Source organism: Pseudomonas sp. H1_D05 (assembly GCF_054682705.1).
The window spans coordinates 2,209,016-2,266,686 of the sequence record NZ_CP162825.1 but is presented as its reverse complement, the minus strand read 5'-3'; the positions used below and the strand labels follow the sequence as shown (position 1 = coordinate 2,266,686).

Sequence of the window (57,671 nt, the reverse complement as noted above, 5' to 3'; positions counted from 1 at the left end):
TCACCCAAACCACCGCCACGCTCATCCACGCTCAGTTTCAACTGCTGCACGGTCTGCCCGTAGAGCGGCAATTCGTTCTGCACCACATCCTGACCATTCTGGGTCAGGCGATAGAGCAAGCCATTGCCCAACGTCTGCCACGGCAAGCTGCTTTCGCGACGCCCCGCCAGCGTCACCGGCGCGAGGCTGTTCGGCTGTTTCAGCTCGACCTGCACGCGCTCGACATTCAGCCCCATCGGCAACTGCCAGGTGTACTCCCCAGCCTTGGTGCTGCTGCCGGCCAACGCCTGCGACCAGACCAAAGGCAGCGGAACGTTGCGCGGATCACTGCTTTTCAGCTGCGCCGACGTCAGGATCGGCGCCGAGTTCGGCGACTCCCATAACAACCGCACATAACGCGCCGACTGCCCCGGCAGCGTCACTTCGTGCTGCTCGATGCGCTCATCGGAAAAGGTCAGCCGCGCGACCTGCCCCTCGCCCCACGCTTGCCAGTGTTGCAGATCGTCGCTGGCTTCAATGCTGAAGCGCTGGAAGCCGTCGCGCTCGCTGGTCCAGTCGAGGATCAACTGCTGCAACGGCGCCTTGATCGCGCTGGCATCCAGCAGCCAGCCACGCAGCACCTCTTCACCCACCTCCAACTGACTGGACGGCTGCACCTCGACCAGCGTGCCGTTGGTGGTCGATTGCACACGCACATTCGGCGCGCGTTCGCTGGCGTCGGCGGCGTTGTACAGCGGGAACCATTTCACCTCATGCAAGCGGCCGTCGTCGCGGGTCTGCGCTGATTCTCGCGCCAAGGCGTAGGCCTGCGCTTCGCCGGCAGCGTTGAACACACGCAGATCACTGAGATCGGTCTGGCGTGCCTGCAATTGCACGCTCAACGGCAATTCGAGGCGGTACCACGGACCGTTGCCAGTGACTGACAGCGGCACCTGCGTGGCGAAGTCCGCCGGTTTTTCCTGAGCGCCGGCCGCCATCACCACGCCCAACGCCAACCAACCCAGATTTCGCATGCGACTCAAGATGAAACTCCTTCGGTGTCCGGGGCCGGTTTGTCCGCCGCCGGTTCAGCGTCGACGCGTTTGGGCGGCAGTGGCGCGAAATAGCCGACCACCAGCAGCAACACGCCGACACCGATAAACGAGACGATCCGGGCGAGACCGCCACGGTTGCTCAATTCGACAAAAATCAGTTTGGCCACCACCAACGCAATCAGCGCCGCGCCAATCAGCCACACTTCGCGACGATGGCGCAGATGGCCGCCGATCATCAACCCCAGCGCCATCAGCGTCCAGACGATCGACAACCCGGCCTGCACCAGCATTGAGGCGAGCAACGTATCCAGCTCGAACGGGATCCCGGCCCAATGGTGCGCCGCGCGGGTGACCAACGCGGTGCAAAAGGCGAACAGCGAAACCCCCGCGACCAGTTGCGTCGCGTAATCGGCGTAGTCCTGGCGAATCGACAGCTGCGAAACCGCGCTGCGCGACCAGACGTAAACACCGAACAATGCGAACAACAAACCCAGCTCCAATGGATTGAGCAGCGGCACGTATGGCAGCGGCTCGGCGTTGCCATCGCTGACACCATTAGCCAGCCAGAACCATGCGAGCATCAACACCGCCAACGGCGCAGCGGCGTACAAACGGTACTCGCGAGGGAATGCCGCCACCGGCCAAGGCCAACTGCGCGGTGCCGCCGCCAGCAGCAGATACAGGCTCGGCAGAATCGCCCAGCCCAGCCAACGCCAGGCGTTGTATTGCTCGGACAACAGCAGCAGACCGTAGCGCAATTCCAGCGCCAGCACGCCAATCAGCAACCAACAGCCGAGCACATGCGCGGTGCTCAAGGCTCGTGCCGGCAGCATCGGTGCCAAGCGGCGCAGGCTGAAGAAATGCACGGCGAACACCGCCGCCCACGCCAGCCAGCCGAAATCGGCCGCCGGGTGATAACGCGAGTGCCATGCGGCGAGCAGCACAAGACCAGCCGCCGGAATCAGCAAGGTGCAGAGCAAGCCCAGCGCCGGCCATTTCAAGCGCAGCGACAACAGCGTCCACAGCGCAACACTGAGCGCCGCGACCAACAGCAACAACGTACCTTGCAGATTCGGCGACGCAAAACGCAGCACCTCGCTAACCCACGCCAGCGCCCACCAACCCGCGCCCCACACCAGCAGCACTTCGGACAAACGCTGCAGACTCAGCGCATCGAATGCTGAAGCGTGGTTGCCCAGTTGCAGGCGCCAGGCACCGATCATCGCAGCCAAGCCCAGTACCAGCGGTGTCCAGAATCCGCCATGGGCCAACGGTTTCAGGCCTTCGCTGGACAGTGGCCCAAGCAACTCGGGGCCGGCCAGCAAAAACGCCGCGCCACCAATCAACTGCAACAGCAGACCAAAGACAAAACTTACGCGCTGCTTGAGGTACAGGCTCAGCCAGATGATCAGCAAACCACTCGCGGCCCACACCGCACTCGCCGTTTGCCATGGCAGCACGAACAGCACCGCCAGATTGATCAGCACCAGACCGGCCAGCAGCACCACCGACAAACCGCGTAACAGACGCACATCGCCACGCACCATTTCATCGCGAGCCGCCAACAGCATGCCGGCGATCAACGCCAGCCCGATCAACGACGCGCTGAGCAATCCGCTCCAGCCGGCGCTGAACACCGCCGCCGAATCCTCGCCCGCGCCTTGCAGACGCAACAGGAATAACGCACCGCCGAGCAACTGCACGGCAAACGCGCTGAACAGGAACGTGCGCGATTGAATGCGCAGACCGACCAACAGAGTTGCCAGCCCGGCCAGCGCCCAACTGATCGCCGTGGCTTGAACGAAGAAGAACAGCGGCGCCAGCAGATAGAGGAAGGTCAGGCCCAGACACGCCAACACCGGCAAGCCTTGACGCTCCCAAGGCGAGGCTTGTTCCGGCGTGGCCTTGCGCAATTGATAGAAACTGAACAGCAACGCAATGCCGAGCATCAGCGCACCCAGCGGAGCACCGTCAAGCAGACTGCTCTCGCCGACGCGCAACTGACTGAGAAACGCCAGTGCCGACCCCAGTTGCAGCAGCAAGGCAAACGCCCGAGCGAACGGTCGATGCTGACGCAAACCGAGCCAGAAAATCCCCGCGCCTTCCACTGCCCATGCCGCCGAGGTCCAGCGCGCATCGAGTCCCAGCGGGATCGCCAGACTGGCAAAAATCACTCCGAGCGCCAGACAGGTTTCGCCCAGCAGAACCGCCCGGCCACCCATCAACACCTTGGCCAGTGCCATGTAGATCATGCCTAGCGCCAGCGCACTGAACGCTGCGGCAAATTCCATATGCTGCACCAACGCAAACTGCAATCCGAAGCCAATGATCGGCGGTCCGAACAGCATCGTGCCGTCGACGTAATCGCCCTTGCGCGCCGACCAGTGCAGCAACGCTTCGCGATCGCCATCCGCAGGTGCGTCGGGCATGTCGAGCAACTTGCGGCGGGCGAATAGCAGGCCGATGGCGAGATACATCAGGAAGAACAGGATCAGGAACGGCTCGGTACTCCACAACAGTTCTGGCGCATACGAACGAAGGCCCCAGGCGAAGCCGATGCCAAAGGTGCCGACGAAGCCGATCAGGTTGAGTAGACGCCAGGCCTTGAACCAGGCGATGGCAAGAATGCCAGCATTGAGTAGCGCGAAATAGCTGAACAGCGCGACGTGGTTGCCGGCGCCGGTCGAGGTCAGGATCGGCGCCGCGAAACCGCCCAATGCCGCCGCTGCGGCAAGCCCTAAAGCATCTTGAGTGATGGCGAGAATCGCCGAGAAAACGGTGACCGCCACCAGCAGGCCGAGCGCGGCCGATGGATCAAGCAACGGATGCAGACGCATGGCCGCAAACACCGTCAAATACAGCACCGCGATCCCGGTGCCTTGCAGCATCAACGCGTAATTACTGTTGCGCCGGCGCAACCACCAACCCAGCGCGAGCAGGCCCAACGCGGCCGCCGCGACACCGGCGTAACGCAACTCGATCGGCACGACCATGCCTTCGGTGGCGTAGCGCAGCAGGAATGCGAGACCGAAGAACAGCAACACCACGCCGACCCGCAGCACGGTGTTGCCGCCGAACAGCCAGTTGCGCGCAGCACTTATGCCGCGTTCGATGAGGTTCGGGCCACGGGGTTCGGCAGGTTGTTGCGGTTCGGGCGTCACGGCATCAAGGCGCCAGACATCGGCGGGCAGCGGTTGACTGGTTTCGCTGGCGACGGCGGAAATCGGTTCGAGTTCGGGCGGCAGCTCCCAGATCAGTTCAGGTGCTGGAGCTGCTTCTACGACTGTGACTGTTTCAGCAACAGGTTCGGGACCCGGTGGCGGCGTGGCACGAACCGGGGCACCTTCGAGCAGAAACAGGCGCTGTTCGACGCCCTGCAAAGCGACCTTCGCCAGCTCAAGTTGACGCTGCTGCTCCATCGCCTGCGAGCCTAGCCGCGCGATGCGGATCGTCTGCCCGATCACCAGCCCCAACAACGCGCCCAACAGCGCATCACTGAACGACTCGTCGAGCAGCCAGCCGAGCACCAGCCCGATCAACATGAACATCCATTGCATGGTCGATATCCCTAAGCAGCCCCAAGACGGGGCGAGTCCGGCGATTGCTTCAGTCTAGGCACAAACCCTGTGGGAGCGAGCCTGCTCGCGAAAGCGGTTTGTCAGCCAACATTTCTGTTTAACAAGACAACCGCTTCGCGAGCAGGCTCACTCCTACATTGGATTGGTGGTGACTGGAGCTACCGGTAACCGGCGCTCAGTATATCGATCCGGCCCAACAAACGTTGGGCCTTGCGCAGATTTGTTGCGGAAAGTTACTCCAACGCTTTCCAGATATCCGTGGCGTACTCACGAATCGTCCGGTCAGACGAGAACCAGCCCATCCGCGCCGTGTTGAGTACTGCTGAACGCCACCAGTTGTTGGAGTCGTGCCAGTGCGCCTCAACGCGTTTCTGCGCTTCCCAGTAGGAGTCGAAGTCGGCGCAGACCAGGAAGCGGTCGTAATCCACCAGCGAATCGATCAGCCCGGTATAGCGCGAGGTGTCATCCGGCGAAAACACCCCGCCGCGAATCGCCTGCAGCACATCGTTCAAGCGATGGGATGCAGCAATGTCTGGCAACGCACTGAACTCGTGATTCTGTTTACGCGCTTCCACCTGCTGCGCGCTGAGACCGAAGATAAACATGTGCTCGGCCCCGATGCGTTCGCACATTTCCACGTTGGCGCCGTCCAGTGTGCCAATGGTCAGCGCGCCGTTGAGGCCGAACTTCATGTTACTGGTGCCTGATGCTTCGAAGCCGGCAGTGGAAATCTGCTCGGACAAGTCCGCCGCCGGAATGATGCTCTCCGCCAGGCTGACGTTGTAGTTGGGCAGGAACACCACTTTCAGCAGGCCGCGCACGGTCGGATCGTTGTTCACCACCCGAGCGATGTCGTTGGTCAGTTTGATGATCAGTTTGGCCTGGTGATAACTCGCCGCCGCTTTACCGGCGAAGATTTTCACCCTCGGCACCCAGTCGACTTCCGGCTCGGCGCGGATCGCCTGATACAGCGCCACGGTGTGCATCAGGTTGAGCAACTGACGTTTATATTCGTGGATGCGTTTGACCTGTACATCGAACATCGCCGCCGGATTGACCGCGATGCCCAAGCGTTCGTGAATCAGATACGCCAGGGCTTTCTTGCTGTGCAGCCGTTGCTCGGCAAAGGCTTTGCGGAATGCGGTTTTCTCGGCGAACGGTTCGAGATCGAGCAGGCGCTCTTCGGGGTTATCCAGCACCTCGGGACCCAGCGAGTCGACCAGCATCGAGGTCAGTTCAGAGTTGGCCTGGAACAGCCAACGGCGGAAGGTAATGCCGTTGGTTTTGTTGTTGATCCGCTCGGGATAGAGCTTGTGCAGTTCGGCAAACACGGTTTTGCGCATCAGTTGCGTATGCAGTCCGGACACGCCGTTGACGCTGTGCGAACCGAGGAACGCGAGGTTACCCATGCGCACACGGCGACCGTTGTCTTCTTCGATCAGCGACACCGCGCGCAGCACGTCGAAATCGTGAATGCCTTTGGCGCGCAGCGAGTCGATGTGCTGAGCATTGATCAGATAAATGATCTGCATATGTCGCGGCAGCATGCGCTCCATCAAGCCCACCGGCCAGGTTTCCAGCGCTTCCGGCAGCAACGTGTGGTTGGTATACGACAGCGTGTCGACGGTGACTTGCCACGCCGCATCCCAAGCCACGTCGTAGACGTCGACCAGTTGGCGCATCAATTCGGCGACAGCAATCGAGGGGTGCGTGTCGTTGAGCTGAATCGCCGCGTGATCACCCAGGGTCAGCACCGAGGTGTGCATGTTGCGATGACGGCGCAGCAGATCCTGAAGCGAAGCGGCGACAAAGAAGTATTCCTGACGCAGGCGCAGCTCCTGCCCCGCTTCGGTGCTGTCCGCCGGGTAGAGCACGCGGGAGATACTTTCGGCCCGGGCCACTTCGGCGACAGCGCCCAAGTGGTCACCGGCGTTGAAACGCTCCAGGTGCAAATCTTCCATGGCGCGCGCACGCCAGAGGCGCAGTGTATTGACGCTCGCCCCGCGCCAGCCAACGACCGGCGTGTCATAAGCGATCGCGCGGACAGTTTCTGCCGGCGACCAGACTTGTTTGGACTTGCCGGAGATGTCGGTGACGGTTTCGACGCTGCCGCCGAAGCCGATGGAGTAGACGACCTCTGGCCGCTCGAACTCCCACGGGTTGCCGAAATCCAGCCAGTGCTCGGTCTGTTCCTGCTGCCAGCCGTCGACGATGGCCTGGCGGAACAAGCCGTGCTCATACCGAATGCCATAACCGTGGCCGGCGATGCCGAGGGTCGACATGCTTTCCATGAAGCACGCGGCCAGACGACCGAGGCCACCGTTACCGAGCGCTGCATCAGGTTCCAGCAAACGGATACGCTCCAGGTCGACACCGAGTTCAGTCAGCGCTTCACGGGCGACGTCGAGCAAGCCAAGATTGCTCAGGCTGTCGTAGAGCAAGCGGCCGATGAGGAATTCCAGCGAGAGGTAATACACCCGTTTCTGACCTTTGCGGTAGATCTGCCGGGTGTGGTCCATCCAGTGCTCGACCATATGATCACGCGCCGCCAAAGCGATGGCTTCGAACCAGTCATGGTCGAAAGCGTGGTCGGGGTCTTTGCCCACCGCGTAGGTGAGCTTGGTCAGGACGGCGTCGCGGAATGCGGCCACCTCTGCTTCGCGAACTAGTGGTTCTTGAGTCATCAATAGGACCTCGAGCGAGCGGGAATTGTCTGAGCCTAGACGGTCTGACCGACGGTCGCGGCGCTGGTTCGGCAGTTTTTCCTGAGACGGTGCGATGGCCCGGCATTACCCTGGCGGATGGGCTAATGAATGCAGGGGCCGTGCCGAATTGTCCGGCAATGTGCCTGCATGGAGAAAAAATCTGGCGAAAGGTTGTTCAAAAATCCACCAGTCCCGGTATGATCGCGCGCCCTGATGCACACACGCCTGGTAACTCCCGATGATGAAGCCCAACCTGATTGCCGCCGCCGAGATCGATCGTCTCGATACGTGGGCGAAATATTCGGCCCCGATGTGCGGTTCCTGCATGTCCAGCTGCTGCACGCTGCCGGTCGAAGTAAAGATCAAGGATCTGGTGCGCATCGGCGTGGTCGACGAGTTCGAACTGGGCGACCCGCCGAAGAACATCGCCAAGCGTCTGCAAAAGGAAGGCCTGGTCGAGCGCTTCAATCAGAAGTCCGGCATCTTTACCCTGCAGCGCATGAGCAACAACGATTGCTACTACCTGGATCGTAAGAGCCGCTTGTGCACCATTTATGACAAGCGCCCGGATACCTGCCGCAATCACCCGAAGATCGGACCGCGTCCGGGGTATTGCGCGTACAAGCCGAAGGAAGTTGAACGCGTGCAGAATTTCCGCGCGATAGAGCGCTTCTGAACGACGCTGAGTTCTTCGGTAGCCGTTAAACCCCAGCCCCTCACCCCAGCCCTCTTCCGAGGGAGAGGGAGCCGATCTCTGTCGCTTCCAAACCTGAGGTCGATGCAAAGCCAAAGAACAACTCGGTCAGTCCCCTCTCCCTACGGGCGGTCCGACGTTTCGGGAGGGCTAGGGTGAGGGGCTTTTCAGCTTCAACACACTTATCCCAGACAAACAAAAACGCCCCCGGTCTCGCGACCGGGGGCGTTTTTTCAAGCTCAGGCTAAATTACGCCTTGGCTTTCTTGGCAGCGCGGGTACGCTCGCTTTCGTCCAGGATCTTCTTGCGAAGACGGATGGACTTAGGAGTAACTTCGCACAGCTCGTCTTCCTGGATGTATTCCAGAGCCTGTTCCAGAGTGAAGCGAACAGGTGGTACCAGAGCGATGGTTTCGTCTTTACCCGAAGCACGCATGTTGTCGAGCTTCTTGCCTTTGGTCGGGTTTACACCCAGGTCGTTGTCGCGGCTGTTCTGACCAACGATTTGACCGTTGTAGATCTCCTGGCCGTGTTCTACGAACAGCTTGCCACGAGCCTGCAGGGTTTCCAGCGAGTAGGTCAGTGCCTTGCCGGTTTCAACCGAAACCAGAACGCCGTTCTGACGGCCGGACATGTGGCCCGACTTGACGGTGTCGTAGCGATCGAAGATCGAGGTCAGGATGCCAGCACCGTTGGTCAGGGTCAGGAACTGGTTACGGAAACCGATCAGACCGCGAGCAGGGATGTTGTACTCCAGACGAACACGGCCCTTGCCATCCGGCACCATGTTGCTCAGGTCGCCTTTACGCAGACCCATCTCTTCCATGACCTTGCCCTGAGCTTCTTCAGGGATGTCGATGGTCACGTTTTCGAACGGTTCTTGTTTAACGCCGTTCACTTCACGAATGATCACTTCAGGACGGCCCAGGGCCAGCTCGAAGCCTTCGCGACGCATGGTTTCGATCAGTACCGAGAGGTGCAGCTCACCACGGCCGGAAACCTTGAACTTGTCAGCGGTGTCGCCTTCTTCAACGCGCAGTGCAACGTTGTACAGCAGCTCTTTGTCCAGACGGTCCTTGATGTTGCGGGACGTCACGAACTTGCCTTCTTTACCGCAGAATGGCGAGTCGTTTACCTGGAAGGTCATCGAAACGGTTGGCTCGTCAACGGTCAGAGGCTTCATCGCCTCGACAGTGTCCGGGTGGCACAGGGTGTCGGAGATGAACAGCGAGTCCATACCGCTGATGCAAACGATATCGCCTGCTGCAGCTTCTTCAACGTCGATGCGGTGCAGACCGTGGTGACCCATCAGTTTCAGGATACGGCCGTTACGGCGCTTGCCGTCGGCACCGATCGCCACAACCGGGGTGTTCGGCTTGACGCGGCCACGAGCGATACGGCCAACACCGATAACACCCAGGAAGCTGTTGTAGTCCAGAGCGGAGATCTGCATCTGGAACGCGCCGTCACGGTCAACGGCCGGAGGCGGAACGTGGTCGACTACCGCTTGGTACAGCGGGGTCATGTCTTCAGCCATGGCGGTGTGATCCAGACCGGCAATGCCGTTCAGGGCCGAGGCGTAAACAACCTGGAAGTCCAGTTGTTCTTCGGTAGCACCGAGGTTGTCGAACAGGTCGAAGATCTGATCCAGAACCCAGTCCGGACGCGCGCCTGGACGGTCAACCTTGTTGATTACCACGATTGGACGCAGGCCGGCTTCGAAAGCCTTCTTGGTCACGAAACGGGTTTGCGGCATAGGGCCGTCTTGAGCGTCAACCAGCAGCAGAACGGAGTCAACCATCGACATTACACGTTCAACTTCGCCGCCGAAGTCGGCGTGGCCCGGGGTGTCCACGATGTTGATGTGGTAGCCGTTCCAGTTGATGGCGGTGTTTTTCGCCAGAATGGTAATACCGCGCTCTTTTTCCTGGTCGTTGGAGTCCATCACGCGCTCGTCGTTGAGCTCGTTGCGCTCCAGGGTGCCGGATTGACGCAGGAGTTTGTCTACCAGGGTGGTCTTACCATGGTCAACGTGGGCAATGATGGCGATGTTGCGTAGATTTTCGATCACTTGTGTATCTCGATCAGAGGATTCGGTTTGCTGACAAGTCTTGGCAGCGATTAGCAGTAGTGTCCGGCATGGCCGTTACAGCTTGACGGCGGTGTCGGGGGGCCGGTGACGCAGGCCACAGGCAAACAGCCCCGGGCACTTAGCTCGGTCGATAAACGCGCACATTGGCATGCCCCTCACTGAGCAAATGGTGAGCATGCAGGCGACTCATCACGCCTTTGTCGCAATACAGCAGGTACTGGCGAGTCGGATCCAGCTCCTTGAAACGAGCGTTCACTGCGTAGAACGGCATCGTCTGTACTTCTACGCCAGCGAGTTCCAGCGGCTCATCCTCGGCGGCATCCGGGTGACGGATGTCGATCACGATCTGACCGGCCAGTGCTTCGCTGACTTCTTCAATCTGTACGTCCTGGCCCAATTCGTCGATCACCCGATCGATCGGCACCAGTTTGGCGTTTTCGAGCGCACGCTCGAGCACCGCCATGTCGAATTCTTTCTCTTCGTGCTCAACGCGACCGCGTTTGGCGGCCGTCTTCGGATTGACCGAAATGACCCCGCAGTACTCCGGCATGTGCCGGGCGAAATCGGCGGTGCCGATCTCATTGGCCGTGTCGATGATGTCCTGCTTGTGCGCCACGATCAGCGGACGCAGGACCAGTTTGTCGGTCACGCAGTCGATCACCGACAGATTCGGCAGGGTCTGGCTCGACACCTGGGAGATCGCCTCGCCGGTGACCAGCGCTTCGATGTGCAGGCGATCGGCGATGTTGGAAGCCGCGCGCAACATCATACGCTTCAATACGACGCCCATATGACTGTTATCGACTTTGCCGAGAATTTCGCCCAACACTTCTTCGAACGGAACACTGACAAATAGCACGCGTTGCGAGCTGCCGTACTTCTTCCAGATGAAATGCGCGACTTCCATCACGCCCAATTCATGGGCACGACCGCCCAGATTGAAGAAGCAGAAGTGCGTCATCAGGCCGCGACGAATGATCTGGTACGCCGCAACGGTTGAGTCAAAGCCGCCGGACATCAATACCAGCGTCTGCTCCAACGCACCGAGCGGGTAACCGCCGATGCCGTTGTGCTGGCTGTGAATGACAAACAACCGTTTGTCGCGAACTTCGATGCGGACTTCGATTTCCGGTGCTTTCAGGTCGATACCAGCGGCACCGCACTCACGGCGCAGCTTGCTGCCGACGTATTTTTCGACGTCCATCGAGCTGAAGGTGTGCTTGCCCGCGCGCTTGCAGCGCACCGAGAAAATCTTCCCGGCCAGTGCATCGCCGTAGTGCTGTTTGCACTTCTCGGTGATGTCGTCGAAGTCGCCCAGCGGGTACTCGTCGATCTGCAGAAAGTGCGCGATGCCCGGCATGCAGGTCAGGCGCTCACCCATCTCTTTCAAGGCTTTGGGGTCGGTAACGCGGGTTTCCAGCTCGAGATTGTCCCACACACCGTTCACCACCACGGCCGGGTCCAGGTCACGGAGCACGGTGCGGATGTTCTTGGCCAACTGGCGGATGAACTTCGTCCGGACAGGTCGGCTTTTGATGGTGATCTCGGGGAAGACTTTTACGATTAGTTTCATGAAAACAGCGCGCGAACGGCCAGCCGAAAAAGGGGGGCGCGGATTATAGCGGAAATTGCTCAAGGTTTAACCAGTTAATGTGCAGAAGGTTTTGCACGCACCAAAACAGGTCATTTCTGACTCAGGACGCTACATTAGAGGGCGAGAATTTTCACAATCAGGTGCTTTGCACCTTTATAAGCGTGAATTTGGGGCAAAAAACCCATGCTGGGGCACTGGCATGCAATTTGCTCCCTTGTGAGGCAGGTTGCCTTGGCAGAGTATTCGCGCCGGCATCACCCAAATTCAAGGGCATCCACTACCAAGCCCGAAGCCACCCGGAGGACATATGTCGAAGACGGTTCAACTCATCAAAGATCATGACGTCAAGTGGATTGATCTGCGCTTCACGGACACCAAAGGCACTCAGCACCACGTGACCATGCCGGCTCGCGATGCGCTGGATGAAGACTTCTTCGAAGTCGGCAAGATGTTCGACGGTTCCTCCATTGCTGGCTGGAAAGGCATCGAAGCCTCCGACATGATCCTGATGCCGGTTGACGAAACTGCCGTTCTCGACCCGTTCACCGAAGACGCCACCCTGATCCTGGTGTGCGACATCATCGAACCTTCGAGCATGCAAGGCTACGACCGCGACCCACGTGCGATCGCCAAGCGTGCCGAAGAACACCTGAAAGCCACCGGTATCGGTGACACCGTGTTCGCCGGTCCGGAGCCTGAGTTCTTCATCTTTGACTCGGTGAAATTCAAGTCGGACATCTCCGGCTCGATGTTCAAGATCTACTCCGAGCAAGGTTCGTGGATGTCCGACCAGGACATCGAAGGCGGCAACAAAGGTCACCGTCCAGGCGTCAAAGGCGGCTACTTCCCGGTTCCGCCGTTCGACCACGACCACGAAATCCGTACCTCCATGTGCAACGCACTGGAAGAAATGGGCCTGACCGTCGAAGTTCACCACCACGAAGTGGCGACTGCCGGCCAGAACGAAATCGGCGTCAAGTTCAACACCCTGGTGAAGAAAGCCGACGAAACCCAAACCCTGAAGTACGTTGTGCACAACGTTGCTGACGCTTACGGCCGCACCGCGACCTTCATGCCGAAGCCACTGTACGGCGACAACGGTTCGGGCATGCACGTACACATGTCGATCTGGAAAGACGGCAAGAACACCTTCGCCGGTGAAGGCTATGCCGGTCTGTCCGATACCGCTCTGTACTTCATCGGCGGCATCATCAAACACGGTAAGGCCCTGAACGGCTTCACCAACCCGGCGACCAACTCCTACAAGCGTCTGGTACCGGGCTTCGAAGCTCCGGTAATGCTGGCCTACTCGGCCCGCAACCGTTCCGCTTCGATCCGTATTCCTTACGTGTCGAGCCCGAAAGCCCGCCGTATCGAAGCACGCTTCCCGGATCCGGCTGCCAACCCGTACCTGGCCTTCGCAGCTCTGCTGATGGCCGGTCTGGACGGTATCCAGAACAAGATCCACCCAGGCGACGCAGCTGACAAAAACCTGTACGACCTGCCGCCTGAAGAGGCGAAAGAGATCCCGCAAGTTTGCGGTAGCCTGAAAGAAGCCCTGGAAGAGCTGGACAAGGGCCGCGCGTTCCTGACCAAGGGCGGCGTGTTCTCCGACGACTTCATCGACGCTTACATCGCGCTGAAATCGGAAGAAGAAATCAAGGTTCGCACCTTCGTACACCCACTGGAATATGAGCTGTACTACAGCTGCTGATCCGGTAGCGCTGCGTTAAGTGGCGTGAGTGAAAGAGGCCTCCTTCGGGAGGCCTTTTTTATTGCCCGCGATTTATGACGTGATGCTGATCGTTCCCACGCTCCGCGTGGGAATGCAGCCCGTGACGCTCCGCGTCACTGGACGCGGAGCGTCCCTTGAGGCGTACCCACGCAGAGCGTGGGAACGATCAATTGTGGTGTATGAATGATCTCTGGATGTGTGCAGGGTTGGGCCAACCGCCACACCTGTCCTATGCTGCACCCCATCGCTTTCAATCCCGGTCGATTTCATGGGTCGCACCTTTCTCTACATTCTATTGCTGATGATCGCCCTGCCCGCCGCCGCGCAGATCTACAAATACACCGATGCCAACGGCCACACGGTGTACAGCGATCACTCGCCGGACGGCGTGCAGGCACAACCGGTGGAATTGCCGCCGCTCAATCGGGTCGAGCCGCAGGCGCCCAGCGCACCACCCGCGCCCGAAACCGACAACCGTGAACCTGCGCGCAACGCCTACGACATTCTTGAACTCGCCGGACTGCCCACCGAAGAAGCATTGCGCGCGAACAACGGCACCTTCACCGTCAATGTGCTGATCAAGCCACGCCTTCGACCGCCGCATCAGTTAAGGCTGGTATTGGACGATGAGCCTTACGGCCAGCCGAGCAACGTGCCGATCCTGCAATTGGTGAACGTTGATCGCGGCGAACATCGTCTAGCGGTGCAGGTGATTGACGGGCAGACGGTCATCCAGCAGAGCGCGCCAGTCCCTCTCAGCGTACAGCGGGTGCACAAGCCATGATTCGTGCGTGGCTGATCGCGGTGCTGGCGCTGCTCGCGCTGCAAGCATCGGCTGAGGTGTTCACTTATATCGATGCCCAAGGCAATCGCGTCTACACCGACCAGCCGCGTGGCAATGCCAAGCGCGTACCGATCGCGAACAGCAATCGCATGTCCGCAAACCCCACCGTCGCCGTGCCAGTCACAACTGCAAAAAAAACCCCAGAGCAACCACCCTTCCACTACGACATGCTGCGCATTCTGGTACCTGAACCCGATGCAACGATTCGCAGCAGCGCCGGCGAAATCATCGTCAGCGTCACCAGCGAACCGGGTCTGCAAAAAGGTCATCGTTATCGACTGCTACTGGATGGCCAAGCCACCGGCGAGCCCGGCCTGAGCCCGGTCTTCCCGCTCAGCAACATCGACCGTGGCAGCCACAATCTCTCGGTTGAAATCCTCGACATGGAAGGACGTACCGTCGAACGCACCGCCAACCAGCCCTTCCACATGCTACGCATTTCCCTAGCGCAGAAACGCCAAGTCAAACCCTGCGTCGCCGACGACTACGGCGTGCGCCCGGAATGCCCGCTGAAAGACAAACCGCCCGAGCCGAAAAACCCCTTCCTGCGTTTCTTCTAACTCCGCCCAGCTTTGCGCACTATATTGGTGCAACAGACTGCACCGTACTCACATTCCAACCCATTTTGGTTCGAAACTTCCCGTTCGAGCTGGCACCCTGCCACTCAAACGAGCGTCAAACGCCTGTTTCAGGCGACGAACGCTTCTTTTCGGAGCCTTGGTTTGGTTTTTGCATTTTCCGTTCACCGACGCTTGCTTGTTGCGCACGCTCCGCCCCCAAAAGAGGCTCCGATGACTATTAGCGACGCAATCCACCGTTTGCTGCTCGACAACCTGACCACCGCCACCATCCTGCTCGACGCCGAATTGCGCCTCGAGTACATGAACCCGGCGGCGGAGATGCTGCTCGCCATCAGCGGGCAGCGTAGCCATGGGCAATTCATCAGCGAGCTGTTCACAGAATCGACCGAAGCGCTGAATTCGTTGCGCCAAGCGGTAGAGCAGGCGCACCCGTTCACCAAGCGCGAAGCGATGCTCACCGCACTGACCGGCCAGACGCTGACCGTGGATTACGCGGTGACGCCGATCCTCAGCAACGGCGCCACGATGTTGCTGCTGGAAGTCCACCCGCGTGACCGCCTGCTGCGGATCACCAAGGAAGAGGCGCAACTGTCGAAACAGGAAACCAGCAAAATGCTGGTGCGTGGTCTCGCCCACGAGATCAAAAATCCGCTCGGCGGCATCCGTGGCGCTGCGCAATTGCTGGCCCGCGAACTGCCGGAAGAAAGCCTGCGCGACTACACCAACGTGATCATTGAAGAAGCCGACCGCCTGCGCAATCTGGTCGACCGCATGCTCGGCTCGAACAAGTTGCCGTCGCTGGCGATGTGCAACGTTCATGAAGTGCTGGAGCGCGTCTGCCAACTGGTCGAAGCGGAAAGCCGGGGCTGCATCACCTTGGTGCGTGATTACGACCCAAGCATCCCCGACGTGCTGATCGACCGCGAACAAATGATTCAGGCCGTGTTGAACATCGTACGCAACGCGATGCAAGCGATCAGCAGCCAGAACGAATTGCGCCTTGGCCGCATCAGCCTGCGTACCCGGACCATGCGCCAGTTCACCATCGGCCACGTCCGCCATCGTCTGGTGACCAAGATCGAAATCATCGACAACGGCCCGGGGATCCCGGCGGAACTTCAGGAAACCATTTTCTTTCCCATGGTCAGCGGACGCCCGGACGGTACCGGACTCGGCCTGGCCATTACCCAGAACATCATCAGCCAGCACCAGGGCCTGATCGAGTGTGACAGCCATCCAGGCCACACCACCTTCTCGATCTTTCTGCCACTGGAACAAGGAGCCACATCGACATGAGCCGTAGTGAAACCGTGTGGATCGTCGATGACGACCGTTCTATCCGTTGGGTTCTGGAAAAGGCCTTGCAGCAGGAAGGCATGACCACCCAGAGTTTCGACAGCGCCGATGGCGTGATGAGTCGTCTGGCCCGTCAGCAGCCAGACGTGATCATTTCCGACATTCGCATGCCCGGTGCCAGCGGTCTGGATTTGTTGGCGCGGATTCGCGAGCAGCACCCACGGTTGCCGGTCATCATCATGACCGCTCACTCCGATCTGGACAGCGCTGTCGCCTCGTATCAGGGCGGCGCGTTCGAGTACCTGCCGAAGCCGTTCGACGTTGATGAAGCGGTGTCGCTGGTCAAGCGCGCGAATCAGCATGCGCAAGAGCAGCAAGGCCTGGAAGTGGTGCCGGCACTGACGCGCACCCCGGAAATCATCGGCGAAGCGCCGGCGATGCAGGAAGTGTTTCGCGCCATCGGCCGCTTGAGCCACTCCAACATTACCGTGTTGATCAACGGCGAATCCGGTACCGGTAAAGAACTGGTGGCCCACGCCCTTCACCGCCACAGTCCGCGCGCGGCCTCGCCATTCATCGCGCTGAACATGGCGGCGATCCCCAAGGATCTGATGGAATCCGAACTGTTCGGCCATGAGAAAGGCGCGTTCACCGGCGCAGCAAATTTGCGTCGCGGGCGTTTCGAACAGGCCGACGGCGGCACACTGTTCCTCGATGAAATCGGTGATATGCCGGCCGACACCCAAACCCGCTTGCTCCGGGTTCTCGCCGATGGCGAATTCTATCGTGTGGGCGGCCACGTGCCGGTCAAAGTCGATGTGCGCATCATCGCCGCGACGCACCAGAATCTGGAAACCCTGGTGCACGCCGGCAAGTTCCGCGAGGACTTGTTCCACCGCCTCAACGTAATCCGTATCCACATCCCGCGCCTGTCGGATCGTCGTGAAGACATCCCGACCCTGGCCAAGCACTTCCTCAGCCGCGCTGCGCAAGAACTGGCGGTGGAACCGAAGCTGCTGAAGAGCGAGACCGAGGAATACCTGAAGAACCTGCCGTGGGGCGGCAACGTGCGTCAGTTGGAGAACACCTGCCGCTGGATCACCGTGATGGCGTCCGGGCGCGAAGTGCACATCAGCGACCTGCCGCCAGAACTGCTGAACCTGCCGCAGGACTCGGCGCCAGTGACCAATTGGGAGCAAGCACTGCGTCAGTGGGCCGATCAGGCGTTGGCGCGTGGCCAGTCGAGCCTGCTCGACAGCGCGGTACCGGCGTTCGAGCGGATCATGATCGAGACGGCTTTGAAGCACACCGCCGGGCGTCGTCGCGATGCCGCCGTGTTGCTGGGCTGGGGGCGCAATACCCTGACGCGCAAGATCAAGGAATTGGGGATGAAGGTCGATGGCGGGGATGATGATGAGGGGGATGAGGGTTAACGGTTTGTTCGCTTGAGGATTGCTGCGTGCTCAGGATCCATCTCAGCCCTCTCCCAGAGGGAGAGGGCGCAGATCCCGGATGTTTTCGAAACCTGAATTCGGCTCAATATTTCAGGTCGGCGCAACTTGAACCAGCAACTCGGTCAGTCCCCTCTCCCTCTGGGAGAGGGTTAGGGTGAGGGGCCACCGTGCACCGCATCAATGCACAATGACCCGCGATCGCGCACAGCCGCATCGCCACAACTCAACCCTGAAAACGCTGATAAACCCGTTTTCATAAACATCAAAGCCCCGAATTTCGGGGCTTTGATGTCTCTGATCAGCTTTTTTGTTTCAGCAAATGAAAACCTGGCACGCCCCCTGCAATACCTCTTACAGGTGATTCGATTCACCACCCGTTTCGGGGACCTTGGTACAGGCAGGCCGGGGATTCCCCTCTTTACACCGGGCTCATACCGCAACGCGACGAGCCCACCCTTTTGGGATCCTTGGTACAGGCAGGCCGGGGGTTCCCTCTTTACACCGGACCGACGCTAGCAGCGAAGTCCACCCGTTTTGGGAACCCTGATACAGGCAGGTCAGGGATTCCCGCTTTTACACCGTTCGCCGAGACATCGAGTCCGACGTCAATTGAGCCTGGGCCGTTTGGGTAAATGATGCAGGGGCTGATTTTGCCGCCCTGAGTCATATTCCCGAATCACGGCCTCCAGCCTGTCCAGCATTTTTCCGGGGCTGGATTCATTGATCAGAATGCCCTTCATCCTTGCCTGATCGCCTGGGTCAGCCTTCGCATAGATATCCAGGAACCACCACACCCGCCGCTGCAAAAGCGGATGCTCGACGTGAAATTCAGGCGTGCGACTCAGTTTGCGAATCCCATTGATAACGTCACTTCCAGCCCCGCCAAAGCTGTCCCAGAGCTTAAGTTTTTCAGGTATTTCCAAGGGCGGCACATTTCGTAGCCACAGGTTTGCCGACCGATCAGTGCTTTCCTCTCCCAGCCAGATGTCGGTGCCTGTTTTTATACGCGCATGTATCAACCGCCGGAGGGAAGCCGGATCGGTAATTGGATTACCACTGAGCTTGAATCCGGCTCTGATTTCAATGGATTCGGGAATCGATGTAATTCGATTGTTCGTCAGATCCAGCACTTTCCCGGGAATCTCGTTGGTGATGCCCTCCGGAAATCTGTCTAACCCTGCATAGGAAAGCTCCAGCACCTGCAGCTCGGTCCTCCCTTTGACAGAAGGCGCAACCGTGAGTGGGTTATTACTGAGTTTCAATACTTCCAATCGCAACGGCCCGTTATCGGCATCAAGCCCTGGAAGATGGAGTATTCCGTTCTGCTCCAGCTCCAATACACGCAACCCGGTCATGCCGGCCACCGAAAAATCAGGCGACAGGTTGGTCCTTTGCAGCGTCAACTCTCGTAATCGCGCACGCCTTGCCAATTCATCAACACTGGCTGGCCCCTCGGTGAGCCGCAGCCCGCGATTATCAGAAAGCAATGCACGTCCATTAACCACCCTCAGACTTTCAAGATTGGGGAAAGCTGAAAAAAAACCTTCCGGAAGAGGCACGCTTGCCCCCCTTAGCTCAAGGGAAACGATGGCGTTGAAGGGTGTTGAGAGTGGCCGATGGCTTGGCCATATCGAAAGACTCGAAGACAGCTTGAAACCCACCGGCCGCTTATCGTGAAAGACCAGCTCGTCAGGCTCCCCTTGCCACGTGTACAGACGGCGCAACGTGGAACCCAACTCACTTCCGTAGACCCCAGAGCTGAGGTCCTGGTCCAGTTGAGCAAGTCCAAGCTGGAGTCGTTTGAGCTCCACCTCTGCCGCATCCTTGTCACCGAAGTGCAGGCGAAAGTGATCTGCTTGTTGATCGGTCACTTGCGGCAAGTATTTTCGGACCTGCGCTCGGGTGGTTAGCGCAGCGGCATCGAGCAAGGACCCAACGTCGCTGCCGGTATCGCTGCGCAGCACCAAGCCCGCCGGCAGTGATTCGCTTGACAGCCCTGCTTCTGCCTCCAGCCTTTCCAGCTTGTTCAAGGGACTGATTACATCATCCTGAATGGCCCTCAGCCTGACCTGAACGCCAGGCTCAGCCTTACGGTAGTGCTCGAAAAACCGCCAGACTCGTTGCTGCAAAAGCGGCCGCTCAATGTGAAACTCGGGTGCACGCGCCAGATCCCAGACGATTCTCCTCGCCACGAACCAATATGCGTCAACGTCAACACTGTCCCAGAGCTTCAAATTTTCAGCGAGTTCCTCTAGCGGCGAATGTCGTAACCAGGCATTTGGCGAGCGATCAGTACTTCGCTCTCCCAGCCAAACGTCAATGCCTGTTTTTATCCGCGCGTCCCTCAGCCGCCGGAGAGTCGCCAGATCTGTTATGGGATTGCCAAAGAGATCAAAGCTCGCTCTGATTTCAACGGTCTCAGGGATCGATGCAATACGGTTGTTCGAAAGATTCAGCATTTTTCCGGGAATTTCGGACGTGACGCCCTCCGGAAACCGGTCTAAACCGGTGTTGGGAAGGTGCAGCTCCTGCAGCGCAGTCCTGACTTTTAGTGAAGGCATGACAGAAAGCGGATTGTTGCCGAGCTTCAATACTTCCAATCGTAACGGCCCGTTATCAGCATCAAGCCCGAGCGGGAGCTGTTCTATACCGGTCTGCGTCAGATCCAATACGCGCAACTGAGTCATCCCCGTCACGTCAGGTGCCACTTTCAAGGACGGATTCTGGTGCAGGTCGAGGACCTGCAAGCTCAACCGCCCTGGCAGGCCATTCACTACGGCATTCAGATCCGCCACCCCCTGAATGTTGCCAAGAGTCAGAGCTCGCAGGCCGGTCATGCCTGTCAGCGAGAACTCGGCTGGCAAATTGCAGTTTTGCAGGTGCAGCTCGCGTAATTGGGGAAGCTTTGCCAATTCTTCAACGAAACCTCGCTCAATGTTGTGCCTCGAGGCAGTCCGAAAAGGATTACCGTTAGGGAAAATGGGTGGCCAGCCAACCACCGTCAGACTTTCAATGTTGGGAAACTGCGCAGATAAACGATACGAGTTTAGATCTCCACCCACTCTCAGAGTAAGGGCGACAACAGCGTTGAATTTTGTTGAGACAGGAACACCGTATTGCCGAGCCCCAAGCTCGATATCCATCTTGAAACCCACTAGTCGGCCTTCGTGATAGACGCGCTCACTGGGTTCGCCCTGCCACTTGTAAAGTCTGCGTAGCTTGCTCGCCATTTCCTCACTGACACTAAAGCTCGTCCTCTCCAGCTCAGAGAGCCCACGCTCGATGCGCTTCAGCTCCACCTCTGCCACATCCTTGTCGCCAAACCGGGCGATGAAGGCATCAGCGTCCAGGTCCGTCGTTTCCGGAAGGTATCTTTGGACCTGCGCTCGGGTGGTTGGCTTTACGAGCGTACGCTGGTACCAAAGACCGTTATCGACATTACGCAGCATCACCGGACCTGGGAGCAGCTCACTTGGCCGTCGGGCACGATGCAATCCAGTCACCGGATCTACGGCGACAAGAACGAAAGCGCCATCGGCCACCTCAGCGTAGGTACGATTGTTAAAAACCCTTAAGCCTTCGCCGTTGGTTTCAGGAAGTAACGACCGGGCATTGATTACGTAATCGTCCAGCGTCGGTTGAGGCGCAAGCAAACGAGCTTCAACAGGGGCCGCGTGAATAATGATCGACGGCGTTGCACGAGTGGCATCTGCCTCAACGGCCCTGGACGACCCGGCTCGCGGCTGCGAATCATCGCGAGAGGTGCCTGAATCAAAACCTCTGCGACTCAATAAGCCGGGGAGCGGAATGTCCACGTCGGCCGGTCGAGTCGGGCTGGTAGAAGCATCTACTTTGACGTGGGTGCTGCCACCGGTAGGTGGTTTTACTGGCATGTTTTTCATCCTTGAAAAAGTCGCCCTGACTGTCGTGCCAGGGACGGAGGCTTTCGGCATCCTGCCGGTCTAAAAGAGGAGCGCACGATAGCGTGCGCAAGTATTCAAGGAGAGTGGAAAGGCAGACAGGCGCAGTGGGAAAGGACGTCAAGAAGCGTAGGATTACTCTAGAAGGATGGCGGGATTACGATCAGTTCGTTTGCAAACGGATCTCCAGCCGCCAGCGGTCATCGACCTCACTGCCGACCCAATTACCCTGCAACGGCCGCGCTGCCAGTATGGTCAACAACAACCCGCCATCGCTCATGCGTGTACGCCAGTTCACATCCCTGCCGTTGAGTTTGAACTGGCCCTTCTGCGCCCGGCCTTCGGCCTGAAACAGCAACGCCACGGTGCCATCGATGATTTCGCCGTGCAGTTTGGGTTCGTTGTTGAACCACACCACCAAACCGCCATCGGTCATTTCAACCTGCTGCAATATGCTCGGGTCCGGCGTGGTCAGGCGGCCGATCATCAAGCCGATCATCAAGCCGACAATCGCCAGCGAACCGATGACGCGCGGGAATAGTTTCGAACGGTTGTCCACAGGCGGCGTAGAATGCCGCTCATCTTTACCTTCGGAGCCGTGCATGTTTCACGTCATCCTTTTTCAACCAGAAATTCCGCCGAATACCGGCAACGTTATCAGGCTATGCGCCAACAGCGGCTGCCACCTGCATTTGATCGAACCGCTGGGCTTCGAGATGGACGACAAGCGCCTGCGCCGTGCCGGTCTCGATTACCACGAATATGCCACGCTGCAACGTCACGCGGACCTGGCCACTTGCCTGGAAAGCCTGGGCAACCCGCGGTTGTTTGCGTTCACCACCAAGGGCTCACGGCCGTTTCATGATGCCGCGTTCGTCCCCGGCGATGCGTTCATCTTCGGCCCGGAAAGCCGTGGCCTGCCGCCGGAAGTGCTCGACGCACTGCCGCCGGAACAGCGCCTGCGCCTGCCGATGCGCGAAGGCTGTCGCAGCCTGAACCTGTCCAACACCGTAGCGGTGGCCGTGTACGAAGCCTGGCGCCAGAACGACTTCAAGTAACACCACAAAACAAATGTGGGAGCTGGCCTGCTCACGATTACGGAGTGTCAGGCAACATTGATGTGTCTGACAGACCGCTATCGCGAGCAGGCTCGCTCCCACATGGGGTGTTGCTGAACCGTCTTACTGAACGGTTGGCGTCTCGCCGCTTTCCTGCATGCGCTGCAGCTCTTGCGCGTACAGGGCGTCGAAGTTCACCGGGGCCAGCATCAGGGCCGGGAACGAACCACGGGTCACCAGGCTGTCCAGGGTTTCGCGCGCGTACGGGAACAGGATGTTCGGGCAGAACGCACCCAGGGTGTGGCTCATCGAAGCCGCGTCCAGGTTCTTGATCAGGAAGATACCGGCCTGTTGCACTTCAGCGATGAAGGCGACTTCTTCACCGTTTTTCACGGTGACGGACAGGGTCAGCACGACTTCGTAAAAATCACCTTCCAGTGCTTTCTGACGAGTGTTCAGATCCAGAGCGACCGCCGGATCCCACTGCTGGCGGAAGATCGCCGGGCTTTTCGGGGCTTCGAAGGACAGGTCGCGTACGTAGATGCGCTGCAAGGAGAATTGCGGTGCGGTTTCTTCTTCGCTGGCTGCAGTGTTCTGTTGGTCAGTCATCTCAGATCCTTATCGATCTTGGGTCTTTTAGGGAGTGCTGTACGTGGGTGCAGCCGTTCAGGCCTTGAGCAGCGCGTCGAGCTTGCCGGCGCGTTCCAGGGCATACAAATCGTCACAACCGCCGATGTGCTTGCTGCCGATCCAGATCTGCGGCACGGACGTACGTCCGGCTTTCTGGGTCATTTCAGCGCGCACTTGCGGCTTGCCATCGACCTTGATCTCTTCGAAGGCCACGCCTTTGTTCGCGAGCAACTGCTTGGCTCGCACGCAATAAGGGCAGTAATCGCTGGAGTAGACGATGACTTCGCTCATATCACTTCACCAGCGGCAGGTTATCGCCTTTCCAGCTGGAGATCCCGCCGGACAGCTTGGCGGCGGTGAAGCCGGATTTCATCAGTTCGCGGGCATGAGTGCCGGCGGTCTGGCCCAGGGCGTCGACCAGAATAATGGTCTTGGCCTTGTGCTTTTCCAGCTCGGCGGTGCGCGCAGCCAGTTTGTCCTGGGGAATGTTGATCGCGCCAACGATGTGGCCGGCAGCGAAATCCTTGGCCGGACGGATGTCCACCACCACGCCAGCATCTTTATTGACCAGCGCGGTCAGCTCGCCGGTGCTCAGGCTTTTACCGCCGCCCTGCATCGTGTGCGCCAGCAGCAGAGCCAGCAGTACGACGAAGATACCGACAAGAATGTAGTGGTTAGTGGCAAATTCAATCAGGTGAGCAACCATCGAAGGAGGTTCCAGGGCGTTAAAATGTCGGCCAGTATACACAGCCACTATGGTCGGCCAAACCCCGTCCGGCGGTGACGCGGTCGGAACTTAGCTTTAAACTCCAACTCCCTTTTCCATCGCCCTCTTCTTTATTAGCCACGAGTGGATTCCATGACTACCACGCCTAAACCTTTGGTCCTGATGATTCTCGACGGCTTCGGTCACAGCGACAGCCCCGAATCCAACGCCGTTTTTGCGGCGAAGAAGCCTGTTCTGGATCGCCTGTGGGCCACCGTGCCCAACGGCTTGATTTCGGGCAGCGGCATGGACGTCGGCCTGCCGGACGGCCAGATGGGCAACTCCGAAGTCGGCCACATGAACCTTGGCGCCGGCCGCGTGGTGTATCAGGACTTTACCCGCGTGACCAAAGCGATCCGCGACGGCGAGTTCTTCGAGAACCCGACCATCTGCGCCGCTGTGGACAAAGCCGTGGCCGCCGGCAAAGCCGTGCACTTCATGGGTCTGCTCTCCGATGGCGGCGTACACAGCCACCAGGATCACCTGATCGCCATGGCCGAACTGGCCTTCAAGCGCGGCGCCGAAAAAATCTACCTGCACGCTTTCCTTGACGGTCGCGACACCCCACCGAAAAGCGCTGCGTCGTCCATCGAACTACTCGATGCGACCTTCCAGGCACTGGGCAAGGGCCGCATCGCCAGCATCATCGGCCGCTACTTCGCCATGGACCGTGACAACCGCTGGGACCGTGTGGCTCAGGCCTACAACCTGATCGTCGACGGCAACAGCGAATTCCACGCCGCCACTGCGCAGGAAGGTCTGGACGCCGCTTATGCGCGCGGCGAGAGCGACGAATTCGTCAAAGCCACGACCATCGGTGAGCCGGTGAAAGTCGAAGACGGCGACGCCGTGGTGTTCATGAACTTCCGCGCCGACCGCGCCCGCGAGCTGACTCGCGTGTTCGTCGAAGACGACTTCAAGGATTTCGAACGCGCGCGCCAGCCGAAACTGGCCGGTTTTGTGATGTTGACCCAATACGCAGCGAGCATCCCTGCACCCTCGGCGTTCGCCCCGGGCAGCCTGGAAAACGTCCTCGGCGACTATCTGGCGAAAAACGGCAAAACCCAGCTGCGCATCGCTGAAACCGAAAAATACGCCCACGTGACCTTCTTCTTCTCCGGCGGTCGTGAAGAACCGTTCCCGGGCGAAGAGCGCATCCTGATTCCATCGCCGAAAGTCGCCACTTACGACTTGCAGCCGGAAATGAGCGCGCCGGAAGTCACAGACCGCATCGTCGACGCCATCGAAAACCAGCGTTACGACGTGATCGTGGTCAACTACGCCAACGGCGACATGGTCGGCCACAGCGGCGTGTTCGACGCGGCGGTGAAGGCTGTGGAATGCCTTGATACCTGCGTCGGGCGCATTGTCGAAGCGCTGGAGAAGGTTGGCGGCGAAGCGCTGATCACCGCTGACCACGGCAACGTCGAGCAAATGGCCGATGAATCCACCGGCCAGGCGCACACCGCACACACCACCGAGCCGGTACCGTTCATTTACGTCGGCAAGCGCGACCTCAAGGTCCGTGAAGGCGGCGTGCTGGCGGACGTGGCACCAACCATGCTGAAGCTGCTGGGCCTGGAAAAACCGGCGGAAATGACTGGCACTTCGATTCTGGTCTGACCCGAATCACCAAAACACCGCAAAACCCTGCAGGAGTGAGCCTGCTCGCGATAGCCATCTGACAGTCAACTACTCTGTTGAATGTCAGTAAGCCATCGCGAGCAGACTCACTCCTACATTGGTTTGTGGTGTTTTTCAGGCCAGTTATCACACAGCCCCAATTGGGCGTTTTTTTTGCAGCCTCGGGCGGGCATACTAGGCCGTCCATTACCCTGGTGCCGCCCGCCTCTATGCTCCGCGTCCTGATCGCCCTCGCTCTGACCTGCCTGCTCCAACCGGCCTTCGCTGACGAGCGCGCGCAAACCCAACAACAGTTGGACGCCACGCGTCAGGACATTGCCGAGCTGAAAAAGCTGCTGAGCAAAGTCCAGGAAGAAAAGTCCGGCGTACAGAAAGAGCTCAAGGGCACTGAAACCGAGCTGGGTAAACTGCAGAAGCAGGTCGACGCGCTGCAGAAAGAACTGCAGAAAAGCGAATCCGAGCTGCAGCGACTCGATGCAGAGAAAAAAACTCCAGAGCGCGCGCACTGAACAGCAGCGACTGATCGCCATTCAGGCCCGCGCGGCCTATCAGAACGGTCGGCAGGAATACCTCAAGCTGCTGCTCAACCAGCAGAATCCCGAGAAATTCGCCCGCACCCTCACCTATTACGATTACCTGAGCCAGGCCCGCCTGGAACAGCTGAAGAACTTCAACGAAACCCTGCGCCAACTGGCCAATGTCGAAAAAGACATTGCCGCCCAACAGGCGCAATTGCTGGTACAGAAAAGCAGCCTCGATACCCAGCGCGACGAACTGGAAAATGTCCGCAAGGAACGCCAGCAAGTGCTCGCCAAGCTCAACGATGACGTGAAGGCCCGCGACCAGAAACTCGCCGCCCGCGAGCAGGATCAGGCAGACCTGTCTAAAGTCCTTAAAACCATTGAAGAAACCCTGGCCCGCCAGGCCCGTGAGGCAGAAGAAGCGCGGCAGAAAGCGCTGATCGCCCAGCAGGAAGCGGAAAAAAAGCGTTTGCGTGAGGCGCAGGCTGAAAACAGCGACGCCCCACGAAAACCCGCCAGATCCACTCCCGGCGCGCTGGTCTCCAGCAGCGGCGAGACCTTCGGTGGCCCTTTTGCTGCAACCCGGGGAAAACTTCCTTGGCCGGTTGATGGTCGATTGTTGGCACGCTTCGGCGAATCCCGTGGCGACGACGCCCGCACCAAGTGGGACGGCGTAATGATCAGCGCCTCCGCCGGCAGCCAGGTGCATGCCGTACACGGTGGTCGCGTGGTGTTCGCCGACTGGCTGCGCGGCGCCGGGCTGCTGGTGATCCTCGACCACGGCAACGGTTTTCTGAGTCTTTACGGTCACAACCAGACACTGCTCAAGTCAGCCGGTGACGTGGTTAAAGCCGGTGAGTCCATCTCCACTGTCGGTAACAGTGGCGGCCAGGACACATCAGCGCTGTATTTCGCAATTCGTCAGCAGGGTCACCCGAGTGATCCAGCACAATGGTGCCGCGCGCAAGGATAAGCGTGCCGCCTAATTCAGGAGTTCGTTCGACATGCTGCATTTGTCCCGCCTTACCTCGCTGGCCCTGACGATCGCCCTGGTGATCGGCGCGCCTCTGGCGTTCGCCGCTCAACCGGCCCCGGCCGTCGCTCCGGCAGGCACTGCCGCGACTTCCAAGGCACCGTTGCCGCTGGAAGAATTGCGCACCTTTGCCGAGGTCATGGACCGGATCAAAGCCGCTTACGTCGAGCCGGTGGACGACAAGACCCTGCTGGAAAACGCGATCAAGGGCATGCTCAGCAACCTTGATCCGCACTCGGCTTATCTTGGCCCGGAAGACTTCACCGAGCTGCAGGAAAGCACCAGCGGTGAGTTCGGCGGCCTGGGCATCGAAGTCGGCGCCGAAGACGGTTTCATCAAAGTCGTCTCGCCAATCGATGACACCCCGGCGTCGAAGGCCGGCATTCAGGCCGGCGACTTCATCGTCAAGATCAACGGCCAGCCGACGCGCGGCCAGACCATGACCGAAGCCGTCGACAAAATGCGCGGCAAGATCGGCCAGAAAATCACCCTGACCCTGGTACGCGACGGCGGTACGCCGTTCGACGTGACCCTGGCCCGTGCGGTGATTCAGGTGAAGAGCGTCAAGGCGCAGCTGCTGGAAACCGGTTATGCGTACATCCGCATCACCCAGTTCCAGGTCAAGACCGGCGAAGAGGTTTCCAAGGCCCTGGCCAAGCTGCGCAAGGACAACGGCAAGAAGCTCAACGGCATCATTCTCGACCTGCGCAACAACCCGGGCGGCGTGTTGCAAGCGGCGGTGGAAGTGGTCGACCATTTCATCACCAAAGGTCTGATCGTTTACACCAAAGGCCGCATCGCCAATTCCGAACTGCGTTTCTCGGCCACCGGCAAAGACGAAAGTGAAGCCGTGCCGATGGTCGTGCTGATCAATGGTGGCAGTGCCTCGGCTTCGGAAATCGTCGCCGGCGCCCTGCAGGACCAGAAACGCGCGGTGGTCATGGGCACCACCAGTTTCGGCAAAGGCTCGGTACAAACCGTACTGCCGCTGAACAATGACCGTGCATTGAAGATCACTACCGCGCTGTACTTCACGCCGAATGGTCGTTCGATTCAGGCGCAGGGCATCGTTCCGGACATCGAAGTGCGCAAGGCCAAGATCACCAACGAGGCCGATGGCGACTACTTCAAGGAAGCCGACCTGCAAGGTCACCTGGGCAACGGCAACGGCGGCGCGGACAAACCAACCGGCTCCGGCGCCAAGCCCAAAGCCATGCCGCAGGATGATGACTATCAATTGGCCCAGGCCCTGAGCCTGCTCAAAGGGCTGAGCATCACGTCCGGCCGTTGAGGATGTCGCTGCGTTTCATCCTCGTTCTGTTGTGCTGTCTGGCGGGTGCTGCTCACGCAGAGCCCGCCAGCCCAAAGCCACACAAAGCCTACCTGACATTGATCATCGACGACCTGGGGCAGAACCTGCCCCGGGATCGCCGCGTGCTGGCCCTGCCCGGCCCGGTGACCACGGCGATCATGCCGGACACCCCGCACGCCACCGAGTTTGCCCGCGAAGCCCATCGCGCCGGCAAGATCGTTATCCTGCACATGCCCATGGACCCGGCCACCGGTCCCTATGCCTGGCACCCCGAACTGCCCATCGAAGAACTGGAAAAACGCCTCAACGCCGCGTTCAAAATGGTCCCCTACACTGCCGGCATCAATAACCACATGGGCAGCCGCATGACTGCGCAACCGGTGGCGATGGCCTGGTTGATGGGCGAACTGCAGCGCCGGCACAAGTTCTTCGTCGACAGCCGTACCAGCGCACAAACCGTGGCAGCGCAACAGGCACAGAAGATCGATCTGGCCAGTGTCTCGCGGGACGTGTTTCTTGATGACGAGCGCACTGAGGCAGCGATCTACACGCAGTTGCAGACCGCGATCAGCCTGGCGCGCAAGCAGGGTTCGGCGGTGATGATCGGCCATCCCTATCCGCAGACACTGGCGGTGCTCGAGCGCGAACTGCCGAAGTTGAAGGGCCAGGGAATCGACTGGATCGATATCAAACAGATGATCAGCCTGCGCAGCAATCGCGCCATGGCCAGTCATGGTAAAGACGGGGTTTACCGGTAATACCCTGTGACGCTAGCACATACATAGTTACCGCCCGGAAACCGTCCCCATTCCCGATAGTGCGACCTGCAACAGGTCGCGACGCCCTCGCGTCGCTTTCAACTATCAGGAATCATCATGACTATTGAAGACAACACCGCAGCGCATCCCATGCCAATGGAACCGATCATGCAGGACAATCTGCTGATCAACTTCACCACGGAGTTTCACCGGGTCTGGAGCACTAACGGCTCAAAAGCCAAACCTGCCACATTCTGGCGCCCCACTCCTGCTCCGGATGCATTGCCGGGCTACTTTCCGCTGGGCGACGTGCTCTTTCCCGGCGACGCCAATATCAATGGCGAAATGGTCGCAGCCGTGGTCTGCGAGAAAGATATGGCAGGGTCCTTAAGCACTAAAGGAAAGGCACTGGCCCGCCCTGCCGATTTTGAACTGGTCTGGAAAGAAACCGGAGCGCCCGGTGTTACTCGCATGTCGATCTGGCGACCTCTGGCACCCGTCGGTTACGTCGCTCTGGGGCTCGTATGCTCCAACGATCACTGCAAACCTTCGTTGAACTCGGTGCGCTGCGTCAGGCTCGACCTGGTCATAGCAGCGAACGTCGGTGATCTGATCTGGAATGACAAGGGCAGCGGTGCCAAGCTCAGTTTCAGCGCCTTTGGCATCGAACCGTCGACTGCCGCCGCAGGCGACATCCATTTTGCGCCCGGCACCTTCGTGGGCATCCAGGGCTACAGCAAGCCTGCAGCACCTTCGACGGCGTATGGCTTGCGCATGCAAATTCCGCTGCAAGTCAGCGCATCGCCGCAAATTCCGACCCTCACCGGATACACGAAGCCCGTAGTGAACGAACCCGCCACCGTCACCCAGATTGCCCGCCTGCCTTGGTTCGCAGTGCGAGATCATGCTCATCCCGGCGAACAATTTCGCAATTCGCCTTACTACGAACTGAAGAGAACTGACGAATATGTGCTCATTGGTCACGAGCGCAATGAATCGGACAAGCATCGGGCCGTTAAATGGACAGCACCACGTCTGCAGAACGCGGTGACAATGCGCATGTTCCATAGTTTTACCGCCATGGAAATCGTCAAAGCCTGGCCGACCGTGCCTCTCAGCGATATCCGCATGACAAAATTCTCGGCCTGCCTGCCAAAAAGTTTGACCCGCACCGAAACGTCTTCCAACGGTTGGAACGAGCTACGATCTCAAGTGGTTGTTGCCATGGCGCCGAAGCAAACAGCCGTCGCGGTTTATCAGATGCAAAGCCATTACGAGTTGGTACGGGAAGACGGTACTCAAGTGGCGGTCGACTTTGGTTATACCGATGATTCAAGCGTTCTGCTGACGCAATATCCGCCGGAGTCCGTTGAGCTCGCCAGCGCGTGTCCGCCGCTGACGACAGACACCCCGGCAATATCTGGCACCGATGGCGCCAACGCTAAAGAGCAGCCATCATCGGGCCTGGATGTCGTTATAGATACCGCCCCATGATTTCGTCCACCACGCCTTCTTTGCGCAACTGATCCAGCGCAGCCTGAAGCTTGGCGACTACTTCGTCGGAGACGTCCTTATTCAGCGCCAGATACAGTTCTGCACTGTTGAAGCGCAGCACGGTCTTGAGACCGGTGACACCGTCCTGCCGCGCCAGATAACGCCCGGCAGGATCACCGGTGGCCCACAGGTCGATCTGACCATTGACCAGTTTCTTCGCGTTGTCCTGATCGCGCAGCACTACTATCGGCTTCAGACCTTGTTTGGTCAGTGTCTCGGCAATCGCATCGCCCTTGTAGGCACCGATCTTGTACTTGCGCGCATCATTGAGGGTTTCGAGGGTGATCTTGCTGTCAGCCTTGGCCAGCATGATCCAGTCATCCGGACCGATCGGGCCGACCCATTTGAAGAGCTTTTCGCGGTCCGGCAGACGCGCCATCACGAAGGCGCCATAACCGGGATTTTCCAGAGCCAGTTTGTAGACGCGCTCCCAAGGAAAGCGCAGGGTCAGGCTGTAAGTGATGCCGGCACGCTGGAACACTTCGCGCACGATGTCGGTGGCGATGCCATTGATGTTCTCGCCTTGGGCGAAGTTCTTGCCGTTTTTCGCCATGTTATACGGCGGGAAATTTTCGGTGAGGAGCACCAGATCGGTGTCGGGACTGTTTTCGGCGCGGGCGGTGTTGATGAGCAACATCGATGCACTGGCGAGAACAAGAAGCAGGCGTTTGATCATGTCGGGCTACCGGAATCCATGGCGTGCCCAAGAGTGCCTTGGGTGCGCCATGCTGTCCACTGGCCTGTATCGATCGTGACGCTTAACGCATCACGATCCCGCGATGCGCCATATAGGCCTTGGCTTCCTGCACGGTGTATTCGCCGAAGTGGAAAATACTCGCCGCCAGCACCGCACTGGCATGGCCCTCGAGAATGCCGTCAGCCAAGTGCTGCAGATTGCCGACGCCGCCGGAAGCGATCACCGGGATGCCCAGCGCATCGCTGATCGCGCGGGTCACGCCGAGATCGAAACCGTTTTTCATGCCGTCCTGATCCATGCTGGTCAGCAGGATTTCACCGGCACCGAGGCCTTCCATTTTCTTCGCCCACTCGACCGCGTCGAGGCCGGTTGGCTTGCGCCCGCCGTGGGTGAAGATTTCCCAGCGCGGGGTTTCGCCCGGGCCGGAGACTTTCTTCGCGTCGATGGCGACAACGATGCACTGCGAGCCGAAATGCTGCGCCGCTTCACCGACGAACTCCGGGTTGAATACGGCAGCGGTGTTGATCGATACCTTGTCCGCGCCGGCATTCAACAGATTGCGAATGTCCTGCACGGTACGCACGCCACCGCCGACGGTCAGCGGGATGAACACCTGACTGGCCATGCGCTCGACGGTATGCAGCGTGGTGTCGCGGCCATCGACGCTGGCGGTGATATCGAGAAAAGTAATCTCGTCGGCGCCCTGCTCGTCGTAACGACGGGCGATTTCCACCGGGTCACCGGCGTCGCGGATGTTTTCGAACTTCACACCTTTGACGACCCGGCCGTTGTCCACGTCCAGGCAAGGGATGATGCGTTTGGCCAGCGCCATGGTCAGTCCTCAGCCTTGGTACGAATCGCAGAAAGCTTGCGCTTCGGCGACGTCGAGGGTGCCTTCGTAAATCGCCCGGCCCGTGATGGCGCCGATGATGCCTGGCGCTTTGGCGTCGAGCAGCGACTTGATGTCACCCAGATTGTGGATGCCGCCGGAAGCGATCACCGGGATCTTGGTGGCAGCGGCCAGCGCAGCGGTGAACGGCACGTTGCAACCCTGCATCATGCCGTCTTTGGCGATGTCGGTATAAACGATCGAGGAGACGCCGTCGGCTTCAAACTGCTTGGCCAGATCGATGACCTGCACGGTGCTGATTTCAGCCCAGCCATCGGTGGCGACGAAACCGTCTTTGGCATCCAGACCGACGATGATCTTGCCCGGGAACGCACGGCAGGCTTCAGCGACGAACGCCGGATCTTTCACGGCTTTGGTGCCGATGATCACGTAGCTCACGCCAGCCTTGACGTAGTGCTCGATGGTTTCCAGCGAACGGATGCCGCCACCGATCTGGATCGGCAGGGTCGGGTAGCGCTTGGCGATCGCGGTAACCACTTCGCCGTTGACTGGCTGGCCTTCAAAAGCGCCGTTCAGATCGACCAGATGCAGACGGCGGCAACCGCCCTCCACCCACTTGGCAGCCATGCTCACCGGATCATCGGAGAACACCGTGGAATCTTCCATGCGGCCCTGACGCAAACGTACGCAGGCACCGTCTTTAAGATCGATAGCGGGAATAATCAGCATCTGGCAAACCTTCAAATTTGAATGTTCAGCTTGGCTCGGAAATCAGTTTTTCTCGAGCGCCCACAGGTCGCTTTCGATGCTTTCAAACCGCTCTTTGAGGTGGGTCTGCACATCGAAAATCGCCCTGTTGTAATAGTGCGGAGCAATTTCGCGGGTAAATAACTCAAGAATTTCCGCCGCTTCGAACGAACCGAGATCCAGTTCGAAACGGTCTTCCATGAACCGCTGAATCTTGCGATTGGCCTCGTTCTCCTGTTCGGGAGTGAGGGTCAGAATCGGCGGCTTGGACTTCTTGGCAGCCATTTACCAGCGACCGTCCCACGCAGCGAAGTTCTGCAGCAATTGCAGGCCATGGGTATGGCTCTTCTCCGGGTGGAACTGCACGGCGAAACGCGAGCCATCGGCCAGCGCCGCAGCGAAATCGACACCGTAATGACCGCCACCGACCACCTGCCGCGCGTTGGCGGCGGCGATGTAGTAGCTGTGCACGAAGTAAAAACGCGCCATGTCCGGAATGTCGTGCCACAACGGGTGGCTGACCTTCTGCTTCACCTCGTTCCAGCCCATGTGCGGGACTTTCAGGTGCTCGCCGTCTTCATGCAGGTCTTTGCCGAAGAACTTCACCGCGCCCGGGAACAGGCCGATGCAGTCGACGCCGTCGTTCTCTTCACTGGTGTCGAGCAAGGCCTGCATGCCGACACAGATGCCAAGAAATGGACGATCCTGACTGACTTCACGCACCAGTGAATCGAAGCCGAGGCGACGGATCTCCGCCATGCAGTCGCGAATCGCGCCAACACCGGGGAACACCACGCGGTCAGCTTCGCGAATCACGGCTGCATCGCTGGTGATCAGCACTTTACCGGCGCCGACGTGCTCGAGGGCTTTGGCCACCGAGTGCAGGTTGCCCATGCCGTAATCGATAACTGCAACCGTCTGCATTACAGAACGCCTTTGGTCGATGGCATTTGCCCGGCCATGCGCTCATCCAGCTCGACAGCCATGCGCAGCGCGCGGCCGAAAGCCTTGAACACGGTTTCGATCTGGTGGTGGGTGTTGGTGCCACGCAGGTTGTCGATGTGCAGACTGACCAGCGCATGGTTGACGAAGCCCTGGAAGAACTCCTGGAACAGGTCAACGTCGAAGCCGCCGACGGTGGCGCGGGTGTACGGCACGTGCATCTGCAGGCCTGGACGACCGGAGAAGTCGATGACGACGCGCGACAGCGCTTCATCGAGCGGCACGTAGGCATGACCGTAGCGACGGATGCCTTTTTTATCGCCGATGGCTTTGGCAAACGCCTGGCCGAGGGTGATACCGACATCTTCCACCGTATGGTGGTCGTCGATATGCAGATCGCCCTTGCATTCAATATCCAGGTCGATCAACCCGTGACGGGCGATCTGATCCAGCATGTGCTCAAGAAAAGGAACACCGATATCGAATCGGGCCTTTCCGGTGCCATCAAGGTTGATCGAGGCTTTGATCTGGGTTTCCAGAGTGTCGCGCTCGACAGACGCCTTACGTTCGGCCATCACCAGCTCCGCAAAATCATTGGGCGAAAAAGGCAGCCATTATAGGCACGCGAGGCGCAAACAGAAACACGACAGGTGAGATGGCTGACGGATAGAACGCCCGGCTGTCGCGGGTAGACATGTCCATACAAGCCATTACAGGCAGCGCAAAAACAAATGTGGGAGCGAGCTTGCTCGCGAATGCGGTGGATCAGCCAACAATTAAGTTGACTGATATTCCGTCTTCGCGAGCAGGCTCGCTCCCACAGGTTCGGTGTTTATTCAGCTAACACCTTAGTGAAACAGTACCGCCGTTTTCTGCAGGGTCACCCACACACCCCACGCCAACGGAATACCCACCACCAGCCACGCAGCGATCGCCAGCGGCTTGCTGCCCGGGGCGGCTTTCCACTCCAGGACCGTGCTGGCATCAGCACCTTTGTCGTGACCCAGCGCCTGTTCGGCAGCCAGCTCAGCGTCGGTCATGAAGTATTTGTCAGCCACCGGACGCACCAGCAGGTTGCACAGGAAGCCCAGCACCAGCAGGCCTGCGAGGATGTACAGGGTGATGTCGTAAGCGGCAGCGCGTTCAACGCCGATGCTCAACTGATACTCACGCAGGTAGTTCACCAGCACCGGACCGAGCACGCCGGCCGCAGCCCAAGCGGTCAGCAGACGACCGTGGATCGCACCGACCATCTGCGTACCGAACAGGTCGGCCAGATACGCCGGCACCGTGGCAAAACCGCCGCCGTACATCGACAGAATGATGCAGAACGCCGCCACGAACAGCGCAACGTTACCCAAATGGCCCATGTTCGGGATCAGCGCGTACAGGGCAAAACCCAGGGCGAAGAACACGAAGTAGGTGTTTTTGCGGCCCAGGTAGTCCGAGAACGAAGCCCAGAAGAAGCGGCCACCGATATTGAACAGGCTGAGCAGACCGGTGAAACCGGCAGCAATCGCAGCGATCGAAGCCAGTTGTCCGGCGTCGAGCTGACCAAACGGCACATCGACACCCAGCAGTTTGCCGCCGAACACTTCCTGCAGCAGTGGCGAAGCCATGCCGAGGATGCCGATGCCGGCAGACACGTTCAGGCACAGCACCAGCCAGACCAGACGGAATTGCGGGGTTTTCCACGCCACATTCACGTGCACGTGACGGTGGGTGATCATCGAGTTCGAGGCTTTCTTCGCCGGAGCGGTCCAGCCTTCAGGTTTCCAGCCGGTTGGCGGAACGCGGTAAGCCAGAGCACCACCGATCATGAACACGAAGTAGATCGCGGCCATGGCGACGAAGCTCTGCCAGACGCCGACACCGGTTGGCGAAGCGAAGTGGCTCATCAGCGCGGTTGCCAGCGGTGCACCAACCATCGCGCCGCCACCGAAACCCATGATTGCCATGCCGGTAGCCATGCCGCGCTTATCCGGGAACCACTTGATCAGGGTCGAGACCGGCGAGATATAGCCCAGACCCAGACCGATACCGCCGATCACGCCCGAACCGAGCCACATCAGCCAGATCTGGTGGGTATAAATACCCAACGCGGAGATCAGCAGACCGCCGCACCAGCACAGTGCAGATACGACACCGGCCTTGCGTGGCCCCGCGTGTTCCAGCCAGCCACCCCAGATCGCTGCCGAGCAGCCGAGGAAGATGAAGAACAGCGTGTAGATCCAGCCGAGCATCGAGATCGGCCAGTCGCATTGCGACGAGAACACTTGTGCGATGAAGCTCATGTCCGGTCCGCAAGCCACCGGAGCGGTGACGCCCAGCGCCTTGGACAGCGGCAACCAGAACACCGAGAAGCCATAGGCCATGCCGATGCACAGGTGGATGGCCAGAGCGGCCGGTGGGACTAGCCAACGGTTGAAACCGGGCTTGGCGATGATGCGTTCCTTGGACAGGAACGCGGGCTGATCGGCTTTGAGGCCGTCCGCCGTGATGCTCGTGCTCATTGTGTATCCCCCAATTATTAGTATGGTTCGCCAGCCACTGTTCACCCCCGGCCTTTATGCACGCAGGCATGACCGTTTTTTTGGGTGAAGCTCCTTGAAGGCGCGACGTTAAGTCGCAGAAGGACGGACGAACGGGCGAAGGTTACCATTTGCACGTGACAGAAAAACCAAACTGATATCACCTTTTTTCTGTCGTCTGATCTCGTATCACTCAGGAAAACGCCATGCCAATCGTCGTACAAGCGCTGAACGCCGCCAATTATCAGGATCAGGAGGATTTGCGGAAGATTTATCGCGACGCGCCGGACTGGCTGTTTGCGCCGTTTTCCGGTGAAAACAATCTGATCGACCGCACGCTCGCCGAGGGAAGTTTTATTGCCGGGCGTTTCAACGACCGCCTGCTCGGTGCCGCTCGTCTACAGAGGCACCACGACGTTTGGTACTTGTCCCATTTATGCGTACGAAAAGTTACCCGTCGCCGTGGGGTTGCTGAACGGCTGGTGAACCAAGCGCAGAAAATGGCGTCGCAAGCGGGGGCTGAACTGCGTCTGCTGGCGCCTGCCGGGCATCCTGAAGCCTTGGCAATCGCAGCGAAGTTACACCTCCCGCTGGAGGTAATGGCAACATGACGCCACACCGAACCGGGCAATTGCAGCGCTATACTCCCCGGCTAAATTACGAATTCGACTAACTACAAGGACTCGCCCATGAAAGCGTTCGGCAAAATCCTGGGTCTGGTACTTCTCGGATTGTTGCTGATCATTGTGGCGGCAGGTTTTGCCCTGACCCACCTCTTCGATCCCAACGATTACAAAGACGAGATTCGCCAGATAGCCCGCGACAAGGCCCACATCGAGCTGACGCTCAATGGCGACATCGGCTGGAGCCTGTTCCCGTGGCTCGGCCTGGAACTGCACGAGGCCAGCGTTGCCACCCTGATCAATCCGACTGAACCGTATGCCGATTTGCAGATGCTCGGCCTGTCCGTGCGGGTGCTGCCGCTGTTGCGCCGCGAAGTGCAAATGAGCGATGTCCGCGTTGAAGGGCTGAACCTGCGCCTGAAACGCGACAAAAACGGCCACGGCAACTGGGAAGACATTGGCAAGGTACCGACAGCCGCCGCACCTGCCGGCAGCCCGGCACCTGCTAGCGCAGCCACTGCACAAGCCCCTGCCCAACCGGAAAAACCGCCACAGCCGATCCGCCTCGACATCGACAGCCTGACCGTCAACAACGCCCGCGTTGAATACAACGACGAGCTGACCGGCAAGCAATTCAGCGCCGAGAGCATCCAGTTGAGCACCGGCCCGGTACACGATTCGACGAATATTCCGGTGAAAGCCACGGCATTCCTCGGCACCAACCAGCCGGTCCTGCGCGTGCGTACCGAGCTCACTGGCGAACTGCGCATCGAGCGCGCACTGCAGCGCTACAAATTCGAAGACATGAAGCTGTCCGGCGAACTGGCCGGCGATCCGTTGCAAGGCAAGACCATGACCTTCGCAGCTCAGGGCCAGTTATCGCTGGATAAAGCGGCGAACGTCGCCGAATGGACCGGTATCAAAATCTCTGCCAACCAGTTGCGCGCCTTGGGTGAGCTGAAAGCCAATGACCTCGACAAGACCCCGCAAATCACTGGCGGGCTCTCCATCGCCCAGTTCGATCTGGCGAAATTCGTCGACAGCATCGGTCAGAAACTGCCGGCCATGGCCGAGGGCAGTCTGAGCAAAGTCGAATTGGTCAGCCGCGTTGCCGCCACGCCAACCAGCATCGCCTTCGACAACATCAACCTGAAACTCGACGACAGCAGCTTCAGCGGCCGCATCGCCGTCGAAGACTTCGCCAAACAATCGCTGCGGGCAATTCTCAAGGCCGATACGTTCAACGCTGACCGCTACCTGCCGCCGAAATCGGCACAAGCCAACAGCGCCACGCAAGTGCGTCAGGCCGAAGTCGCCAGCACCGAAGCCGATGCCATGGCCGGTGCCGGCTCTACCCCACTGCCGGACAAACCAAGCAAAACCGCCTGGAGCACCGAGCGCCTGTTACCGGTTGAGCGCCTGGCCAAACTCGACGTCGATGCCGATCTGACCTTCGGCCAACTGACCCTCGACAAACTGCCGATCCAGAACGCCGCACTGAAAGCCACCGGCCAAGGCGGCTTGCTGACCCTGACCAACCTGAGCGGCGAACTGTACAACGGCGGTTTCGCCGCCAATGGCACCCTCGATGTACGCCCGAGCGCGCCTGTGCTGAACCTGCAGACCAAGCTCAATCGCGTGCCTGTAGAAAAAATCCTCGAAAGCCAAGGCAAGAACCCGCCCGTCAAAGGCCTGGTAACCCTCACCAGCAATGTCACTGGCAGCGGCAACAGCCAGCAGGCGCTGATCGATACGCTTAACGGCAACGCCAGTTTCGTGATCAACAACGGCGTGCTGCTCAACGCCAATCTTGAACAGCAACTGTGCAAAGGCATCGCCACGCTTAACCGCAAAACCCTCAGCGGCGAACCACGCGGTAAAGACACGCCATTCCAGGAACTCAAGGGCAACCTGACTTTCCGCAATGGCATTGCCAGCAACCCGGACCTGAAAGTGCGCATCCCCGGCATGACCGTCAACGGTGACGGCGACATCGACTTGCGCGTGCTCGGCATGGACTATCGCGTCGGCATCATCGTCGAAGGCGACACCAGCGCCATGCCGGATCCGGCGTGTCAGGTCGGCGAAAAATTCGTCGGCATCGAATGGCCACTGCGCTGCCGTGGCCCGCTGGAATTGGGCGCCAAGGCCTGCCGTGTCGACAACGATCGCCTCGGTCAGGTCGCAACTAAACTGGCCGGCGACAAGCTCAGCGAAAAAATCGACGAAAAACTCGGTGACAAGGTCAGCCCGGAACTGAAAAACGCATTGAAGGGGCTGTTCAAGCGATGAGAGCGGAGCAATTTTCCACGGCGGTGCTGGATTGGTTCGACCGCCACGGCCGCCACGATCTGCCTTGGCAGCAGAACATCAACCCGTATCGGGTGTGGGTGTCGGAGATCATGTTGCAGCAGACCCAGGTCAGCACCGTGCTCAATTACTTCGACCGTTTCATGGCCGCGCTGCCGACGGTCGAAGCGCTGGCAGAAGCCCCCGAAGACGAAGTGCTGCACCTGTGGACCGGGCTGGGTTACTACACCCGCGCGCGCAATTTGCAGAAGACTGCGAAGATCGTCGTCAGCCAATACGCTGGCGAGTTTCCGCGTGACGTTGAAAAGCTTACCGATCTACCAGGCATTGGTCTGTCCACTGCCGGCGCCATCGCGAGCATCAGCATGGGCCTGCGCGCGCCGATCCTCGACGGCAACGTCAAACGCGTGCTGGCGCGTTTTACTGCGCAAGAGGGCTACCCCGGCGAGCCGAAGGTCGCCAAACAACTGTGGGCCACCGCTGAACGCTTTACGCCGCACGATCGGGTCAACGCCTACACCCAGGCGATGATGGATCTCGGCGCCACACTGTGCACGCGTAGCAAACCGAGCTGCCTGCTGTGCCCGCTGGAGCGTGGCTGCGAGGCGCACATGCTCGGCCTGGAAACCCGCTACCCGATTCCCAAGCCGCGCAAAGCCATTCCGCAGAAGCGCACGCTGATGCCGATGCTGGCCAACGGCGACGGCGCGATTCTGCTCTACCGTCGCCCCTCGAGCGGTTTGTGGGGCGGTCTGTGGAGCCTGCCGGAACTCGACGACCTCAATGACCTGCAACATCTCGCCGATCAGCACTCGCTGACCATGGGCGAGCAGCAGGCGCTGCCGAACCTCGTTCACACGTTCAGCCATTTCCAGCTGTCCATCGAACCCTGGCTGGTTCAGGTGCAGGAGGCCGCCCATCACGTGGCCGAGGCCGACTGGCTCTGGTATAACCTCGCCACCCCGCCGCGCCTGGGCCTCGCCGCCCCGGTCAAAACCTTGCTCGAACGCGCGGCCGCCGTCTTGAATGCAGGAGAGTCGCCATGACCCGCACCGTAATGTGCCGCAAGTACAAAGAAGAATTGCCCGCGCTGGACCGCGCCCCTTTCCCGGGCGCCAAAGGTCAGGATATTTTTGACCACGTCTCGGCCAAGGCCTGGGCTGACTGGCAGAAACACCAAACCCTGCTGATCAACGAAAAGCGTCTGAACATGATGAACGCCGAAGACCGCAAATATCTTCAGGGCGAAATGGACAAGTACTTCTCCGGCGAGGAATACGCCAAGGCCGAAGGCTACGTTCCGCCTGCTGAGTAAACCCTGCAAAATCGGGGGCCGGATCGTAAGCGACGGAATTAATTTAAGAAATTTTAAAAAAGTCGTTGACGTAAATCCGAAAAACCCTTTTAATGCGCCCCGTTGCCCAGATAGCTCAGTCGGTAGAGCAGGGGATTGAAAATCCCCGTGTCGGCGGTTCGATTCCGTCTCTGGGCACCAAATACCGAAAACCCTGAATCGCAAGATTCAGGGTTTTTTTATGCCTGCGATTTGATCACGCCTCTCTCTGCGCCCCGCAACGCCCTCCTCTCGATACACCTCAAACCCGCCTGTACTGAAAAATACCCAAAATCTGTATCTCTCCCCATGTAGGAAAATTCGCCAGTATTCCTCCAAGCCTTGGCGAGCCAACGACTGGCTCTACTTTGCGCCCCGCAACACTCTGGGCCTCTGAAGCCCTCAGAGCGCAAAACCTGATTTTTTGAATAGATCGGCGTCCACCGCAAGGTCACTTCCTGTCCAGCTAAAAAATCTAAAAACAAACCCAACAGGCGAACTGCATTTACTGCTTTTCAAACATTCCAGGATGAATGCTGGCGCCCCTGTGCGCCCGGCAAAAGAGCGAAACGGACGACGTATGATCAAGCAACTTATCAATGAAGACAGTTATGTGCAGATTGGCGATCTGTGCAGCGCAACGATTCAGCTGAAAATCGAAGGACTGAATCCTGCCGGATCGATCAAGCTCAAAACCGCACATGCCCTGATCACGGATCTGGAAAACCAGGGCCGGATTCACCATAAGACTCGCCTGGTCGAGTCTTCCTCGGGGAATCTGGGGGTCGCGCTGGCCATGGTCTGCGCCGCCAAGGGCTACAAGTTTGTCTGTGTGATCGACCCGAACATTTCTGCGCCGAACAGAAAACTCATGCAGGCACTGGGCGCCGAAATGATCATGGTCGATCAGCGTGACGAAAACGGCGGCTACCTGAATTCGCGTATCCGTTTGATCGAGCAACTGGTCGCAGAGAACGCCGACTACATCTGGCTCAATCAATACAAAAACCCGACCAACCCCCTCGCTCACTATCAAGCGACCGCGAAGTCCATCGCCCATAAGTTTCCACACGTGGACTACTTGTTCGTCGGCGCCGGTACCACCGGTACTTTGATGGGCTGCAAGAACTACTTCGCCGAACACCATCCGCACACCAAAGTGATTGCCGTCGATACGGTCGGCTCGGTGACCTTCGGTCTGCCGGGCGGTACGCGGCATATCCCGGGGCTGGGTACCAGCCGTCTGCCAGAGATCTTCGAGCCGTCGGGGATTCACGACTTCGTATCGATCGCCGAGGAACAGACGATCAAGGTCTGCCGCTGGCTGGCGCAACGCTACGGCCTGCTTTTTGGTGGCTCCACCGGCACTGTCCTGGCGGGCATCCAGCAATGGGCGCCGCACATCCGTCCTGACGATGTCGTCGTGGCGATCTCCCCCGACATGGGTGAGCGCTACCTCGAAACCATCTACTCCGATGACTGGGTCACCCAGCGAATCGGCGCAAGCGCTTTGCAATCACTCTTTCCAGAAATCGCTCTGGCACTTTCGGCGTAATCCCCATGACCACACAGAACCCGATTCAACCGTTCCATGTCATCCCAGGCGCCGTCGTCAAGGACATCCTCAACGGGCTGCGTCACGAAACCATCGACATGGTCGCCCAGACCTACCTGACCCACGAGCGCGGCGAAACCGTTAACCCGGATAGCTACTTCCTGCGTTTTCCGGCGCAACCGGCGAACCGGATCATTGCCTTGCCGGCGGCGATCGTCGACAGCGAGGTCGATCAGTCCGTCTCCGGGATCAAGTGGATTGCCAGCTATCCCGACAACATCAAGTCGGGCATCCCGCGCGCTTCAGCGGTGCTGATCCTCAACGATCCGGACACCGGCTATCCCTACGCGCTGCTTGAAGGCGCGCTGATCAGTGCCGTGCGCACCGCAGCGTCGGCGGTGCTCGGTGCCTGGTGGCTGAATGGCCAGAGCAAGAGCGCACAGAAACTCTCGATCATTGGCGGCGGGGTGATTTCGCGGAACATCCTTGAGACGTTCATCGCCGATGACTGGTCGTTCGACAGCGTGGGTATTCACGACCTCAACGCAGAGTCAGCGCAAGCGCTGTCGTCCTTCGGCAAACAGCTCGGGGTGCCGGATGTACAGCTGTTGTCGCTGGACGAGGCACTGAGCGCCGACATCGTGGTGTTCGCCACCAGTGCCGGCGAACCCTACGTCAACGGCAGCGCCACCTTCCGCCCGGGACAGATCGTGCTGAACATCTCGCTGCGGGATATCGGCGCCGAGATCATCGAAGAAAGTTACAACTACTTCGACGACGTGACCCATTGCCTGAAAGCCAATACCTCGCCGCATCTGGCCGAGCAAAAATACGGTCATCGTGATTTCGTTACCGGCACCGTCGGGCAATTGATTCGCGGCGACCTGCAGGTTGCCACGGACAAGCCGCTGATTTATTCGCCGTTCGGCATGGGCATCCTCGATCTGGCAATTGGCCGGATGATCCACGACATCGCGGTCAAGGACGGTTCGGCGGTCGCCATCCCATCCTTCTTCGGGGAGGAGCGCAGATGGTGAAGGCGCCTCTGCACATCGGCCTGGTGGGCTGCGGCTCACGCGGGCTGTCGATTTTCGAACGCCTGTTGAGCCTTGCTGAAACGCTTGCGGAGCAGCCAGTCGTCATCGATATTTTCGATCCGAACGTGCTCGGAAGCGGCGCGCATTGGCCGGATCAACCGGACTATCTGTTGCTCAACACCGTCGCAGGCCAGCTCGGAGTTTTTCCCGACGCAGCGGCATTCGGAAACCTGGCGGATGCGCGGGAACGGCCGGGCGCGGATTTCCTGACGTGGTGCCACGAGCAGCGCATCAAGGTCGACGCGGACAGCGGACTGCTCGCCGCGGACGGCCGTGACGTTGAGCCGCAGGACTTCCTGCCACGCCATTTGCTCGGCGCCTATCTGGCGGATGCCTTCGCGCAAATCCTCGCGACGGCACCGCACTGGGTGAGCGTGAACCTGCATCAGCAGGCCGTCACCGCAGTCGAGAGCAACGCCGGTCAGCAATACCTGCTGCAGACCGCTTCGGGGGCTGCGGTCACCGTGGATCGGCTGATTCTGACGGTCGGCCATACCGGTCGCCTGCGCTCGGCGGATCGCAACCGCGTTGATGATGTCTATCCGCTGCCCGGCAGCCTCGCCACCATCGAGCCCGGCGAAACCGTGCTGGTTGAAGGGCTCGGGCTGGGTGCGATGGACACCCTGGCGGCGCTGACCTCCGGCAGGGGCGGAAGCTACAAGCGCATGGCCGACGGCAGCCACGCCTATCAGCCTTCGGGCCAGGAACCGGTGATCTTTATCCAGTCGCGGGACGGGCTGCCGTTTCGCACCCGGCCCAACGGTCTGATTGAATGCCCGCGCCATCGCGCCGTACTGCTGACGAGTGCGCGCATCGAATCCCTGCGGGCAAGCAGCAATAACCGACAGTTGGACTTCGAACAGGACATCCTGCCGCTGATGCTGCTGGAGATGCGGGCGGCGGCCGTCGCCGTCGTACACAGCCCATCAGCGCCAGAGCAGGTGCTGGAGCGACTCAGGGCCGTTAGCGTTGCTGGCGAACCCGGGGTTGTCGCCTGTGAGACGTTACTGCGTGAGTACGAAGCGACCAGCGGCTCGATCGATCCGCAAGCGCTGATCTGGCATGCACTGCCGGACGACGTGCAGACCTACAACTATCACGCCTGGATCTACGACACCCTCGAAGCCGATTTGCACGAGTCGCGACTGGGGCGCGGAGGATCGGCGATCAAAGCCGCCATCGAAGTCTGGCGCGATCTGCGTGACCGCCTGCGTGAGGCCGTCGATTTCGACGGGCTGACCGACGCGTCGCATCGGCAGTTCTATGGCCGTTGGCACAAGGCGATCAACCGCCTCGTTGCGGGCCCGCAAAAAGAGCGCCACGCCGACCTGCTCGCCCTGTGTGACGCCGGTCTGCTGACATTCCTCAAGCCCGGCTCACGTCCTGCGATCAACGACTTCAAACGCGTCGCCGGTTATGTCCAGAGCAGCGGCGTGAGCAACAGCGACTGCGCGCCGGTGCGTGATCTGGCGCGGCTGGGCCTGATCCGCCCGAGAACCGACGAACCAGGCATCGACGGCATCGATGTCGACGCCGCGTGCCACCCGAAATCGAGCGCTGGCGAACCGGTGCGCAACATTTGGGTACTCGGCCCGCTCGCCGAAGGTTCTTGCTACTACAACCACTACGTCACCTCGGCGGGCGCGCCTTCGCGTCTGTTCATGGACGCCCATCGAGCAGCCACTGCCATCCTTGAGACAGGGACTTCAGCATGAAGCTTTTCTACCAGACGCATTCACCCTACGCCCGCAAGGTGCTGGTGCTGGCTCACGAACTGGGCATCGCGTCGAGCCTGGAAGTGATCCATCACGAGACCAGCCCGACGTCGCCAAACGAGATCATCTACAAGGCCAATCCGCTGGGCAAAGTGCCGGTGCTGATCCTGCCTGACGACACGGCGCTGTTCGATTCCATCGTGATCTGTGAATACCTCGACGACCTGAGCGACGGGCCGAAACTCATCCCGGCAAACGGCCCTGAGCGCTACAAGGCGCTGCGCCTGCAAGCATTGGCGCAGGGCATGTGCGATGTCGGCATCAAGCTGCGCTGGGAAGTCGAGCGCCGCCCCGAGGCCTTGCGCTATCCGGCCTACGCCGACGGTCAGGCGTTCAAACTCAAGGAGGCTTACCGCTTCATCGAGGAACACGTCGACCTCAATGGCCCGATCACCCTCGGCCACATTGCCCTGGCGACCGCGCTCGACTGGATCGCCTTTCGCCAACTCTCGGACTTTTCCGCTCAAGCACGCCTGACCGAGTGGTATCAGACTTTTTGTGAGCGGGCGTCCATGCGGGCGACCGAGTACAGCGGGCAGACTCACGATTAAGTTAAGGAAAACCGGGTATGAGTTCTCTCTTGTTGCAAATGTCACCGATCGCGCTGGTGATCTCGTTGATCCTGATCGTCCGCCGACCGCCAGTGCAAGCGGCACTGGCCGGCGTAGTGCTGGTGCTCGTGCTGTGGGCCTTGGACGCAGCCGGGCCTGTGTCGGCGGCGATCAGCACGGCGATCTTTCAGGACACCACCATCCTGTTTCTCAGCACGGCGTGCGTGATCATCCCGGGGCTGGCCTTCGTCATCCTGGTCGAGCGCGGTGGTGCGCCGCAGGCCATCGGCGCCTGGGTCAAAGAACTCGGCTGGACACCGCCGGCGCAGGTCATCTTCATCGTGCTGGGCCTCGCACCGCTGCTTGAAGCGATGACCGGTTTCGGCGTTTCGCTGATCGCAACCGTGCCATTGCTGATGGGGCTGTTCACCCGCCAGTCGGGGATGAAAATCGCCCTCGCCGGGATGGTCATCATGCCTTGGGGCACACTGGGTCTGGCCACCGTGATCGGCGCGCTGTTGGCGCACTTGCCGGCACAAACCCTTGGCAGTCATTCGGCGCTGATCAGTGCGCCAGTGTTCCTCTGCCTGGCGGCGATTGCTCTGTGGCAGGGTGGCATCCGCACGGTTTCGCCGTGGCTTGGACTGATCGTGGTGACGGCGCTGTTCGTCGCGGTGCTGTTTTCCATCAACCTGTGGATCGGCCCGGAAGTCTCCGGTGTGCTGGCCGGTCTGGCGGTGGCTTGCGTCGGCCTGGGGATCTCTTATGCACAACGGAAGAAACTGGTGCGCTGGCCGAACGCAGCCTGGCCCTATCTGGCCTTGCTGGGGGTAATCGTTGCGTCACGCGGGCTGTTCGTCCTGTCGGGCTGGGATGGGCTATGGATCATCAAAGGCGAGCATGTTTCGTGGAAGCCATTGGCCTCCCCGGGGCTCGCGCTATTGATCGTTACGCTGTTGATGGCAATCAAGCAAAGCGCCGCCGCAGGTTTCCCGTGGCGAGCGCTGTTCAACCGGGCGAAGTTTCCGGTCACGACAATTTTCCTGTTCCTGCTGCTTTCGCAGGTGATGGTCAACGCCGGTTTCCTCGTCGAAGCACAGCGCACACTGCAATCGTTGTCGGGGATTTCCCTGGCGCCAACCATCGCAGTGCTGGCGGGGCTTGCCGGTTACGTCACCGGTTCCAACGTCGGCGGCAACACTCTCGTCATGCCGTCCATTGCTGCGCTGAGCAGCGAACACGGTGCCTGGCTGGCCGCGATGGTCAACAGTGCCGCCGGGCATGGCGCGCTGGGGTCGCTGTCGATCCTGTCGCTGATCACCGGGCTGGCGGGCGCCAATCGGCATGAAGAAAACAACCTGATCCGATTCGCCTTCGGCCTGGTTGCGCTCAACATCGTCATAGTTGCTGCAACGGGGATCGTTTTGCTCTACTTTCTCTGAATTGTTTCGAAACATCACAGAGAACTTATGGACAGGTTTGATCTACCGGACAAGCGCTGGCGGATAGTCAAGGACTGGATTATTCGTCAGATCGACAGCGGTGAATGGGCAGCCGAAGCGAAACTGCCCTCGATCCGTACGCTGGCGCGAATGTTTGAAACCAGCATCACCACCGTTCAGCGCGCGTTGGCGGATCTGGAAGCCGATGCTTACGTTTCGACCAAACCGCGCATCGGCTACTTCGTCTCAGCCTCCGGACAAGCAAAACCCGCCAGGGGTTTTGACTTCTCCAGTGTCACCGTCAACGTCAATCATGCGGTGGTCGCGATGCTCTCCCAAGCGGCCTCGCGCACCACCGCGTCGTTGAATTCAGCGGTGTTGCACAGCGACCTCACACCCAACGTGCTGCTCAACAAGTGCCTGTCGGTATTGGCTGGCAAAGCTGACAACTCGCTGACCGGACTGGTCGCACCGCCCGGTCTGCCGGCACTGCGACGACGCATCGCCGGGCTGATGCTGACCCGCGGCGTGGTCTGCGGGCCGGACGATATTCTGGTGACGTCGGGCGACACCATTGCTCTGGAGCTGGCCCTTGAAGCCGTCGCATCGAAAGGCGCTACGGTCGCCATCGAAACGCCGACTTATTACGGCATCCTGCAGACCATCGAACGTCTGGGCATGCGCGCCTTGCCCATCCGCACGCACGGCAAACTCGGTCTCGATGTCGATCACCTCGAAGAAGCGTTGAAGCTGAAAAAGGTCGCGGTGATCTTTCTCAACCCAACCCTGCAGAACCCGCGGGGTTTCATCATGCCCGACGAGACTCGCGCACGGCTGTCACAGATCGCGCGCGAAGCGGACGTGCCGATTATCGAGGACGACATCTTCTTCGACCTGGTGCCGGAAGGCGATCGCCCCCGCGCCATCAAGAGCTACGACACCAGCGGGCAGACGATTTACTGCTCGTCGTTCTCCAAGACCATCGCGCCGGGTTATCGCGTCGGCTGGTGTCTGGCTGGCAAGTACCGCAATGCCATCCTGGCGCAAATGTTTTCGCGCAATCTGGCGGTTTCCAGCCTTGCGCAAAATGTCCTCAACGAATTTATCGGGCGCGGCTACATGGAAGAGCACTGCGCCAGACTCCGCTCGCAACTGTCTTCGCTGGCCAGTTTTGTCGAAGCGCTGGTGCGTACGGATTTCCCTGCGGGCACCGTATACGTGCCGCCGCGTGGAGGGTTCATCCACTGGATTGAACTGCCGCTGCACACCGACATGTCGGCATTGCAGGATTTAGCCAGCGAACGCGGCTGCCACGTGGCCGGCAACGGCATCTTCTTCGCCGACGGGCATGCAACCACGGGTGTGCGCATCTGCCTTGGCACTGCGCTGACTCCGGGAGTGATCGAGATCCTCAAGGTGATTGCCGAAAGCGCACACCTCGCCGGGCGACCCTCTGACGGACGGCAAAACCTGACTGAGCAACATCAAGAACCAGCCATTTCCTGAGCGCAAAAGGACGTTTGCAGTAACACTTCATGAATCAGAAAAGAACCCGCATTCCCCTGCCCCATCCGCCGCCGTATCGCCAGAGCCGGACAAGCTTCTGGCTGACCGTGCTCGTCGGCGTACTGATTGCCTTCGCCCTCTGTGCATCGATCTACATACTGATCGACAGCTGGATCAGCGGCGCCATCACCACCACCAACCGCGGCCCGAAGCACACTTATCACCTGGCTGTGCAACCACGACGGTTCTGGATCGAGTTTGTCTCGCAAAGCCTAGGAACCGTGTTTCTGCTGGCTGCCGGGGTGTTCGGCCTATGGATTTATCGCAAAGTGCAGGAGCCGGCGGAGAAGCCCAAAGGCAAGCGCATACGACGATAATCAGGTGAGCGGTTTCAGAGCGTATTGACGTAGTCGATGGGCAACAGAACGGTATCCACGGCGGCATCTACCGGTAGCGATACGACAGTAATCAAAGGGCAAACGATCGTGACATAACAGATCACCGCTGTTGGCTTGCCGTCGTCATCCCTCACGCCGAGCAGGCGTAAATTACCGTCGACACCCTTGTAGTAAGGCTCTGGCGAGGCGCCACTCAAGCGCCCCGTCATCGTTCCACAACCGGCCAACAGCGCAACAAGGCTCGCCACGGAGCCAAAACGCAAAATCCCTTTCAATGCCAACATCCTTCTGACCATAAAGCGTGAGGGCCGCGATTGTACGCACAATCAACCGCGCCCTCCGCGCCTGGCACCCGTGATTAATCGCTGTCGCTCCAGTGAAACACCAGATTGCGCGCAGTACCGTTTGCAACATCGGTCACATCGCGCCGCACCTCTCCCTTGCGTGTGGCAACCACGGTGTATTTGCCGGTCGGCAATTTTGCGTACAGCAACGGGCCGGTCTGATTGAGAACCAGCAGATTTTGTCCTGCAGCATTTGCAATCGTCACATCGACGTCGGAGGTGTACTCGTTCTGCATGCCCACCGAAAAGGTCATGTGCAGGTTGTAGCCGACGGTTTGCTGGATGGCTTTTGCTTCATCCTCGCCGACCCCGCCGGCCAGATAGCTGATACCGTTTTGTTGCTGCTGTTGAACTTGCACGCCTGCGCTGTCGACGGGCTCAAGACTGGCGGCTTGCGCCGTCGCGGCAAATAACAATGCAGCAACCGCGACGACAGGTAGCAGGCAGGAAAGGACACGTTTCATGATGGCGACTCCCGGGCTCTGACAGAACCCAATCGTTACCCTGTATTGGATTCAGTGCGGGAGGGTGACGTTTCAGAATGATTCGAACTTGGGGTGTGTACGAAATGGACTACAGACCAAAACCAGCAAAAGCGTCCCTGCCAGCAACTTCCTGCGACACCCATCCCGTCTTCCTGCTGGCTTCGCAGGCTCGGCCGACATCCTTCGCAAGCGGTTCTCGGCATGCTGACGCTTCTGTTTTCAATGATGCGGAAAATTCGATGAGCCAGCTGAAACCTGCTGACCTGCAAGACCCGAAAATCGATTCATTACAGGGCGATCTTGGCGAACTGATCCGTCAGGCACGGCAAAAAGTGCTGCGAGTGGTCGATACGATTCAGGTTCAGACCTGCTGGCAGATTGGCCGGCATATTGTTGAGTTTGAACAGGACGGCGCCCGGCGAGCGGGGTATGGCAAGCAGTTGCTGGCCATACTGGCGAAGGATCTGACGGTTCAATTCGGGAAGGGATTTGATGAGACCAACCTGCGCAAGATGCGCCTTTTCTATCAGACCTTCCCAATTCGAGACGCACTGCGTCCCGAATTGAGCTGGACGCACTATCGCAGGCTCCTGCGGGTTGAAAGTGACAAGGCTCGCCAGTGGTACATGGATGAGTGCGCCACCCTCAACTGGTCCAGCCGCGCTCTGGATCGCCAGATCAATACGCTCTACTACGAACGCCTGCTGATGAGCCAGGACAAGGCCGGCGTGATCGAGGAAGCTACCACCAACATCGCAGCGATGAACTGCAATCCCCGAGAGTTCATCCGCGACCCCGTGATTCTCGAGTTTCTAGGCTTGCCCTCTCCGGGCAAGGTTAACGAAACGGGGCTTGAGCAAGCGCTCATCGATCACCTGCAGAGCTTCCTGCTTGAACTGGGCAAAGGGTTTTCCTTTGTCGCTCGACAACAACGCATCAGCGCCGGTGGCTCGGATCTGTACATCGATCTGGTGTTTTACAACTACTTGCTCAAATGCTTCGTGATCATTGATCTCAAACGCGGCCAGCTCAGTGCGCGTGATGTCGGACAGATGGACATGTACGTGCGCATGTACGACGAACTCAAGCGCAGTGAAGGCGACAAACCCACTGTCGGGATCATTCTGTGTTCACAGGACAACGAGGCCGTCGCGCGCTACTCAATACTCAAAGGCAGTGAGCAACTGTTTGCCAGCAGCTATAAAACGGTGCTGCCAAGTGTGGAAGAACTGCGAGCGGAGCTGCAAAGAGAGCAAGCATTGATCGAGGAACGCTTGCTCACCGAGTCCACTGAATAAGCGCTGCGGATTGTCCGCTGGAGGCACTGAGACTATTGTTGCCAGCTACCCGCGAAGGTCGAGCGCCATGAGTTTTCAGGACACGCCTCCATTGCCAGCTGTGCAGCGCAAGCCGCTATTGGCCGCCGAGCTGCAAAATGAAGCCTTCAAGGAAACAGCCGCCGACGGTTTTGTCCTTGGCGGTTTCACCTGGCGCCATGCCCTGCCCGACCTTCAGCGCCCGGTGGTGATCATCAACGCCGCCACGTCCGTGCGCTGTCGCCATTACTCGCGTTTCGCGGCCTATCTGTTCGCCAATGGTTTCGACGTGATCATCTTCGACTACCGTGGCATCGGCGAATCTCGACCCGACTCAATGAAAGGCCTTGAGGCCTCGTGGACAGACTGGGGCGCGCTGGATTTCGAGGCGATGCTCAAACGCGCACAACGGCAATTTCCCGGTCAGCCGATCGATGTGGTCGGCCACAGTTTTGGTGGCTGCGCCGCTGGCCTCGGTGAGTCGGGAAAGGTTATCCGACGGCTGGTCACCGTCGGTGCCCAGTTCGCCTACTGGCGCGATTACGCCCCCGAACAGCGCTGGCGAATGTTCGGCAAATGGCATGTGTTGATGCCACTGCTGACGCTGGTCTGCGGTTACTTCCCGGGCAAACGTCTTGGCTGGCTGGAAGATACGCCGGCCGGTGTAGTGCGCGACTGGAGCACGCCTGCAGCGCGTTACGAACAGCGCCCCAGTGGTCGCGCGTTGATGAAAAAGAGCGGCGCCCTGCCCTTCGCCAACGTCCGCGCACAGACACTGGCGATCAGCATCAACGACGATCCCTACGGCACCCTTCCTGCCATCGAACGCCTGCTCGACTACCTCAGTAACGCTACGAAAACCCACTTGCGCATCGAACCGCAGGACATCAACGAACAACAAGTCGGACATTTCGCCTTTTTTCGCAGCGCATACCAAGCCACACTATGGCCCATCGCTCTGACCTGGCTGCAAACCGGAGAACTGGCCCCCGATACTCCCGGGCGGCAAGTGCCACGCAGCTGAGCCCCTCTCAACGCACGACGGAACACATCATGGCCTCCGCCAACAAGCAGCAAAAACGCGCCACCCGGGCCAAAGCCAAGGCCAAACAGAACCGTACCAAACGCGCCGAAGCGCCGGTCGAGCTGGACCCGAACGATGATCGCATCGACTTCGAATCGGTGGACCTGACCGAGCTGTTCAAGAAAATGATCGACGCCGAGAAGATCAGCCAGCAAGCGCTGTGCACCGCGTTCCTCGAAGACCCGCTGCTGGAATTGGTCTACGAGCAGGAAGGCGAAGAAGGCGCGATGGATTTCATCCTCGCCGCGCTGATCGAGTATCGCCAGTGGTCGCAGGAAACCGACGAGGCCGGCGCGCTGGCGTGGATCGAATCCCCGGCCTTCCAGGCCGACTATGTGGCGGCGTCCGACGCGATCGCCGCGCAAACCCAACAGAAGAACTGAGTTCCCATGGCATCCCTGAACAAGCAACAGAAACGCGCCAAACGCGCCAAGGCCAAAGCCAAGCAAATCCGTATGGTCGGCCGCAAGCCGCTGGAACAGGACGAAGACCTCGACCACCTCGCCGAGCCGATCCCGGAATACACCCTGGCGATGTTCAGCAAAATGCGCGACGCCGAAGCCGTCAGCCGCAACGAAATGCTGCTGACCCTGCTGCGCGAACTGGCGTTCGTCATCGTTGACCATCCAGAGTTGCTGGACATGGAAAACGCCGACAATGAAGGCATGGCCGCCACTCACCTGGCCGCCGACATGTTGATCGACTACCGCATGTGGGCCGAAGGCGCAACGATCGAAGAGGCCCAGGCCTGGCTGAGCGAACCGCAGTTCATCACCGATTTCGGGGTTGCGCTGGATGCTTATGGCAAGTCGGTTGAAGACACCGAACCCAAGTCCGAGTAATTTTTTCCGCTTCACGTCCACGCACGATCAGGAAAAGGAAGTCAGATGAAGACAGCAGACTCACGCGAGGACGGGCAAATCCCGAAAGCAGAAGACTCAGCAGCGAACCTCGAGAGCGACCCTGTTAAATCTCTCAAACAACCAACTTGGGATGAATGGTTCGACGGAGAGAAATGCAGCTCAGACTTCATGCTCTCGCGAGAGCAAAGCTGATTCGGATCTGAAGCGCAGAATATTTCGAAACCGTTAGCAGAAACAAAAACGGCCGCTCGTCATCACTGACAGCGGCCGTTTTGCATTACGCGTAACGGATCAGTTCAACACCACCGCACCACGTTTTTCCAGTTTGCGACGGCGTGCCACCAGCAAACCGGCAGCCACCACCATCAGACTCAGCAAGCCAGTCGCGAGGATCTCCACGCGATGCGCTTCCTGGAACAGCATGATGGTCAGGGCTGCGACGATGAAGATGATCACCGCGTAGGTCAGGCCCGGGAACAGCCACATGCTGAAGACGATTTTCTCGCCGCGCGCCATGCGTTGTTTACGCATACGCAGTTGCGAGAAAGCGATCACCAGGTACACCAGCAGTGCGATCGCACCGGAGCTGGCCAGCAGGAATTCGAACACCGCCGCCGGGGCCACGTAGTTGGCGAAGGTGCACAGGAACGCAGCGCCGGTGGACAGCATGACCGCCCAGTAAGGTGTGCCGCTTTTGTTGGTGCGTGTCGCCATGGCCGGCGCATCGCCACGCTTGCCGAGGGAGAAGAGCATGCGCGACGAGGTGTACAGCGCCGAGTTCAGGCAGCTGGTCACCGCGACCAGTACCACGATGTCGACGATCATCTTGGCGTTCGGGATGCCCATGCGCTCAAGCACAGTCTGGTAGGAACCGAGATTGGCCAGCGTAGGATCGTTCCACGGCACCAAGGCCACAACGATGAAGATCGACACGAGATAGAACAGGCCGATCCGCCAGATCACCGAGTTGGTGGCCTTGGAGATTTGCTTGCCCGGGTTCTTCGATTCCGCGGCCGCGATGGTGACGATCTCGGTACCCATGAAGGAGAACATGGTGGTCAGGATCGCACCCAGTACCGCGCCCATGCCGTTGGGCAGGAAGCCGCCGCTGTCGAACAGGTGCGAAACGCCGCTGACCTGGCTGTTCGGCAGAAAGCCGAAGATCGCCGCAAGGCCGAGGAGGATGAAGCCGATGATTGCCAGCACTTTGATCAGCGCGAACCAGAATTCGAACTCGCCGTAATTCTTTACGCTGAACAGGTTGGTGACGGTCAACAACAAGGTGATGACCAGCGCAAATGCCCAGATGCCGACATCAGGGAACCACGCATGGAGAATGGTTGCGGCGGCGTTGGCTTCCAGTGGAATCACCAAGACCCAGAACCACCAGTACAGCCAGCCGATGGTGAAACCGGCCCAGTGCCCGATGGCACGGTCGGCGTACGTCGAGAAGGAGCCCGTGTCCGGCGAGGCAACGGCCATTTCGCCGAGCATGCGCATCACTAAAACCACCAGGGTACCGGCGGCGGCGTAGGCCAGCAGCACGGCAGGGCCGGCGGCAGCGATGGCGTGGCCGGAGCCAACGAACAGACCGGCGCCGATTACACCGGCGATCGACAACATGGTCACATGACGCGGTTTGAGCCCCTGTTCGAGGCCATTGGAGCTTGGGGTACTGCTCATCGAAACTACCTTTGCGAGGAAAGCGATTGCGTCCGGCCCGTCTGGCATTTTCTTTCTCGTAAAAAGAAACCAACGGGGCGTTCCTTATTCTGCACGCAAGTTTTGCGCCAAAATGTTTCAAACTCTTCTGTGCCGCGGCTTTGCGCGCGACCGGACAGTCATCGCAAGTCCTTGGATTTAATGGCAATCCGCCAGAGCGTTACCCTGCGACTCACTTTTCAAACGAAACAGCGCACCAGAAACACACCGAAAAAGTGTGGGATGCACAATAAAAGGGCGATTCAGGAACGTTCGGCCGGATAGCGCTTCCAACACCCCGCCAAAGCTGGCAACATCGCGCCTTTTTTTACGCGACACCCACGGGTTTGCTCGATCAAACACCCGTTCGGTTGTTGATGGGGCGACAGTCTGCTGTGCCGATGCGACAACCTGCCACATGCCACCCGTTAACCGCTCGTAGCGCTGTTGGCTGCCATTGAAACGCTATGCTAGCTTGGCCGCCTCGCCAGGAAGGCCATCCAACAGCTGGAGCGCAACATATATGAGGAACGCACATGGCTGAGGCCACGCCCGCGCTTGAAATCCGCAACTTGCATAAACGCTACGGACAGCTTGAGGTGCTCAAAGGTATCTCGCTGACCGCACGCGACGGCGATGTGATCTCGATCCTCGGTTCCTCCGGTTCCGGCAAGTCCACGTTCCTGCGCTGCATCAATCTTCTTGAAAACCCGCACCAGGGCCAGATTCTGGTGGCCGGCGAAGAACTCAAGCTCAAATCCGCCAAAAATGGCGAACTGATTGCCGCCGACGGCAAACAGATCAACCGCCTGCGTTCCGAGATTGGTTTTGTGTTTCAAAACTTTAATCTGTGGCCGCACATGAGCATCCTCGACAACATCATCGAGGCACCGCGTCGCGTGCTCGGCCAGAGCAAGGCCGAAGCCATCGAAGTCGCCGAAGCGCTGCTGGCCAAGGTCGGCATCGCCGACAAGCGCCATGCCTACCCGGCGCAACTGTCCGGTGGCCAGCAACAACGCGCGGCGATTGCCCGCACGCTGGCGATGCAACCGAAGGTGATCCTGTTCGATGAACCCACCTCGGCGCTTGACCCGGAAATGGTTCAGGAAGTACTTAGTGTCATCCGCGCATTGGCCGAAGAAGGCCGTACCATGCTGCTCGTGACCCACGAAATGGGTTTCGCCCGTCAGGTCTCCAGCGAAGTGGTGTTCCTTCATCAGGGCCTTATAGAAGAGCAAGGATCGCCTCAGCAGGTGTTCGAAAACCCGCTTTCGGCGCGCTGCAAACAATTCATGTCCAGCAACCGCTAACGGAGCAACATGCATGCAGAATTTTAAAAAGGTCTTCCTGGCCGCCGCCGTCACCCTGGCGTTCAGCGCCGGTGCCATGGCCGAAACACTGAAGATGGGCATCGAAGCGGCTTACCCGCCGTTCAACAACAAAGACGCCAGCGGCAACGTGGTCGGCTTCGACAAAGACATCGGCGACGCCCTCTGCGCGAAGATGAAAGTCGAGTGCACCGTGGTCACTTCCGACTGGGACGGCATCATCCCGGCCCTGAACGCGAAGAAGTTCGACTTCCTGATCTCGTCGCTGTCGATCACCGACGAGCGCAAGGGCGCGGTCGACTTCACCGACCCGTACTACTCGAACAAACTGCAGTTCATTGCACCGAAAAACGTCGACTTCAAAACCGACAAGGACTCGCTGAAGGGCAAGTCCATCGGTACCCAGCGTGCCACGCTGGCCGGCACCTGGCTGGAAGACAACTACGGCAGCGATCTCAACGTCAAACTCTATGACACCCAGGAAAACGCCTACCTCGACCTGACGTCCGGTCGTGTCGACGCGATCCTCGCCGACAAGTACGCCAACTACGACTGGCTGAAAAGCGACGCGGGCAAGAACTACGAGTTCAAGGGCGACCCGGTTCTAGAAAGCGACAAGATCGGCATCGCTGTGCGCAAGGGTGACAACGAACTGCGCAACAAGCTGAACGCTGCCCTGAAGGAAATCGTCGCCGACGGTACCTACAAGAAGATCAACGACAAGTACTTCCCGTTCAGCATCTATTGATCCTGACCTGTGGGACTGGCGCCGTGATTGAACGGCGCCGGCTCCCGACTTTGCCTGCCGCAATTTGAACAGAAACCCATGATTATCGACCTCTACGGATTCGGCCCGGCCCTCGCTGCCGGCGCGCTGATGACCGTCCAACTGGCTCTCACCGCCCTGTGCCTGGGGCTGGTGCTCGGTCTGCTCGGCGCCTTGGCCAAGACTTCCCCGTACAAGCCGCTGCAATGGCTTGGCGAAACCTACTCGACCATCGTACGTGGTGTGCCGGAGCTGCTTTGGGTTCTGCTGATCTACCTCGGCACCGTCAAGACGATGAATGCCATTGGCGAATACTTTGGCAATCCAGACCTGGCGCTAAGCCCCTTTGTGGCGGGCGTAACCGCACTTGGACTGTGCTTCGGCGCCTATGCCACGGAGGTATTTCGTGGCGCCATCCTGGCCATTCCGAAAGGACACCGTGAGGCCGGTCAGGCCCTGGGCCTGTCGAAATGGCGGATCTTCACCCGGTTGATCATGCCGCAGATGTGGCGCATCGCCCTGCCCGGCCTGGGCAATCTGTTCATGATCCTGATGAAAGACACCGCTCTGGTGTCGGTCATCGGCCTGGAAGAAATCATGCGCAATGCGCAGAACGCCGTAACCT

Annotated in this window: 49 protein-coding genes, 1 tRNA gene and 1 pseudogene (2 of these 51 running past the window's edge); 31 read left to right on the top strand and 20 right to left on the bottom strand. The window is 59.4% G+C overall.

Annotated features, from left to right (window positions below; genetic code table 11):
- The 3 genes from AB4O11_RS10295 to AB4O11_RS10285 form a co-directional block, all read right to left on the bottom strand.
- Positions 1 to 1,022: the 5' portion of a DUF3999 domain-containing protein gene (locus tag AB4O11_RS10295; RefSeq protein WP_460130591.1), read on the bottom strand. Its footprint begins 343 nt before the window's first position; 1,022 of the gene's 1,365 nt are visible here — the first part of the coding sequence; the start codon lies at positions 1,020 to 1,022; its stop codon lies beyond the left edge, outside the window.
- Positions 1,019 to 4,591 (bottom strand): DUF2339 domain-containing protein, encoded by a 3,573-nt coding sequence (locus AB4O11_RS10290; protein WP_460130590.1) that lies wholly within the window; start codon positions 4,589 to 4,591, stop codon positions 1,019 to 1,021. Before AB4O11_RS10290 ends, AB4O11_RS10295 begins: the two co-directional genes overlap by 4 nt.
- Before the next feature lie 254 nt (positions 4,592 to 4,845).
- Complete coding sequence (locus AB4O11_RS10285) at positions 4,846 to 7,296, bottom strand: glycogen/starch/alpha-glucan phosphorylase (protein WP_460130588.1); 2,451 nt, start codon at positions 7,294 to 7,296, stop codon at positions 4,846 to 4,848.
- A gap of 259 nt (positions 7,297 to 7,555) precedes the next feature.
- On the opposite strand from AB4O11_RS10285, the gene AB4O11_RS10280 reads away from it, so the two are divergent.
- Positions 7,556 to 7,993 carry a YkgJ family cysteine cluster protein gene (locus AB4O11_RS10280; protein ID WP_093430042.1) on the top strand — a complete coding sequence of 146 codons (438 nt, stop codon included), beginning with the start codon at positions 7,556 to 7,558 and terminating at the stop codon, positions 7,991 to 7,993.
- Between the two features lie 267 nt (positions 7,994 to 8,260).
- On the opposite strand, the gene typA is transcribed toward AB4O11_RS10280, so the two are convergent.
- Both typA and thiI read right to left on the bottom strand, forming a co-directional pair.
- Positions 8,261 to 10,081, bottom strand: coding sequence for a translational GTPase TypA (gene typA / locus AB4O11_RS10275; RefSeq protein ID WP_034153003.1), 1,821 nt, complete (start codon positions 10,079 to 10,081; stop codon positions 8,261 to 8,263).
- A gap of 139 nt (positions 10,082 to 10,220) precedes the next feature.
- Positions 10,221 to 11,675 carry a tRNA uracil 4-sulfurtransferase ThiI gene (gene thiI, locus AB4O11_RS10270; RefSeq protein ID WP_095047172.1) on the bottom strand — a complete coding sequence of 485 codons (1,455 nt, stop codon included), beginning with the start codon at positions 11,673 to 11,675 and terminating at the stop codon, positions 10,221 to 10,223.
- 328 nt (positions 11,676 to 12,003) lie between these two features.
- On the opposite strand from thiI, the gene glnA reads away from it, so the two are divergent.
- The 5 genes from glnA (at position 12,004) to ntrC (ending at position 17,585) form a co-directional block, all read left to right on the top strand.
- Positions 12,004 to 13,410, top strand: coding sequence for a type I glutamate--ammonia ligase (glnA, locus tag AB4O11_RS10265; protein WP_007909254.1), 1,407 nt, complete (start codon positions 12,004 to 12,006; stop codon positions 13,408 to 13,410).
- Between the two features lie 289 nt (positions 13,411 to 13,699).
- Entirely contained in the window at positions 13,700 to 14,215 is a 516-nt protein-coding gene (locus AB4O11_RS10260; RefSeq protein WP_460130586.1) for a DUF4124 domain-containing protein, read from the top strand.
- On the top strand, positions 14,212 to 14,835 hold the full coding sequence (locus AB4O11_RS10255; RefSeq protein WP_186620700.1) for a DUF4124 domain-containing protein: 624 nt from the start codon (positions 14,212 to 14,214) through the stop codon (positions 14,833 to 14,835). The genes AB4O11_RS10260 and AB4O11_RS10255 overlap by 4 nt, the downstream gene beginning before the upstream one ends.
- A gap of 231 nt (positions 14,836 to 15,066) precedes the next feature.
- Entirely contained in the window at positions 15,067 to 16,152 is a 1,086-nt protein-coding gene (gene glnL / locus AB4O11_RS10250) for a nitrogen regulation protein NR(II) (protein ID WP_460130585.1), read from the top strand.
- Positions 16,149 to 17,585, top strand: a complete 1,437-nt coding sequence (ntrC, locus tag AB4O11_RS10245; RefSeq protein WP_007909238.1) for a nitrogen regulation protein NR(I) — start codon at positions 16,149 to 16,151, stop codon at positions 17,583 to 17,585. The genes glnL and ntrC overlap by 4 nt, the downstream gene beginning before the upstream one ends.
- A gap of 626 nt (positions 17,586 to 18,211) precedes the next feature.
- On the opposite strand, the gene AB4O11_RS10240 is transcribed toward ntrC, so the two are convergent.
- Together AB4O11_RS10240 and AB4O11_RS10235 are read right to left on the bottom strand one after the other, a co-directional pair.
- Positions 18,212 to 21,499 (bottom strand): leucine-rich repeat domain-containing protein, encoded by a 3,288-nt coding sequence (locus tag AB4O11_RS10240; protein ID WP_460130584.1) that lies wholly within the window; start codon positions 21,497 to 21,499, stop codon positions 18,212 to 18,214.
- 190 nt (positions 21,500 to 21,689) lie between these two features.
- The gene (locus AB4O11_RS10235) at positions 21,690 to 22,130 is read right to left on the bottom strand and encodes a hypothetical protein (protein WP_093430037.1); all 441 of its coding nucleotides are present in this window, start codon (positions 22,128 to 22,130) and stop codon (positions 21,690 to 21,692) included.
- Here AB4O11_RS10235 and AB4O11_RS10230 point away from each other — a divergent pair.
- Positions 22,129 to 22,584: a tRNA (cytidine(34)-2'-O)-methyltransferase gene (locus AB4O11_RS10230; RefSeq protein WP_093430036.1), complete on the top strand. Its 456-nt coding sequence runs from the start codon at positions 22,129 to 22,131 to the stop codon at positions 22,582 to 22,584. The two genes, AB4O11_RS10235 and AB4O11_RS10230, sit on opposite strands and share 2 nt — an antisense overlap.
- 123 nt (positions 22,585 to 22,707) lie before the next feature.
- Here AB4O11_RS10230 and secB read toward each other — a convergent pair whose 3' ends face one another.
- Genes secB through AB4O11_RS10215 form a run of 3 tightly spaced genes read right to left on the bottom strand, consistent with a single transcriptional unit; the run spans position 22,708 to position 23,920 of the window.
- Positions 22,708 to 23,193 carry a protein-export chaperone SecB gene (gene secB, locus AB4O11_RS10225; protein WP_007909233.1) on the bottom strand — a complete coding sequence of 162 codons (486 nt, stop codon included), beginning with the start codon at positions 23,191 to 23,193 and terminating at the stop codon, positions 22,708 to 22,710.
- A 57-nt stretch (positions 23,194 to 23,250) separates the two neighbouring features.
- A complete protein-coding gene (gene grxC, locus AB4O11_RS10220; RefSeq protein WP_435034386.1) occupies positions 23,251 to 23,505 on the bottom strand; it encodes a glutaredoxin 3 in 255 nt (84 codons plus the stop codon).
- 1 nt (position 23,506) lies between these two features.
- A complete protein-coding gene (locus AB4O11_RS10215) occupies positions 23,507 to 23,920 on the bottom strand; it encodes a rhodanese-like domain-containing protein (protein WP_008080560.1) in 414 nt (137 codons plus the stop codon).
- A gap of 153 nt (positions 23,921 to 24,073) precedes the next feature.
- On the opposite strand from AB4O11_RS10215, the gene gpmI reads away from it, so the two are divergent.
- From gpmI to AB4O11_RS10190, 5 genes and pseudogenes are all read left to right on the top strand, one after another.
- Positions 24,074 to 25,603 carry a 2,3-bisphosphoglycerate-independent phosphoglycerate mutase gene (gene gpmI / locus AB4O11_RS10210; protein WP_093430035.1) on the top strand — a complete coding sequence of 510 codons (1,530 nt, stop codon included), beginning with the start codon at positions 24,074 to 24,076 and terminating at the stop codon, positions 25,601 to 25,603.
- Positions 25,604 to 25,833: 230 nt separating this feature from the next.
- A pseudogene (locus AB4O11_RS10205) lies at positions 25,834 to 27,118 on the top strand (murein hydrolase activator EnvC family protein).
- A gap of 31 nt (positions 27,119 to 27,149) precedes the next feature.
- Positions 27,150 to 28,469: a S41 family peptidase gene (locus AB4O11_RS10200; RefSeq protein WP_053116593.1), complete on the top strand. Its 1,320-nt coding sequence runs from the start codon at positions 27,150 to 27,152 to the stop codon at positions 28,467 to 28,469.
- A gap of 2 nt (positions 28,470 to 28,471) precedes the next feature.
- Positions 28,472 to 29,248, top strand: a complete 777-nt coding sequence (locus tag AB4O11_RS10195; RefSeq protein ID WP_460089546.1) for a divergent polysaccharide deacetylase family protein — start codon at positions 28,472 to 28,474, stop codon at positions 29,246 to 29,248.
- A gap of 117 nt (positions 29,249 to 29,365) precedes the next feature.
- On the top strand, positions 29,366 to 30,742 hold the full coding sequence (locus tag AB4O11_RS10190) for a Vps62-related protein (protein WP_460089544.1): 1,377 nt from the start codon (positions 29,366 to 29,368) through the stop codon (positions 30,740 to 30,742).
- On the opposite strand, the gene AB4O11_RS10185 is transcribed toward AB4O11_RS10190, so the two are convergent.
- The 7 genes from AB4O11_RS10185 to AB4O11_RS10155 all read right to left on the bottom strand — a co-directional run bounded on the left by AB4O11_RS10185 (position 30,723) and on the right by AB4O11_RS10155 (position 36,551).
- Positions 30,723 to 31,478, bottom strand: coding sequence for a substrate-binding periplasmic protein (locus AB4O11_RS10185; RefSeq protein WP_093430032.1), 756 nt, complete (start codon positions 31,476 to 31,478; stop codon positions 30,723 to 30,725). The genes AB4O11_RS10190 and AB4O11_RS10185 overlap by 20 nt on opposite strands.
- An 82-nt stretch (positions 31,479 to 31,560) precedes the next feature.
- Entirely contained in the window at positions 31,561 to 32,331 is a 771-nt protein-coding gene (gene hisF, locus AB4O11_RS10180; protein ID WP_007897430.1) for an imidazole glycerol phosphate synthase subunit HisF, read from the bottom strand.
- A 9-nt stretch (positions 32,332 to 32,340) separates the two neighbouring features.
- Positions 32,341 to 33,078 carry a 1-(5-phosphoribosyl)-5-[(5-phosphoribosylamino)methylideneamino]imidazole-4-carboxamide isomerase gene (gene hisA / locus AB4O11_RS10175; RefSeq protein WP_003220753.1) on the bottom strand — a complete coding sequence of 246 codons (738 nt, stop codon included), beginning with the start codon at positions 33,076 to 33,078 and terminating at the stop codon, positions 32,341 to 32,343.
- A 42-nt stretch (positions 33,079 to 33,120) separates the two neighbouring features.
- Complete coding sequence (locus AB4O11_RS10170; protein WP_003220751.1) at positions 33,121 to 33,381, bottom strand: DUF2164 domain-containing protein; 261 nt, start codon at positions 33,379 to 33,381, stop codon at positions 33,121 to 33,123.
- Positions 33,382 to 34,020 carry an imidazole glycerol phosphate synthase subunit HisH gene (gene hisH / locus AB4O11_RS10165; protein WP_007909206.1) on the bottom strand — a complete coding sequence of 213 codons (639 nt, stop codon included), beginning with the start codon at positions 34,018 to 34,020 and terminating at the stop codon, positions 33,382 to 33,384.
- The gene (gene hisB / locus AB4O11_RS10160; RefSeq protein ID WP_007909204.1) at positions 34,020 to 34,613 is read right to left on the bottom strand and encodes an imidazoleglycerol-phosphate dehydratase HisB; all 594 of its coding nucleotides are present in this window, start codon (positions 34,611 to 34,613) and stop codon (positions 34,020 to 34,022) included. The genes hisH and hisB overlap by 1 nt, the downstream gene beginning before the upstream one ends.
- Before the next feature lie 273 nt (positions 34,614 to 34,886).
- Positions 34,887 to 36,551: an OFA family MFS transporter gene (locus tag AB4O11_RS10155; protein WP_460130580.1), complete on the bottom strand. Its 1,665-nt coding sequence runs from the start codon at positions 36,549 to 36,551 to the stop codon at positions 34,887 to 34,889.
- A 224-nt stretch (positions 36,552 to 36,775) separates the two neighbouring features.
- On the opposite strand from AB4O11_RS10155, the gene AB4O11_RS10150 reads away from it, so the two are divergent.
- From AB4O11_RS10150 to AB4O11_RS10095, 12 genes are all read left to right on the top strand, one after another.
- Positions 36,776 to 37,180, top strand: a complete 405-nt coding sequence (locus tag AB4O11_RS10150) for an acetyl-CoA sensor PanZ family protein (RefSeq protein WP_460089542.1) — start codon at positions 36,776 to 36,778, stop codon at positions 37,178 to 37,180.
- Positions 37,181 to 37,258: 78 nt separating this feature from the next.
- Positions 37,259 to 39,484, top strand: coding sequence for an AsmA family protein (locus AB4O11_RS10145; RefSeq protein WP_099757745.1), 2,226 nt, complete (start codon positions 37,259 to 37,261; stop codon positions 39,482 to 39,484).
- Positions 39,481 to 40,548, top strand: coding sequence for an A/G-specific adenine glycosylase (gene mutY, locus AB4O11_RS10140; RefSeq protein WP_460130578.1), 1,068 nt, complete (start codon positions 39,481 to 39,483; stop codon positions 40,546 to 40,548). The genes AB4O11_RS10145 and mutY overlap by 4 nt, the downstream gene beginning before the upstream one ends.
- A complete protein-coding gene (locus tag AB4O11_RS10135; protein ID WP_016986336.1) occupies positions 40,545 to 40,817 on the top strand; it encodes an oxidative damage protection protein in 273 nt (90 codons plus the stop codon). The genes mutY and AB4O11_RS10135 overlap by 4 nt, the downstream gene beginning before the upstream one ends.
- Before the next feature lie 104 nt (positions 40,818 to 40,921).
- Positions 40,922 to 40,997 (top strand) — tRNA-Phe (locus tag AB4O11_RS10130).
- A 418-nt stretch (positions 40,998 to 41,415) separates the two neighbouring features.
- Complete coding sequence (sbnA, locus tag AB4O11_RS10125; RefSeq protein ID WP_320413760.1) at positions 41,416 to 42,390, top strand: 2,3-diaminopropionate biosynthesis protein SbnA; 975 nt, start codon at positions 41,416 to 41,418, stop codon at positions 42,388 to 42,390.
- Positions 42,391 to 42,395: 5 nt separating this feature from the next.
- On the top strand, positions 42,396 to 43,427 hold the full coding sequence (gene sbnB, locus AB4O11_RS10120) for a 2,3-diaminopropionate biosynthesis protein SbnB (protein WP_460130576.1): 1,032 nt from the start codon (positions 42,396 to 42,398) through the stop codon (positions 43,425 to 43,427).
- On the top strand, positions 43,421 to 45,202 hold the full coding sequence (locus tag AB4O11_RS10115; protein WP_460130574.1) for an FAD/NAD(P)-binding protein: 1,782 nt from the start codon (positions 43,421 to 43,423) through the stop codon (positions 45,200 to 45,202). Before sbnB ends, AB4O11_RS10115 begins: the two co-directional genes overlap by 7 nt.
- Positions 45,199 to 45,813, top strand: coding sequence for a glutathione S-transferase family protein (locus tag AB4O11_RS10110; RefSeq protein WP_093430026.1), 615 nt, complete (start codon positions 45,199 to 45,201; stop codon positions 45,811 to 45,813). Before AB4O11_RS10115 ends, AB4O11_RS10110 begins: the two co-directional genes overlap by 4 nt.
- A 17-nt stretch (positions 45,814 to 45,830) precedes the next feature.
- Positions 45,831 to 47,255, top strand: a complete 1,425-nt coding sequence (locus tag AB4O11_RS10105) for an L-lactate permease (protein ID WP_460130572.1) — start codon at positions 45,831 to 45,833, stop codon at positions 47,253 to 47,255.
- Positions 47,256 to 47,282: 27 nt separating this feature from the next.
- The gene (locus tag AB4O11_RS10100) at positions 47,283 to 48,761 is read left to right on the top strand and encodes an aminotransferase-like domain-containing protein (RefSeq protein ID WP_460130570.1); all 1,479 of its coding nucleotides are present in this window, start codon (positions 47,283 to 47,285) and stop codon (positions 48,759 to 48,761) included.
- 29 nt (positions 48,762 to 48,790) lie between these two features.
- A complete protein-coding gene (locus AB4O11_RS10095; protein WP_460097607.1) occupies positions 48,791 to 49,138 on the top strand; it encodes a hypothetical protein in 348 nt (115 codons plus the stop codon).
- 14 nt (positions 49,139 to 49,152) lie between these two features.
- Here AB4O11_RS10095 and AB4O11_RS10090 read toward each other — a convergent pair whose 3' ends face one another.
- The gene (locus tag AB4O11_RS10090; RefSeq protein WP_196251131.1) at positions 49,153 to 49,443 is read right to left on the bottom strand and encodes a YceK/YidQ family lipoprotein; all 291 of its coding nucleotides are present in this window, start codon (positions 49,441 to 49,443) and stop codon (positions 49,153 to 49,155) included.
- A 74-nt stretch (positions 49,444 to 49,517) separates the two neighbouring features.
- Complete coding sequence (locus tag AB4O11_RS10085) at positions 49,518 to 49,967, bottom strand: carboxypeptidase regulatory-like domain-containing protein (protein ID WP_460130568.1); 450 nt, start codon at positions 49,965 to 49,967, stop codon at positions 49,518 to 49,520.
- 260 nt (positions 49,968 to 50,227) lie between these two features.
- Between AB4O11_RS10085 and AB4O11_RS10080 the strand changes: the two genes are divergently transcribed.
- The 4 genes from AB4O11_RS10080 (at position 50,228) to AB4O11_RS10065 (ending at position 53,230) form a co-directional block, all read left to right on the top strand.
- Entirely contained in the window at positions 50,228 to 51,286 is a 1,059-nt protein-coding gene (locus AB4O11_RS10080) for a PDDEXK nuclease domain-containing protein (protein ID WP_116256356.1), read from the top strand.
- Positions 51,287 to 51,353: 67 nt separating this feature from the next.
- Complete coding sequence (locus tag AB4O11_RS10075) at positions 51,354 to 52,328, top strand: alpha/beta hydrolase family protein (protein ID WP_093430019.1); 975 nt, start codon at positions 51,354 to 51,356, stop codon at positions 52,326 to 52,328.
- Positions 52,329 to 52,357: 29 nt separating this feature from the next.
- Entirely contained in the window at positions 52,358 to 52,771 is a 414-nt protein-coding gene (locus tag AB4O11_RS10070; RefSeq protein ID WP_008080543.1) for a hypothetical protein, read from the top strand.
- A 6-nt stretch (positions 52,772 to 52,777) separates the two neighbouring features.
- Positions 52,778 to 53,230: a hypothetical protein gene (locus AB4O11_RS10065; protein ID WP_257356818.1), complete on the top strand. Its 453-nt coding sequence runs from the start codon at positions 52,778 to 52,780 to the stop codon at positions 53,228 to 53,230.
- Between the two features lie 312 nt (positions 53,231 to 53,542).
- Here the strand turns inward: AB4O11_RS10065 and gabP are convergent, their stop codons facing one another.
- Positions 53,543 to 54,934: a GABA permease gene (gabP, locus tag AB4O11_RS10060; RefSeq protein ID WP_460130565.1), complete on the bottom strand. Its 1,392-nt coding sequence runs from the start codon at positions 54,932 to 54,934 to the stop codon at positions 53,543 to 53,545.
- 554 nt (positions 54,935 to 55,488) lie between these two features.
- On the opposite strand from gabP, the gene AB4O11_RS10055 reads away from it, so the two are divergent.
- The 3 genes from AB4O11_RS10055 to AB4O11_RS10045 all read left to right on the top strand — a co-directional run.
- A complete protein-coding gene (locus tag AB4O11_RS10055) occupies positions 55,489 to 56,262 on the top strand; it encodes an ABC transporter ATP-binding protein (protein ID WP_093430016.1) in 774 nt (257 codons plus the stop codon).
- Positions 56,263 to 56,275: 13 nt separating this feature from the next.
- On the top strand, positions 56,276 to 57,028 hold the full coding sequence (locus AB4O11_RS10050) for an ABC transporter substrate-binding protein (RefSeq protein ID WP_257356816.1): 753 nt from the start codon (positions 56,276 to 56,278) through the stop codon (positions 57,026 to 57,028).
- Positions 57,029 to 57,106: 78 nt separating this feature from the next.
- Positions 57,107 to 57,671, top strand: the 5' portion of a protein-coding gene (locus AB4O11_RS10045; RefSeq protein ID WP_095047149.1) for an ABC transporter permease. The gene runs 128 nt beyond the window's last position; the window shows 565 of its 693 coding nt (coding positions 1–565); the start codon lies at positions 57,107 to 57,109; the stop codon falls past the right edge of the window.

Coding starts and splice junctions, on each gene's coding strand:
- AB4O11_RS10190 (WP_460089544.1), top strand. CDS start 29,366: ATGACTATTGAAGACAACACCGCAGCGCATCCCATGCCAATGGAACCG.
- AB4O11_RS10195 (WP_460089546.1), top strand. CDS start 28,472: ATGTCGCTGCGTTTCATCCTCGTTCTGTTGTGCTGTCTGGCGGGTGCT.
- grxC (WP_435034386.1), bottom strand. CDS start 23,505: ATGAGCGAAGTCATCGTCTACTCCAGCGATTACTGCCCTTATTGCGTG.
- AB4O11_RS10170 (WP_003220751.1), bottom strand. CDS start 33,381: ATGGCTGCCAAGAAGTCCAAGCCGCCGATTCTGACCCTCACTCCCGAA.
- AB4O11_RS10215 (WP_008080560.1), bottom strand. CDS start 23,920: ATGGTTGCTCACCTGATTGAATTTGCCACTAACCACTACATTCTTGTC.
- glnA (WP_007909254.1), top strand. CDS start 12,004: ATGTCGAAGACGGTTCAACTCATCAAAGATCATGACGTCAAGTGGATT.
- AB4O11_RS10280 (WP_093430042.1), top strand. CDS start 7,556: ATGATGAAGCCCAACCTGATTGCCGCCGCCGAGATCGATCGTCTCGAT.
- thiI (WP_095047172.1), bottom strand. CDS start 11,675: ATGAAACTAATCGTAAAAGTCTTCCCCGAGATCACCATCAAAAGCCGA.
- AB4O11_RS10055 (WP_093430016.1), top strand. CDS start 55,489: ATGGCTGAGGCCACGCCCGCGCTTGAAATCCGCAACTTGCATAAACGC.
- AB4O11_RS10290 (WP_460130590.1), bottom strand. CDS start 4,591: ATGCAATGGATGTTCATGTTGATCGGGCTGGTGCTCGGCTGGCTGCTC.
- gpmI (WP_093430035.1), top strand. CDS start 24,074: ATGACTACCACGCCTAAACCTTTGGTCCTGATGATTCTCGACGGCTTC.
- AB4O11_RS10135 (WP_016986336.1), top strand. CDS start 40,545: ATGACCCGCACCGTAATGTGCCGCAAGTACAAAGAAGAATTGCCCGCG.
- AB4O11_RS10050 (WP_257356816.1), top strand. CDS start 56,276: ATGCAGAATTTTAAAAAGGTCTTCCTGGCCGCCGCCGTCACCCTGGCG.
- ntrC (WP_007909238.1), top strand. CDS start 16,149: ATGAGCCGTAGTGAAACCGTGTGGATCGTCGATGACGACCGTTCTATC.
- AB4O11_RS10110 (WP_093430026.1), top strand. CDS start 45,199: ATGAAGCTTTTCTACCAGACGCATTCACCCTACGCCCGCAAGGTGCTG.
- gabP (WP_460130565.1), bottom strand. CDS start 54,934: ATGAGCAGTACCCCAAGCTCCAATGGCCTCGAACAGGGGCTCAAACCG.
- AB4O11_RS10090 (WP_196251131.1), bottom strand. CDS start 49,443: ATGTTGGCATTGAAAGGGATTTTGCGTTTTGGCTCCGTGGCGAGCCTT.
- AB4O11_RS10085 (WP_460130568.1), bottom strand. CDS start 49,967: ATGAAACGTGTCCTTTCCTGCCTGCTACCTGTCGTCGCGGTTGCTGCA.
- AB4O11_RS10155 (WP_460130580.1), bottom strand. CDS start 36,551: ATGAGCACGAGCATCACGGCGGACGGCCTCAAAGCCGATCAGCCCGCG.
- AB4O11_RS10115 (WP_460130574.1), top strand. CDS start 43,421: ATGGTGAAGGCGCCTCTGCACATCGGCCTGGTGGGCTGCGGCTCACGC.
- AB4O11_RS10075 (WP_093430019.1), top strand. CDS start 51,354: ATGAGTTTTCAGGACACGCCTCCATTGCCAGCTGTGCAGCGCAAGCCG.
- AB4O11_RS10235 (WP_093430037.1), bottom strand. CDS start 22,130: ATGCACGGCTCCGAAGGTAAAGATGAGCGGCATTCTACGCCGCCTGTG.
- AB4O11_RS10240 (WP_460130584.1), bottom strand. CDS start 21,499: ATGCCAGTAAAACCACCTACCGGTGGCAGCACCCACGTCAAAGTAGAT.
- AB4O11_RS10105 (WP_460130572.1), top strand. CDS start 45,831: ATGAGTTCTCTCTTGTTGCAAATGTCACCGATCGCGCTGGTGATCTCG.
- AB4O11_RS10255 (WP_186620700.1), top strand. CDS start 14,212: ATGATTCGTGCGTGGCTGATCGCGGTGCTGGCGCTGCTCGCGCTGCAA.
- hisB (WP_007909204.1), bottom strand. CDS start 34,613: ATGGCCGAACGTAAGGCGTCTGTCGAGCGCGACACTCTGGAAACCCAG.
- glnL (WP_460130585.1), top strand. CDS start 15,067: ATGACTATTAGCGACGCAATCCACCGTTTGCTGCTCGACAACCTGACC.
- secB (WP_007909233.1), bottom strand. CDS start 23,193: ATGACTGACCAACAGAACACTGCAGCCAGCGAAGAAGAAACCGCACCG.
- hisF (WP_007897430.1), bottom strand. CDS start 32,331: ATGGCGCTGGCCAAACGCATCATCCCTTGCCTGGACGTGGACAACGGC.
- AB4O11_RS10095 (WP_460097607.1), top strand. CDS start 48,791: ATGAATCAGAAAAGAACCCGCATTCCCCTGCCCCATCCGCCGCCGTAT.
- AB4O11_RS10080 (WP_116256356.1), top strand. CDS start 50,228: ATGAGCCAGCTGAAACCTGCTGACCTGCAAGACCCGAAAATCGATTCA.
- AB4O11_RS10145 (WP_099757745.1), top strand. CDS start 37,259: ATGAAAGCGTTCGGCAAAATCCTGGGTCTGGTACTTCTCGGATTGTTG.
- AB4O11_RS10185 (WP_093430032.1), bottom strand. CDS start 31,478: ATGATCAAACGCCTGCTTCTTGTTCTCGCCAGTGCATCGATGTTGCTC.
- AB4O11_RS10100 (WP_460130570.1), top strand. CDS start 47,283: ATGGACAGGTTTGATCTACCGGACAAGCGCTGGCGGATAGTCAAGGAC.
- sbnB (WP_460130576.1), top strand. CDS start 42,396: ATGACCACACAGAACCCGATTCAACCGTTCCATGTCATCCCAGGCGCC.
- AB4O11_RS10230 (WP_093430036.1), top strand. CDS start 22,129: ATGTTTCACGTCATCCTTTTTCAACCAGAAATTCCGCCGAATACCGGC.
- mutY (WP_460130578.1), top strand. CDS start 39,481: ATGAGAGCGGAGCAATTTTCCACGGCGGTGCTGGATTGGTTCGACCGC.
- AB4O11_RS10260 (WP_460130586.1), top strand. CDS start 13,700: ATGGGTCGCACCTTTCTCTACATTCTATTGCTGATGATCGCCCTGCCC.
- AB4O11_RS10200 (WP_053116593.1), top strand. CDS start 27,150: ATGCTGCATTTGTCCCGCCTTACCTCGCTGGCCCTGACGATCGCCCTG.
- hisH (WP_007909206.1), bottom strand. CDS start 34,020: ATGCAGACGGTTGCAGTTATCGATTACGGCATGGGCAACCTGCACTCG.
- sbnA (WP_320413760.1), top strand. CDS start 41,416: ATGATCAAGCAACTTATCAATGAAGACAGTTATGTGCAGATTGGCGAT.
- AB4O11_RS10070 (WP_008080543.1), top strand. CDS start 52,358: ATGGCCTCCGCCAACAAGCAGCAAAAACGCGCCACCCGGGCCAAAGCC.
- AB4O11_RS10150 (WP_460089542.1), top strand. CDS start 36,776: ATGCCAATCGTCGTACAAGCGCTGAACGCCGCCAATTATCAGGATCAG.
- hisA (WP_003220753.1), bottom strand. CDS start 33,078: ATGCTGATTATTCCCGCTATCGATCTTAAAGACGGTGCCTGCGTACGT.
- AB4O11_RS10065 (WP_257356818.1), top strand. CDS start 52,778: ATGGCATCCCTGAACAAGCAACAGAAACGCGCCAAACGCGCCAAGGCC.
- AB4O11_RS10285 (WP_460130588.1), bottom strand. CDS start 7,296: ATGACTCAAGAACCACTAGTTCGCGAAGCAGAGGTGGCCGCATTCCGC.